This window comes from Klebsiella sp. KPN54798 (assembly GCF_021184225.1).
Taxonomy (GTDB): Bacteria; Pseudomonadota; Gammaproteobacteria; order Enterobacterales; family Enterobacteriaceae; genus Klebsiella; species Klebsiella pneumoniae.
Genome location: NZ_CP089234.1, coordinates 2174255 through 2231925, shown reverse-complemented (window position 1 = coordinate 2231925; position 57671 = coordinate 2174255). Strand labels below are relative to the sequence as shown.

The 57671-nt window shown below is 55.5% G+C and carries 53 protein-coding genes, 2 tRNA genes, 4 other RNA genes, 4 pseudogenes and 1 other annotated feature (2 of these 64 running past the window's edge); of the genes and pseudogenes, 26 read left to right on the top strand and 37 right to left on the bottom strand.

Translation table 11 applies throughout. The features are described 5' to 3' along the window. Together btuD and LPQ25_RS10675 are read right to left on the bottom strand one after the other, a co-directional pair. A protein-coding gene (gene btuD / locus LPQ25_RS10680; RefSeq protein WP_002909083.1) for a vitamin B12 ABC transporter ATP-binding protein BtuD crosses the window boundary here: on the bottom strand, positions 1–682 show its 5' portion. It extends 68 nt beyond the left edge of the window; the window shows 682 of its 750 coding nt (coding positions 1–682); its start codon is at positions 680–682; its stop codon lies beyond the left edge, outside the window. Further along, positions 682–1233, bottom strand: a complete 552-nt coding sequence (locus tag LPQ25_RS10675; RefSeq protein ID WP_004180371.1) for a glutathione peroxidase — start codon at positions 1231–1233, stop codon at positions 682–684. Before LPQ25_RS10675 ends, btuD begins: the two co-directional genes overlap by 1 nt. Positions 1234–1469: 236 nt before the next feature. Between LPQ25_RS10675 and LPQ25_RS10670 the strand changes: the two genes are divergently transcribed. Beyond that, the gene (locus LPQ25_RS10670; protein WP_002909085.1) at positions 1470–2270 is read left to right on the top strand and encodes a MetQ/NlpA family ABC transporter substrate-binding protein; all 801 of its coding nucleotides are present in this window, start codon (positions 1470–1472) and stop codon (positions 2268–2270) included. A gap of 44 nt (positions 2271–2314) precedes the next feature. Here LPQ25_RS10670 and btuC read toward each other — a convergent pair. Together btuC and LPQ25_RS10660 are read right to left on the bottom strand one after the other, a co-directional pair. Next, positions 2315–3289 (bottom strand): annotated as a pseudogene (gene btuC, locus LPQ25_RS10665) (vitamin B12 ABC transporter permease BtuC); the annotation flags it as partial. 120 nt (positions 3290–3409) lie between these two features. Beyond that, complete coding sequence (locus LPQ25_RS10660) at positions 3410–4843, bottom strand: gluconate:proton symporter (protein WP_014907393.1); 1434 nt, start codon at positions 4841–4843, stop codon at positions 3410–3412. A 279-nt stretch (positions 4844–5122) separates the two neighbouring features. On the opposite strand from LPQ25_RS10660, the gene LPQ25_RS10655 reads away from it, so the two are divergent. The 3 genes from LPQ25_RS10655 to LPQ25_RS10645 are packed head-to-tail and all read left to right on the top strand — an operon-like array spanning position 5123 to position 7690. Further along, positions 5123–6037, top strand: coding sequence for an HTH-type transcriptional regulator AdmX (locus LPQ25_RS10655; RefSeq protein WP_002909089.1), 915 nt, complete (start codon positions 5123–5125; stop codon positions 6035–6037). A gap of 49 nt (positions 6038–6086) precedes the next feature. Further along, on the top strand, positions 6087–7340 hold the full coding sequence (locus LPQ25_RS10650; RefSeq protein WP_014907392.1) for a D-amino acid dehydrogenase: 1254 nt from the start codon (positions 6087–6089) through the stop codon (positions 7338–7340). Further along, positions 7337–7690, top strand: a complete 354-nt coding sequence (locus LPQ25_RS10645) for a RidA family protein (protein ID WP_002909094.1) — start codon at positions 7337–7339, stop codon at positions 7688–7690. Before LPQ25_RS10650 ends, LPQ25_RS10645 begins: the two co-directional genes overlap by 4 nt. Positions 7691–7742: 52 nt before the next feature. On the opposite strand, the gene ihfA is transcribed toward LPQ25_RS10645, so the two are convergent. The 10 genes and pseudogenes from ihfA to LPQ25_RS10595 form a co-directional block, all read right to left on the bottom strand. Then, entirely contained in the window at positions 7743–8042 is a 300-nt protein-coding gene (gene ihfA / locus LPQ25_RS10640; RefSeq protein ID WP_002909098.1) for an integration host factor subunit alpha, read from the bottom strand. Positions 8043–8046: 4 nt separating this feature from the next. After that, positions 8047–10434, bottom strand: coding sequence for a phenylalanine--tRNA ligase subunit beta (gene pheT, locus LPQ25_RS10635; protein WP_002909101.1), 2388 nt, complete (start codon positions 10432–10434; stop codon positions 8047–8049). A 15-nt stretch (positions 10435–10449) separates the two neighbouring features. After that, positions 10450–11433, bottom strand: coding sequence for a phenylalanine--tRNA ligase subunit alpha (pheS, locus tag LPQ25_RS10630; protein WP_002909105.1), 984 nt, complete (start codon positions 11431–11433; stop codon positions 10450–10452). Between the two features lie 63 nt (positions 11434–11496). Then, positions 11497–11621, bottom strand: a sequence feature (Phe leader region). After that, positions 11572–11616, bottom strand: a complete 45-nt coding sequence (gene pheM / locus LPQ25_RS10625) for a pheST operon leader peptide PheM (protein WP_001386830.1) — start codon at positions 11614–11616, stop codon at positions 11572–11574. Its footprint overlaps the feature before it by 45 nt. A 118-nt stretch (positions 11622–11739) precedes the next feature. Further along, positions 11740–12096: a 50S ribosomal protein L20 gene (gene rplT / locus LPQ25_RS10620; RefSeq protein ID WP_000124850.1), complete on the bottom strand. Its 357-nt coding sequence runs from the start codon at positions 12094–12096 to the stop codon at positions 11740–11742. Between the two features lie 50 nt (positions 12097–12146). Next, positions 12147–12344 carry a 50S ribosomal protein L35 gene (gene rpmI / locus LPQ25_RS10615; RefSeq protein WP_001124225.1) on the bottom strand — a complete coding sequence of 66 codons (198 nt, stop codon included), beginning with the start codon at positions 12342–12344 and terminating at the stop codon, positions 12147–12149. Positions 12345–12436: 92 nt separating this feature from the next. Next, positions 12437–12979 (bottom strand): translation initiation factor IF-3, encoded by a 543-nt coding sequence (gene infC / locus LPQ25_RS10610; RefSeq protein ID WP_004189469.1) that lies wholly within the window; start codon positions 12977–12979, stop codon positions 12437–12439. 3 nt (positions 12980–12982) lie between these two features. Beyond that, entirely contained in the window at positions 12983–14911 is a 1929-nt protein-coding gene (gene thrS / locus LPQ25_RS10605) for a threonine--tRNA ligase (protein ID WP_002910026.1), read from the bottom strand. A gap of 429 nt (positions 14912–15340) precedes the next feature. Continuing rightward, positions 15341–15574, bottom strand: coding sequence for a YdgH/BhsA/McbA family protein (locus LPQ25_RS10600; protein ID WP_014907390.1), 234 nt, complete (start codon positions 15572–15574; stop codon positions 15341–15343). Between the two features lie 271 nt (positions 15575–15845). Beyond that, positions 15846–16602 (bottom strand): annotated as a pseudogene (locus LPQ25_RS10595) (DUF481 domain-containing protein). Positions 16603–16957: 355 nt separating this feature from the next. Here LPQ25_RS10595 and pfkB point away from each other — a divergent pair. The 3 genes and pseudogenes from pfkB to LPQ25_RS10580 all read left to right on the top strand — a co-directional run bounded on the left by pfkB (position 16958) and on the right by LPQ25_RS10580 (position 19246). Beyond that, positions 16958–17889, top strand: a pseudogene (gene pfkB, locus LPQ25_RS10590) (6-phosphofructokinase II). 94 nt (positions 17890–17983) lie between these two features. Further along, entirely contained in the window at positions 17984–18268 is a 285-nt protein-coding gene (gene ghoS / locus LPQ25_RS10585; protein WP_002910033.1) for a type V toxin-antitoxin system endoribonuclease antitoxin GhoS, read from the top strand. A 105-nt stretch (positions 18269–18373) separates the two neighbouring features. Further along, the gene (locus LPQ25_RS10580) at positions 18374–19246 is read left to right on the top strand and encodes a fructosamine kinase family protein (RefSeq protein WP_002910036.1); all 873 of its coding nucleotides are present in this window, start codon (positions 18374–18376) and stop codon (positions 19244–19246) included. A gap of 43 nt (positions 19247–19289) precedes the next feature. Here the strand turns inward: LPQ25_RS10580 and tonB are convergent, their stop codons facing one another. Beyond that, complete coding sequence (gene tonB / locus LPQ25_RS10575; RefSeq protein WP_020317059.1) at positions 19290–20036, bottom strand: TonB system transport protein TonB; 747 nt, start codon at positions 20034–20036, stop codon at positions 19290–19292. A gap of 210 nt (positions 20037–20246) precedes the next feature. Between tonB and LPQ25_RS10570 the strand changes: the two genes are divergently transcribed. From LPQ25_RS10570 to LPQ25_RS10560, 3 genes are all read left to right on the top strand, one after another. Then, on the top strand, positions 20247–20543 hold the full coding sequence (locus LPQ25_RS10570) for a YciI family protein (RefSeq protein WP_002910042.1): 297 nt from the start codon (positions 20247–20249) through the stop codon (positions 20541–20543). Positions 20544–20655: 112 nt separating this feature from the next. Then, positions 20656–20796 (top strand): hypothetical protein, encoded by a 141-nt coding sequence (locus tag LPQ25_RS10565; protein ID WP_014343182.1) that lies wholly within the window; start codon positions 20656–20658, stop codon positions 20794–20796. Positions 20797–21223: 427 nt separating this feature from the next. Then, on the top strand, positions 21224–21871 hold the full coding sequence (locus LPQ25_RS10560; protein ID WP_014907386.1) for a YceI family protein: 648 nt from the start codon (positions 21224–21226) through the stop codon (positions 21869–21871). 483 nt (positions 21872–22354) lie between these two features. Here the strand turns inward: LPQ25_RS10560 and LPQ25_RS10555 are convergent, their stop codons facing one another. Further along, entirely contained in the window at positions 22355–22528 is a 174-nt protein-coding gene (locus tag LPQ25_RS10555) for a YciY family protein (RefSeq protein WP_004194006.1), read from the bottom strand. A gap of 143 nt (positions 22529–22671) precedes the next feature. Here LPQ25_RS10555 and cls point away from each other — a divergent pair, with 143 nt between their 5' ends. Together cls and LPQ25_RS10545 are read left to right on the top strand one after the other, a co-directional pair. After that, complete coding sequence (cls, locus tag LPQ25_RS10550; protein WP_002910077.1) at positions 22672–24132, top strand: cardiolipin synthase; 1461 nt, start codon at positions 22672–22674, stop codon at positions 24130–24132. A 34-nt stretch (positions 24133–24166) separates the two neighbouring features. Then, positions 24167–24496, top strand: coding sequence for an HI1450 family dsDNA-mimic protein (locus LPQ25_RS10545; protein WP_002910079.1), 330 nt, complete (start codon positions 24167–24169; stop codon positions 24494–24496). A 63-nt stretch (positions 24497–24559) separates the two neighbouring features. Here the strand turns inward: LPQ25_RS10545 and LPQ25_RS10540 are convergent, their stop codons facing one another. The 8 genes from LPQ25_RS10540 to LPQ25_RS10505 all read right to left on the bottom strand — a co-directional run bounded on the left by LPQ25_RS10540 (position 24560) and on the right by LPQ25_RS10505 (position 32816). Further along, complete coding sequence (locus LPQ25_RS10540; RefSeq protein ID WP_002910080.1) at positions 24560–25387, bottom strand: ion transporter; 828 nt, start codon at positions 25385–25387, stop codon at positions 24560–24562. A gap of 55 nt (positions 25388–25442) precedes the next feature. Continuing rightward, a complete protein-coding gene (gene oppF / locus LPQ25_RS10535; protein WP_002910083.1) occupies positions 25443–26447 on the bottom strand; it encodes a murein tripeptide/oligopeptide ABC transporter ATP-binding protein OppF in 1005 nt (334 codons plus the stop codon). Beyond that, positions 26444–27457 carry an ABC transporter ATP-binding protein gene (locus LPQ25_RS10530; RefSeq protein ID WP_004151853.1) on the bottom strand — a complete coding sequence of 338 codons (1014 nt, stop codon included), beginning with the start codon at positions 27455–27457 and terminating at the stop codon, positions 26444–26446. The genes oppF and LPQ25_RS10530 overlap by 4 nt, the downstream gene beginning before the upstream one ends. An 11-nt stretch (positions 27458–27468) precedes the next feature. Beyond that, positions 27469–28377: an oligopeptide ABC transporter permease OppC gene (gene oppC, locus LPQ25_RS10525; protein WP_004145396.1), complete on the bottom strand. Its 909-nt coding sequence runs from the start codon at positions 28375–28377 to the stop codon at positions 27469–27471. 14 nt (positions 28378–28391) lie between these two features. After that, positions 28392–29312 carry an oligopeptide ABC transporter permease OppB gene (gene oppB, locus LPQ25_RS10520; RefSeq protein WP_002910089.1) on the bottom strand — a complete coding sequence of 307 codons (921 nt, stop codon included), beginning with the start codon at positions 29310–29312 and terminating at the stop codon, positions 28392–28394. Positions 29313–29397: 85 nt separating this feature from the next. Next, a complete protein-coding gene (oppA, locus tag LPQ25_RS10515; RefSeq protein WP_004148754.1) occupies positions 29398–31032 on the bottom strand; it encodes an oligopeptide ABC transporter substrate-binding protein OppA in 1635 nt (544 codons plus the stop codon). 737 nt (positions 31033–31769) lie between these two features. Beyond that, positions 31770–32417, bottom strand: coding sequence for a YchE family NAAT transporter (locus LPQ25_RS10510; RefSeq protein ID WP_002910095.1), 648 nt, complete (start codon positions 32415–32417; stop codon positions 31770–31772). 183 nt (positions 32418–32600) lie between these two features. After that, a complete protein-coding gene (locus LPQ25_RS10505; RefSeq protein WP_004145398.1) occupies positions 32601–32816 on the bottom strand; it encodes a hypothetical protein in 216 nt (71 codons plus the stop codon). 77 nt (positions 32817–32893) lie between these two features. Here LPQ25_RS10505 and adhE point away from each other — a divergent pair, with 77 nt between their 5' ends. Next, positions 32894–35569 (top strand): bifunctional acetaldehyde-CoA/alcohol dehydrogenase, encoded by a 2676-nt coding sequence (adhE, locus tag LPQ25_RS10500; RefSeq protein WP_002910097.1) that lies wholly within the window; start codon positions 32894–32896, stop codon positions 35567–35569. Positions 35570–35716: 147 nt separating this feature from the next. On the opposite strand, the gene tdk is transcribed toward adhE, so the two are convergent. Next, positions 35717–36334 (bottom strand): thymidine kinase, encoded by a 618-nt coding sequence (gene tdk, locus LPQ25_RS10495; protein WP_002910100.1) that lies wholly within the window; start codon positions 36332–36334, stop codon positions 35717–35719. Between the two features lie 7 nt (positions 36335–36341). Here tdk and LPQ25_RS10490 point away from each other — a divergent pair, with 7 nt between their 5' ends. Then, positions 36342–36473 carry a hypothetical protein gene (locus LPQ25_RS10490; RefSeq protein WP_004145401.1) on the top strand — a complete coding sequence of 44 codons (132 nt, stop codon included), beginning with the start codon at positions 36342–36344 and terminating at the stop codon, positions 36471–36473. A gap of 422 nt (positions 36474–36895) precedes the next feature. Next, positions 36896–37303, top strand: coding sequence for a histone-like nucleoid-structuring protein H-NS (gene hns / locus LPQ25_RS10485; protein WP_002910103.1), 408 nt, complete (start codon positions 36896–36898; stop codon positions 37301–37303). A gap of 121 nt (positions 37304–37424) precedes the next feature. Here hns and galU read toward each other — a convergent pair whose 3' ends face one another. The 3 genes and pseudogenes from galU to rssA form a co-directional block, all read right to left on the bottom strand. Then, positions 37425–38327: a UTP--glucose-1-phosphate uridylyltransferase GalU gene (gene galU / locus LPQ25_RS10480; protein ID WP_002910105.1), complete on the bottom strand. Its 903-nt coding sequence runs from the start codon at positions 38325–38327 to the stop codon at positions 37425–37427. Positions 38328–38524: 197 nt separating this feature from the next. Beyond that, positions 38525–39536: pseudogene (gene rssB, locus LPQ25_RS10475) on the bottom strand (two-component system response regulator RssB). An 89-nt stretch (positions 39537–39625) separates the two neighbouring features. Beyond that, the gene (gene rssA, locus LPQ25_RS10470) at positions 39626–40528 is read right to left on the bottom strand and encodes a patatin-like phospholipase RssA (protein ID WP_014907385.1); all 903 of its coding nucleotides are present in this window, start codon (positions 40526–40528) and stop codon (positions 39626–39628) included. A gap of 112 nt (positions 40529–40640) precedes the next feature. On the opposite strand from rssA, the gene LPQ25_RS10465 reads away from it, so the two are divergent. From LPQ25_RS10465 to LPQ25_RS10430, 8 genes are all read left to right on the top strand, one after another. Beyond that, positions 40641–41099 (top strand): YchJ family protein, encoded by a 459-nt coding sequence (locus LPQ25_RS10465; protein WP_002910109.1) that lies wholly within the window; start codon positions 40641–40643, stop codon positions 41097–41099. A 42-nt stretch (positions 41100–41141) separates the two neighbouring features. Continuing rightward, complete coding sequence (gene purU / locus LPQ25_RS10460; protein WP_004151854.1) at positions 41142–41984, top strand: formyltetrahydrofolate deformylase; 843 nt, start codon at positions 41142–41144, stop codon at positions 41982–41984. A 159-nt stretch (positions 41985–42143) separates the two neighbouring features. Continuing rightward, positions 42144–42228, top strand: a tRNA-Tyr gene (locus LPQ25_RS10455). Positions 42229–42271: 43 nt separating this feature from the next. Then, a non-coding RNA gene (locus LPQ25_RS10450) (RtT sRNA) lies at positions 42272–42404 on the top strand. 39 nt (positions 42405–42443) lie between these two features. Continuing rightward, positions 42444–42528 (top strand) — tRNA-Tyr (locus LPQ25_RS10445). 44 nt (positions 42529–42572) lie between these two features. Next, a non-coding RNA gene (locus LPQ25_RS10440) (RtT sRNA) lies at positions 42573–42703 on the top strand. 43 nt (positions 42704–42746) lie between these two features. Then, positions 42747–42877: non-coding RNA, RtT sRNA (locus tag LPQ25_RS10435), on the top strand. A gap of 44 nt (positions 42878–42921) precedes the next feature. Beyond that, positions 42922–43053, top strand: a non-coding RNA gene (locus LPQ25_RS10430) — RtT sRNA. Positions 43054–43167: 114 nt separating this feature from the next. On the opposite strand, the gene LPQ25_RS10425 is transcribed toward LPQ25_RS10430, so the two are convergent. Further along, complete coding sequence (locus tag LPQ25_RS10425) at positions 43168–43611, bottom strand: Lrp/AsnC family transcriptional regulator (RefSeq protein ID WP_014907384.1); 444 nt, start codon at positions 43609–43611, stop codon at positions 43168–43170. A 107-nt stretch (positions 43612–43718) separates the two neighbouring features. Here LPQ25_RS10425 and LPQ25_RS10420 point away from each other — a divergent pair, with 107 nt between their 5' ends. Further along, entirely contained in the window at positions 43719–44615 is an 897-nt protein-coding gene (locus LPQ25_RS10420) for a DMT family transporter (protein ID WP_014907383.1), read from the top strand. Here LPQ25_RS10420 and narI read toward each other — a convergent pair. The 6 genes from narI to LPQ25_RS10390 form a co-directional block, all read right to left on the bottom strand. Continuing rightward, complete coding sequence (gene narI / locus LPQ25_RS10415) at positions 44612–45289, bottom strand: respiratory nitrate reductase subunit gamma (protein WP_002910189.1); 678 nt, start codon at positions 45287–45289, stop codon at positions 44612–44614. The genes LPQ25_RS10420 and narI overlap by 4 nt on opposite strands. Next, positions 45289–45999: a nitrate reductase molybdenum cofactor assembly chaperone gene (gene narJ, locus LPQ25_RS10410; protein WP_002910191.1), complete on the bottom strand. Its 711-nt coding sequence runs from the start codon at positions 45997–45999 to the stop codon at positions 45289–45291. Before narJ ends, narI begins: the two co-directional genes overlap by 1 nt. Next, positions 45996–47531 carry a nitrate reductase subunit beta gene (gene narH / locus LPQ25_RS10405; RefSeq protein WP_002910193.1) on the bottom strand — a complete coding sequence of 512 codons (1536 nt, stop codon included), beginning with the start codon at positions 47529–47531 and terminating at the stop codon, positions 45996–45998. Before narH ends, narJ begins: the two co-directional genes overlap by 4 nt. Further along, positions 47528–51271: a nitrate reductase subunit alpha gene (locus LPQ25_RS10400; protein WP_014907382.1), complete on the bottom strand. Its 3744-nt coding sequence runs from the start codon at positions 51269–51271 to the stop codon at positions 47528–47530. Before LPQ25_RS10400 ends, narH begins: the two co-directional genes overlap by 4 nt. A 166-nt stretch (positions 51272–51437) precedes the next feature. Next, the gene (locus tag LPQ25_RS10395) at positions 51438–51551 is read right to left on the bottom strand and encodes a hypothetical protein (protein ID WP_014907381.1); all 114 of its coding nucleotides are present in this window, start codon (positions 51549–51551) and stop codon (positions 51438–51440) included. A gap of 125 nt (positions 51552–51676) precedes the next feature. Further along, positions 51677–53065: a NarK family nitrate/nitrite MFS transporter gene (locus LPQ25_RS10390; RefSeq protein WP_004175568.1), complete on the bottom strand. Its 1389-nt coding sequence runs from the start codon at positions 53063–53065 to the stop codon at positions 51677–51679. A gap of 310 nt (positions 53066–53375) precedes the next feature. Between LPQ25_RS10390 and narX the strand changes: the two genes are divergently transcribed. Next, complete coding sequence (narX, locus tag LPQ25_RS10385; RefSeq protein WP_004175566.1) at positions 53376–55154, top strand: nitrate/nitrite two-component system sensor histidine kinase NarX; 1779 nt, start codon at positions 53376–53378, stop codon at positions 55152–55154. Positions 55155–55164: 10 nt separating this feature from the next. Then, positions 55165–55815 (top strand): two-component system response regulator NarL, encoded by a 651-nt coding sequence (narL, locus tag LPQ25_RS10380; RefSeq protein WP_002910198.1) that lies wholly within the window; start codon positions 55165–55167, stop codon positions 55813–55815. Here narL and LPQ25_RS10375 read toward each other — a convergent pair. Beyond that, positions 55812–57194 carry a YchO/YchP family invasin gene (locus LPQ25_RS10375; RefSeq protein WP_234599514.1) on the bottom strand — a complete coding sequence of 461 codons (1383 nt, stop codon included), beginning with the start codon at positions 57192–57194 and terminating at the stop codon, positions 55812–55814. The genes narL and LPQ25_RS10375 overlap by 4 nt on opposite strands. 151 nt (positions 57195–57345) lie before the next feature. Continuing rightward, positions 57346–57671, bottom strand: the 3' portion of a protein-coding gene (locus tag LPQ25_RS10370) for a nitrate reductase (RefSeq protein WP_014907380.1). Its footprint extends 2275 nt past the window's final position; the window shows 326 of its 2601 coding nt (coding positions 2276–2601); its start codon lies beyond the right edge, outside the window; its stop codon occupies positions 57346–57348.

Genomic DNA, 57671 nt, shown 5'->3' with positions numbered 1-57671 from the left:
CGGTTAAATTTTCCTCATTCAGCACCTCGGCGGTCTCCCCGCAGGCGATGGCTTCCCCCTGGCAGAGCAGCCAGCTCTGACCGGCGTGGCGCAGGGTATGGTTGAGATCGTGGCTGCTCATCACCACCGCAATCCCCGCCGCGCTCAGCTCGTGTAACAGCCGATCCAGCGCCGCCTGCTGAGCCACATCCAGACTGTTCATCGGCTCATCCAGCAGCAGCAGCTGACCCGCGGAATTACTCAAGGGATCGATCTGCAGGATCACTGCCGCCAGCCGCACGCGCTGCCACTCGCCGCCCGACAGCTGATTGACCGGACGGCCCAGCTTATTGTCCAGACCAAGCCTGGCCGCGATATCGCTCAGACGGGCGCTATCACCCTGCTGCTGCATATGCAGCGCCAGGTAGTGCCATACCGGCATGGCGAACGGCGGGGTCTGGTGTTGACTCAGATATCCGCGACGGCGCGCCAGCTCCCTCGCCGGCCACTCGTCAAGCAGCCGGCCGTTAAAATGAACCGTGCCGGGGCCGTCGGACAGCCCCGCCATGCGGGTCAGCAGCGTGCTCTTCCCTGCGCCGTTCGGCCCCACCAGATGGACAATCTCCCCGGCGCGAAAGGCCGCAGAAAACGGGGCCAGGCGCCCCGCCGCTTCTACATCCTGTAGCTGCATCAGAAACGACATTATTGCGCCAGCGCTCCTTTAATCGCCGCCACCAGCTGCGGATCGTCCGGCGTCATATCCGGAGAGAAGCGCTGAATGACGTTGCCCTGGCGATCGATGAGGAATTTTTCGAAATTCCACAGAATGTCGTCCACATACAGCGGTGCCCGGCCTTTGCTGGCCATCCGCTCATAAAAACCGCTGCCTTCCGGGGCCACCGCTTTCGGCGCGGCGGCAATCAGTTTTTGATAGAGCGGCGCGCGATGTTCGCCGTTGACGTCAATTTTGCTAAACAGCGGGAAGGTGACGCCGTAGGTAGTGCTGCAGAAGGTCTTAATCTCCTCTTCACTGCCCGGCTCCTGGCCGAGGAACTGGTTGCAGGGGAACCCCAGCACGCTGAAGCCCTCGGCGGCAAACTGCTTTTGCAGATCCTCGAGTTGCTCATACTGCGGCGTCAGGCCGCATTTCGAGGCTACATTGACGATCAGCAGCACCTTGCCGGCAAAGGATGCCAGGGTGGTTTTCTCGCCATCAATGGTCGTCACTTCGGTATTCAGAATGTCATGTTGCATAGCCTGTCCTCAATGGATAAACCGGTTTCCGGTGAAGGTGATCCCTTTCTACTGTAGCGGATTCAGCGCCCGCCATTCTACTGCCATTCCCCCCGAGTTGTCGCATGATGTAACAGCGCTTCGCTGGCCGCCGGCAACATGAAATCCTCTCAATTGGGCCGTCGACCATTTCCGTGTACAGTGTTCCATGAATGTAATATGGTTTCGTTACTTGTTAATTTAAGAGAGTTTTAGTGATGAAGAAGTTGTTTAGCCTGGCGTTAATCGCCACCTCTGTCGCCCTGCTGAGCGCCTGCTCCCCGGATGAAGATAATAAAGTAAAAGTCGCTATCAATACCGGGCCGGACGAAGCCATCTGGAAAGTGGTGGAGCAGGTGGCGAAGGATAAATACCACCTCGACGTCGAAGTGGTCTCCTTCAATGATTATGTGCTGCCCAACGAAGCGCTGAACAACAAAGATGTCGATGCCAACGCCTTCCAGACCCTGCCGTACCTTGAGGCGCAGTCGAAAGAACGCGGCTATAAATTTGCGGTGGTCGGTAAAACCTTTGTCTTCCCTATCGCCGCCTATTCTCACCGGATCAAAAATATCAGCGAACTGCCCGAAGGGGCGACGGTGACCATCTCTAATGAAACCACCACCCTGGGCCGCAGCCTGCTGCTGCTTCAGGCGCAGGGGTTACTCAAGCTGAAACCGGGCGTCGGCTATTTACCCACCACGCTGGATATCATCGACAATCCGAAACAGCTGAAAATTGTTGAAGTGGATACCCCGCAGCTGACCCGTACCCTTGACGATCCGAACGTCAGCCTGTCAATCATTAACACCAACTTCTCCGCCCAGGCGGGCCTGTCGGCCGCCCGCGACGGTCTGTTTATGGAGGGGCCGGATTCCCCATATGTGAATGCGATAGTCGCCCGCGAGGATAATAAGGACAGCAAGAAAATTCAGGAATTAAAAGCCGCCTTCCAGACCAGCGAAGTCGCGGAAAAAGCGAAGGAAGTCTACAAAGGCGACGCGATCAAAGGCTGGTAAGCCTGAACCGGCGCCGTCCCTGCCGACGGCGCCGCGCTATCCCCGCCCCGCGAACGCAGCAGCAACCAGATAAAGACCGGCGCGCCCAGGGTCGCCGTCACCACGCCAATCGGCAGCTCTGCGGCGGAAAGCGCCAGCCGGGCAATGATATCCGCCCCAGCAAGGCGCTTGCCCCGGCCAGCATACAGGCCGGGAGCAACACCCGGTGATCGCTCAAGCCGCATAGCCGCAGAATATGCGGGATCACCAGACCGATAAAGCCAATCGCCCCCGCCAGCGCCACGCTAACGCCGACCATCCAGCCGGTCGCCACCACCAGTAATTTGCGCCACAGCCACAGCGGCAGCCCAAGCTGACGAGCGGAGACTTCGCCCAGCGCCAGTAAATTCAGGGGTTGCGACTGCAGACAGACCCAGCAGAGCACCGGCAGGAGGGCTATCATCAGCCACAGCTGTTGCCAGTCGACGCCGCCAAACCCGCCCATCATCCAGTACATTAGCTGACGCAGGTCAAAAGAGGTGGAGAAGTAGACTGCCCAGGTCATCAGGGCGCTGCAGATGATCCCCAGCGCCACCCCCGCCAGCAGCAGACGGCTGGTAGACAGATGGCGGCGGGCGAAACGCAGCAGAATAAAAGTGATCAGCAGCGCGCCAAAGATGGCACACAGGCCGAGCGCCCAGCCGGGCAAGACTCCTTTGCCCAGCAGGACGGCGGCAATCAGCCCGACGCCCGCGCCGTTGGAGACCCCCAGCAGCCCCGGCTCCGCCAGAGGATTTTCAAACAACGCCTGCATAATCGCCCCGGAGAGCGCCAGCGCCGCCCCACCAGCAGCACCGCCAGGGTTCGCGGCAGGCGGATCTGCCAGATAAACAGCTGACCTTTGGCGCTGAGCCACTCGCCGGGCGGGATCCATTGCTCCCCGCGCACAGGCTGATCAGCAGGGTGACCAGCAGCAACAGCGTTAATCCGAAGAGCCAACGCCGGCTACGGCGCTGTTGAAGATGGGCGAGAGTCAGCATAGATTCCATTACGCAGGGGAACAAGAGGCTGATTTTACGGTGGCTGTCGCGGTGAGAAAAGGAAAACCTCACGACCAAACGTCGACGCGGAGGAGGCTCCCCCGCGTCGACCATCCCGCTTTACACCAGAAGCTGAAACAGCAGCGCAAAGAGAATGATGTTCGCCACCACGATTGCCCAGCCGTTATAGAGCATATATTTCAGATGAGTAGACTGCGCCAGCCCCATCTGGCCGAACATATCTGATGAGGGAAACGGCCCGAACCAGTCCACCTGGGATGAGGCCAGCAGCACGGCGGTGGTCCCCTGGGGCGGCACGCCGGCGGCCATCAGCATCGGGCCAAAGATTTTATGAGTAAAGGTCATCTGGGCCACCGCCGCACCGGGCACATGGCCGATAATATTGAACGCGAAGATGCTAAAGCACAGCCAGGCCGGGGAGATCCCCTCCAGCAGCGGTTGGGTATACTCCAGCAGCCCCTGATAGGCGTGCAGGCCATCCATCAGCTCAAGGATCGGGTTGTACAGCCAGTAGAGAATAAACATCCACACCAGACGGCCGCAGCCGTGATACAGTGCCTGAAGGATCTGCGTCGGTCGCAGGCCGCCTACCAGGCCGGTCATCAGGGCCACCAGCAGCATCACGATTATCGCGAAGCTGAAGCCGGCTTTAATCACCACGCCAACGATCGCCATCACGATGATGGTCGCCGCGAAGGCCAGCGCGCTTAATTTACGCCGACGCTGCTGCGCGGCGCTGAGATCCTCTTGCGGCTTTTCCGCGAGATCGACGTCATAGCGCAGTTTGCCTTCGGTCATCTTCTGGATCCGTCCCGCCATTACCCAGCCGGCCAGCAGCGTGACCGCGCTCATCGGCAGACCAACGTACAGCAGATAGTCCGGATAGCTCAACCCACCGAGGCTGAGGATCGTCACGGTACTGGGGGTGAAAGGCCCGGTAAACAGCCCAACGGAACCGGCGGTCATCATCAGCGCGGCGACCGTTGGCGGCGTCAAGCGTACCGCTGCCGCCACCGGAATGATTACTGCCACGATAATGGCATTGCCACCGGCCATAGTGCCCAGCGAACCGCAAATTAAAATCGATGACGCCACAATGCCGAATTTCACCCGCGTCTGACTCGACAACCCGATGCGATGGACGACAAATTTTACCAGCTCAACCGCTGCGCCGGTGCGGGTGGCCACTTCCCCCACGCCGGCGCCGAGCATAATGATAAGCCCAACGGTGGCAATAAATGACCCGGTGGATTTCGCCAGCATCGTGCCCATTTCCGGCAGGCCGGTCGAGGTCATTATCATGGCGATAATAATCGAGGAGATGACCGCCAGCACAATATCAACGCCGATCAGCGATAATATCGCTAGCGCCACCAGCGGCGTAAATCCCAGCAGACCAAGCTCGCTGCCTGGTCGACCGTGGCACCACAGCGCGATCAACACGAACAGCAGCAATAACAGACCAATAATAACGTTTTTCCGCGTGATATTTCGTCTGACAGGCGCATTGCCTGTGAGCGTTGAGTCACTCATAACACTCCTTAATGCCAATCAATCCGACCATGATGGTCAGGTGGTGTATGGGGCCTGCTCAGAAAATATCCTCCCTCTTTTTCATTATTGATTGGCCTCGGCCTGAGGGTTTGTTTGGGTACAAAGGAAACGATTCTGAGAGCGTAATATGCCGCCATTGGGCGGGGTCTACAGCACAAGATGTAACCAATGCGCTGATTGGTGATTAAATCTATGTTAACTTAGTGTTAGTAGAAAATGACTTTTTATCGGTAGGCTATAACCCTGAGTTAACTGTTCATGAAACTGCGTCATCTGGAAATCTTCTATGCCGTCATGACCTGCGGCTCTTTATCGCGGGCGGCGGAAGCGCTCAATATCTCCCAGCCCGCGGCCAGCAAAGCGTTAAAAAGCGCCGAAATGAAGCTGGGTTTTACCCTGTTTCAGCGGGTGCGCGGCAAGCTGCTGCCGACCAGCGAGGCGATCACACTTTTCGAAAAAGCGCAGAGCATTTATCAGGACCTGGACAACTTGCGCCTGCTGGCCGACAACCTGGCTCGCGATCCGCGCGCCAAGATCACTTTAGGCTGTCTGCCAAGCCTGGGGTTAAGCCTGGTGCCGGAGCTGGTGACCGACTTTTATCAGCAAAACAGCAACCTGGTGATGACGCTCACTACCGAGCACACCGAGACGCTGGTCAAAAAACTGGATTTGCGCGAGATAGATTTGGCGCTGACGCTACAGCCGGTGCAGCAGGGGGAGATCCTGACCACCCTGATTGCCGAAGTACCGCTGGTGTACATCGACCGTCATTATCGTCAGGGGGCGGTGGAGATCGATCAGATCGACCAGCAGCGCTGGATCTCGCCGGGACCGCACTCGCTCTCTGCCGCCATCGCCACCCGTCGCGACTTTTCCACCACCCGGCTAAACGTCCAGACCTACTATATGGCCACCGAGTTCGTGAAGCGCGGCATGGGCTGCAGCATCACTGATATCTTCTCCGCCCAGCACAACCTGGCCCCGGAGATGATCCATCCCATTACGCCGCCGATGGCGATTAACCTCTGTCTGTTACGCCGGGCCGACGTTTCCCTGAGCCCGATGGCGCAAAAGTTCGTCGATTTTCTCTGCCAGCGTCTGCGCCAGCAGCTCAAGGAGATTAACCTGCGGTTATACCCTGACCATAAAAAGTCAATTGCGCCGCTGGGGTAAATGCTTTGACATAACCCGATAAATTTATCAGCGGTGGATATATCGGGTTATGAACAAACGCATTGTCATTATCGGCGGCGGCGTGGTCGGTCTGGCCACGGCCTGGGAACTGATCAAGCGCGGCCATCAGGTGCAATTACTGGAGCGCAATGCCGAACCGGGCAGCGCCACCAGTTTTGCCAACGGCGGACAATTAAGTTACCGCTACGTCGCCCCCCTTGCCGACAGCGGCGTTCCCCTGCAGGGAATGAAATGGATGGGCAAAGCCGATTCGCCGCTGAATATGCGTCTCAGGATGTCTCTCCAGCAGTGGCGCTGGCTGCTGCAGTTTCTGCGCGCCTGTAATAACCAGACCAATAAAATGAATGGCGACCATATTTTACGCCTGTCGCTGCTCAGCCGTCAGGTCATGCAGGCGTGGCGGGATGAGGATAATCTTGCCGATTTCCACTGGCGGCGCAGCGGAAAATTAATTATCCATCGTCGCGAATATGATTTTAATAAAGCAGCAAAAGGGATTGATCCTCAGTATCAGCAGGCGCTGAATGCTGAAGCCTGCCTGCAGCTGGAGCCGGCGCTCAAACATATTAGTCCTTCTCTGCAGGGCGGAATCTATTCGCCAGGCGATGAAACGGCAGATTGTCATCAGTTCTGCCTTGCCCTGCTCGACAAGCTCAATGCCAGCAGCGACTTTAGCCTGCTGACCCAGTGTGAGGTGCGGCGACTCAATAAGCGCGGGGGACGCATCAGCAGCCTGGAGACCAGTCAGGGGACCCTCACCGGCGATGAGTATGTCGTCGCCGCCGGTAACGGCAGTGGTTCTCTGCTTGGGCATCTGGGGGTTCGCGTGCCGCTGTGCGCCCTGAAGGGGTACAGCCTGACCCTGCCCTATCCTGAAAAAGCAGGTATTGCCCCTGACATCAGCGTCACCGACTACGGGCACAAAATCGTTTATGCCCGCCTTGGCCAACAGCTGCGCATCGCGGCGATGGTGGACATCGGCTACGACGGCGACGAACTGCGCGAATGCCGCATTCAGGCGCTGAAGAACATCGTCGCCCGCAGCTTTCCTGAACTGGAGGGGCTGGACGAGGCCGAAGTCTGGACCGGCATGCGCCCGTCAACGCCAGCCGGCCCGCCGATGCTGGGGCGCGCCGGCTACCCCAACCTGTGGATGAACCTCGGCCAGGGTAGCCTCGGCTTTACTCTCGCCGCCGGCAGCGCGGTGGTGCTGGGCGCGTTAATCGATAATCAGATGCCAGACATTTCTTTAGAAGGTCTCACATGGAAACAAACCGCATGACAATTATTCGCAATAATCCACAACCTCGTCTTGCCGCCAGCGTTGCGTATGGCGATCTGCTGTTCCTCTCCGGACAGACGCCAAAAAGCAATGAAGACGATATCGTTTTACAAACCCGTGAAGTACTGGAGAAGATCGACGCGCTGCTGGCCGCAGCCGGGAGCGATAAGCAGCACATTCTCTCCGCGCAGATCTGGTTGAAAAATATCGAGCGTGACTTTGCCGCATTCAATGAGGTGTGGGTGCAATGGATGCCGGAAGGCTATAGCCCGGCGCGAGCGGCCGTGCAGGCGGAGATGGCGCGACCAGAAATCCTGGTGGAGATCATGCTCACCGCCGTCAAAGCGTAAAGATTGACAGAAAAGAAAAAGGCCGCAATGCGGCCTTTTTAATTAGTTCAGATTATTTGTCTTTCGGCGACGCGTTTTCGACACGGCTTTTCAGCTTCTGACCGGGTCTGAAGGTCACCACGCGCCGGGCTGTAATGGGAATATCCTCCCCCGTCTTCGGGTTACGTCCCGGGCGTTGGTTTTTATCCCGCAAATCGAAGTTGCCGAACCCGGAGAGTTTGACCTGTTCTCCGTTTTCCAGAGCACGACGGATCTCTTCGAAAAACAACTCGACCAGTTCTTTGGCATCCCGCTTGCTAAGCCCAAGCTTATCAAACAGATATTCTGACATTTCAGCTTTTGTAAGCGCCATAGGTTCAATCCCTCAATGATGCCTGGAATCGCTCTTTTAATGCCTCTACACATCTGGCAACGGTAGCGGCAATCTCCTCTTCTTCGAGTGTACGGCTGGTATCCTGCAGGATCAGGCTAATCGCAAGGCTCTTATACCCTTCCGCCACACCCTTACCACGGTACACGTCAAATAAGTTTACGCCAACTACCTGATTTACGCCAACTTTCTTACATTCGGCTAAAACATCGGCGGCAGCCACGTTTTCCGCGACCAGCACCGCGATGTCGCGACGGTTCGCCGGGAAGCGGGAAATATCGCGCGCCTGAGGCACCACGCGGTCTGCGAGCTTGTTCCACTCCAGTTCGAACACCAGAGTGCGACCGTTCAGATCCAGTTTACGTTCCAGCTCAGGATGAACAACCCCAATGAAACCAATGCGTTCACCTTTAAGATAAATCGCTGCGGATTGTCCCGGATGCAGCGCGGTGGTCGCTTCAGCACGGAATTCGATATCCGCTAATTTTCCGGTTAAATCCAGAACGGCTTCCAGATCGCCTTTCAGATCATAGAAATCGACCGTCTCTTTCGCCAGTGTCCAGTGCTCTTCGTAGCGGTTGCCGCAGATCGCCCCGGCCAGCATCACATCCTGACGAATGCCCAGCGGCGCATTGGTGTCCGGCACAAAGCGCAGGCCGCTCTCAAAGATGCGCACCCGGCTCTGCTGACGGTTCTGGTTGTAGACCACGGTGCCCAGCAGGCCGGTCCACAACGACAGGCGCATCGCCGACATTTCGCTGGAGATCGGGCTTGGCAGGATCAGCGCCTCTTCCCCGGCGTGGATCAGCTGCTGGACTTTCGGGTCGACGAAGCTGTAGGTGATCACTTCCTGATAGCCTTTGTCGTTCAGCAGCGTTTTCACGCGCTTCAGCGACAGGTCCGCTTCGCGGTGGGTTCCCATGATCAGACCCGCCTGCACCGGCTCGTCAGGAATGTTGTTGTAGCCGTAAACGCGAGCCACTTCTTCAACCAGATCTTCTTCGATCTCCATGTCGAAACGCCAGCTCGGCGCAACCGCCTGCCATTCGCCCTCGCCAACCGTCACTTCGCAGCCGAGGCGCTGCAGAATGTCGGTGACCTGCGCGTCAGCGATATGGTGGCCAATCAGGCGATCCAGCTTGCTGCGACGCAGCGTAATGGTGGCGCGTGTTGGTAGATTCTCTTTGCTGGTAACGTCAATGACCGGGCCGGCTTCACCGCCGCAGAGGTCGATCAGCAGACGGGTTGCACGCTCCAGCGCTTTATACTGCAGGGCCGGATCGACGCCGCGCTCATAGCGGTGAGAGGCATCGGTGTGCAGGCCATGACGGCGCGCGCGGCCGGTAATGGACAGCGGGCTGAAGAACGCGCATTCCAGCAGCACGTTTTGGGTTTCGTCGTTAACGCCGGAGTGTTCCCCGCCGAAGATCCCCCCCATCGCCAGCGCTTTGTTATGGTCTGCAATGACCAGCGTGTCGCTGTCGAGCTTTGCTTCAGAGCCATCGAGCAGGACCAGGGTTTCACCTTCTTTCGCCATGCGCACCACGATCCCGCCTTCAATACGGTCGCGGTCAAAGGCGTGCATCGGCTGGCCCAGCTCAAGCAGCACATAGTTGGTCACGTCAACCACCGCGTCGATGGAGCGGATCCCGCAGCGGCGCAGCTTCTCTTTCATCCACAGCGGCGTCGGCGCTTTGACGTTGATACCTTTCACCACGCGCCCCAGATAGCGCGGGCAAGCCTGCGGCGCGTCAACCTGAATCGGCAGCACGTCGTCAATCGTCGCGGCAACCGGCGTGATTTCCGGCGCGTTCAGCGGCGCTTTGTTCAGGACAGCGACATCGCGCGCCACGCCAATGATGCCCAGGCAGTCGGCGCGGTTTGGCGTGACGCTGATTTCGATGGTGTTATCGTCAAGCTTGAGGTATTCGCGAATATCGGTGCCGATGGGCGCATCTGCCGGCAGCTCGATGATACCGCTATGGTCGTCGGAAATACCCAGCTCGGAGAAGGAGCACAGCATCCCCTCAGACGGCTCGCCGCGCAGCTTCGCGGCCTTGATTTTGAAATCGCCCGGCAGCACGGCGCCGATGGTGGCTACCGCGACCTTTAGCCCCTGACGGCAGTTTGGCGCGCCGCAGACGATGTCCAGCAGGCGTTCGCCGCCGACGTTGACTTTGGTGACGCGCAGTTTGTCGGCGTTCGGGTGCTGACCGCACTCCACCACTTCCCCGACTACGACGCCGTTGAAGCTGCCGGCGACCGGCTCAACGCCATCTACTTCGAGGCCCGCCATGGTGATCTGATCGGAAAGCGCTTCGCTGTCGATCGCCGGGTTAACCCATTCGCGTAACCACAGTTCACTGAATTTCATTGTTCTGTCCTGCCCTTATTTAAACTGTTTGAGGAAACGCAGATCGTTTTCGAAGAACGCGCGCAGATCGGTGACGCCATAGCGCAGCATGGTCAGACGCTCCATGCCCATGCCGAAGGCGAAGCCGGAGTAGACTTCCGGATCGATACCCACGTTACGCAGCACGTTCGGGTGCACCATCCCGCAGCCCAGCACTTCCAGCCATTTGCCGTTTTTACCCATTACGTCAACTTCCGCAGACGGTTCGGTGAACGGGAAGTAGGACGGACGGAAGCGGACCTGCAGATCTTCTTCAAAGAAGTTGTTCAGGAAGTCGTGCAGCGTCCCTTTCAGGTTGGTGAAGCTGATATTTTTATCAACGATCAGACCTTCCATCTGATGGAACATCGGGGTGTGGGTCTGATCGTAGTCGTTACGATAGACGCGGCCCGGCGCGATAATACGGATAGGCGGCTGCTGGTTTTCCATGGTGCGGATCTGCACGCCGGAGGTCTGCGTACGCAGCAGGCGAGTGGCATCGAACCAGAAAGTGTCGTGGTCAGCGCGCGCCGGATGGTGACCCGGAATATTCAGCGCATCAAAGTTGTGGTAATCGTCTTCGATTTCCGGGCCCGTCGCCACGGTAAAGCCGAGCTCACCGAAGAAACTTTCAATACGGTCGATGGTGCGAGTAACCGGATGCAGGCCGCCGTTTTCAATGCGGCGACCCGGCAGCGAGACGTCAATGGTCTCTGCGGCCAGACGCGCATTCAGCGCTGCGCCTTCCAGTTCAGCTTTACGCGCGTTCAGCGCCTGCTGCACCTGCTCTTTCGCCTCGTTGATGACCGCACCGGCTGCCGGACGCTCTTCCGGCGGCAGCTCACGCAGGGTGGTCATTTGCAGGGTCAGATGCCCTTTTTTACCCAGGTATTCCACGCGGACGTTGTCCAGCGCAGCAACATCTGATGCCTCGTTAATGGCTGCCTTGGCACTGGCAACCAGCTCTGCGAGATGTGACATGGTTTTCCTCATTATGTCGGTGCAGACACCGGTTATAGTGAAATTAATATTCCGAATCCATATACGAAAAAAGCCTCCACAGGGGAGGCTTTCTGGCGCTGTTTTCCGTTTCTTCTTTCACGCGCAAGCCCCCTGAGTTCAGGTGCTAAAGTAAAAAAAGAAGCGGAAAATAGCAGCATTCATGCTTGCATTACCTTGTCTGGTAAGAAACGTCAGAGCTGTATTGAAAAGCCTGCGCCGATAAAAGTCAATGTATTGATGGTGTTGAAACGAAAAGAGGGAGACAAGCTCCCTCTTTCAACTGGCTTATGCCAGAGCTGCTTTCGCTTTTTCGACCAGAGCGGTGAACGCTACTTTATCGAATACAGCGATGTCAGCCAGGATCTTACGGTCGATTTCAACAGAGGCTTTTTTCAGGCCATTGATGAATTTGCTGTAAGAAATACCGTTCTGACGTGCTGCTGCGTTGATACGTGCAATCCACAGTTGACGGAACTGACGTTTACGTTGACGACGGTCACGGTAAGCGTACTGACCAGCTTTGATAACAGCCTGGAAGGCAACGCGGTATACGCGAGAACGCGCACCGTAGTAGCCTTTAGCTTGTTTCAAAATTTTCTTGTGACGTGCACGTGCAATTACACCACGTTTTACGCGAGCCATGTGTGCTCTCCTGTATCTATTCTAAGTTAAAAAAGTTAAACGTTAACGACTTATGCGTACGGCAGGCACGCGATAACCAAGCCCAGATCGCCTTTGGAAACCATGGCTTTCGGACGCAGGTGACGTTTACGCTTGGTAGCTTTTTTAGTCAGAATGTGACGCAGGTTAGCGTGCTTGTGCTTAAAACCACCTTTACCGGTTTTTTTGAAGCGCTTAGCAGCACCGCGTACGGTCTTAATTTTTGGCATTTTAATAACTTCCACTTCGCATTGTTAATAAACGAAACAAAGGCGAACAAAACCAGTGAGCCAAAGCCCACCGGAAATGTTTCTTGATGGCCTTACTGTTTCTTCTTAGGAGCGAGCACCATGATCATCTGGCGGCCTTCGATCTTCGTTGGGAAGGATTCGACTACTGCCAGTTCAACCAGATCGTCTTTCACGCGGTTAAGCACTTCCATACCGATCTGCTGGTGGGCCATCTCACGACCGCGGAAACGCAGCGTGATCTTGGCCTTATCGCCATCTTCGAGAAAGCGAATCAGGCTGCGGAGTTTTACCTGATAGTCACCTTCATCAGTACCAGGGCGGAATTTAATTTCCTTAACCTGGATAACTTTCTGCTTCTTCTTCTGTTCCTTAGAAGACTTACTCTTTTCATAAAGGAACTTGCCGTAGTCCATGATACGACAAACTGGCGGCTCGGCGTTAGGGCTGATTTCAACTAAATCTACTCCAGCCTCTTCAGCCTTTTCGATAGCTTCTCTCAGACTCACAATTCCCAGCTGCTCACCTTCCAGACCTGTTAAGCGAACTTCCTGGGCGCGAATCTCGCCATTAATACGATTCGGACGTGCCGTTTGAACTCGTTTTCCGCCTTTAATACCTTATTCCTCCAGTTGTTGAAGACTGCGGCTGCGAATCTCTTGTTGCAGCTTCTCGATCACTTCATTTACGTCCATGCTGCCGAGGTCTTTCCCGCGACGGGTGCGCACGGCCACTTTGCCGGCTTCGACTTCTTTGTCGCCACAGACCAACATATACGGGACACGACGTAAAGTGTGCTCGCGGATTTTAAAGCCAATCTTCTCATTTCTCAAGTCTGCTTTTACACGAATGCCCGCATTTTGTAGTTTACGCGTCAATTCGTTAACGTATTCAGCCTGAGAATCGGTAATATTCATGACCACTACCTGCACTGGTGCAATCCAGGTTGGGAAGAAGCCTGCGAACTCTTCGGTCAGGATGCCAATGAAGCGCTCCAGAGAACCGAGAATCGCACGGTGAATCATGACCGGCACCTGACGCTCGTTGTTTTCGCCCACATAGGAGGCGCTTAAACGCTGCGGCAGAGAGAAGTCCAGCTGTACGGTACCGCACTGCCATGCACGATCGAGGCAGTCATACAGGGTAAATTCAATTTTCGGGCCGTAGAACGCCCCTTCACCCAGTTGATATTCAAATGGGATGTTATTTTCTTCCAGCGCCACCGCCAGATCCGCTTCCGCGCGATCCCAGGTCTCGTCGCTACCGATACGTTTTTCCGGGCGAGTCGACAGTTTGACGACGATCTTCTCGAAGCCAAAGGTGCTATACATATCGTAGACCATACGAATACAGGCGTTCACTTCATCGCGAACCTGATCTTCAGTACAGAAGATATGCGCATCATCCTGGGTAAAGCCGCGAACGCGCATCAGACCATGCAGCGCGCCAGACGGTTCGTTACGGTGGCAGCTACCGAATTCCGCCATACGCAGCGGCAGGTCGCGGTAGGATTTCAGCCCCTGGTTGAAGATCTGCACGTGACCCGGGCAGTTCATCGGCTTGATACAGTATTCACGGTTCTCAGAAGAGGTGGTGAACATCGCATCTTTGTAGTTGTCCCAGTGGCCGGTTTTTTCCCACAGCACACGGTCCATCATGAACGGACCTTTTACTTCCTGATACTGGTACTCTTTCAGTTTAGAACGAACAAACGTTTCCAGTTCACGGAAGATGGTCCAGCCGTCATTGTGCCAGAACACCATCCCCGGCGCCTCTTCCTGCATGTGATACAGGTCGAGCTGCTTACCGATTTTACGGTGGTCACGCTTGGCGGCTTCTTCCAGACGCTGCAGGTAGGCATTCAGCGCTTTTTTATCTGCCCACGCGGTGCCGTAGATACGCTGCAACATTTTATTGTTGCTGTCGCCGCGCCAGTAGGCTCCGGCGGTTTTCATCAGCTTAAAGTGATGGCAGAAGCGCATGTTCGGTACGTGCGGACCGCGGCACATATCGATATATTCTTCATGATGATACAGGCCAGGCTTGTCATCATGGGCAATGTTTTCATCAAGAATAGAAACTTTATAGCTTTCGCCGCGTTTCACGAAGGTTTCACGCGCTTCATGCCAGCTCACTTTCTTCTTGATAACGTCGTAGTTTTTCTCGGCGAGCTCATGCATACGTTTTTCGAGCGCGTCGATATCTTCCTGGGTCAGGGTGTGGTCGAGGTCTACGTCATAGTAGAAACCATTATCGACAACCGGACCGATAGCCATTTTGGTGTTGGGCCACAGCTGTTTGATGGCATGGCCTAACAGGTGCGCGCAGGAGTGACGAATGATCTCCAGCCCTTCTTCATCTTTCGCGGTGATGATAGAGAGAGTGGAATCGGATTCGATCGGGTCACAGGCGTCTACCAGTTCACCGTTTACCCGCCCGGCAATGGTAGCTTTCGCCAGGCCTGGACCGATATCCAGCGCGACATCCATCGGACTAACTGCGTGGTCAAAATGGCGTTGGCTGCCATCAGGAAGCGTAATTACAGGCATTTTATGTCCTTATTTGCAGTGGTGCCCGCACGAAAGAGCACATACAAAACTATATAATCATAATTATCATCAGGTTAAGGCGCAGTTCCCGCTTCACTCTGCGAAAATAGGAGCACGACCGGAACGATCGCTCCCCCTGCAGCCGCCTGCTGATAACACCGGGGAGTAGTTTACACATCATTGGTACGTGATTAAAGCCGCAACAGCATAAATGATGGCGGAATGCGGAGAAAACAAGAGGGCCACGGATAAAAAGCAGAATATAAGCGATGTGGCGCGGTAATATTAGCCAATGGCGCCGGACGATATTATTCGGACATGATAAAAGAGACGTGGAGATATTGCCTGCTGAATGTATACCGCGGGCCATTAAACCGGTACCACTTAACCCGGCTTATTAGACCACCCGCGAAACGATAGCCTGCAATATTAAGACCACTCGCCGGCCACCAGCGTATGCACATTAAAGGCGTCGCTCATGGATTTTCCGGTGGTAGGAGCGCCGGGCGCAATATTCGAACCAGCCTCAACGTCAGTGGCTTTGGCGATACCTACCTGGCTATGATCCTGATGACCCGATGGCGGAACGGGCGTGGCGGCTGATGCGCCAAAAGAAAGCACGCACAGCGCCAGGGCTGCGATGGTATAACGATTGTTTTTCATGATGTTAATTCTCTTATTACGGAAATCAGACCGGGCAATGTCGCCCTCCGGTCAGTGCTTGTTAGTATAGATCCAGATCACATATTTGTCCGTCGAATATTTAGCTATTTGTGTCAAATAGAATGAATATTTGTCAGGCGCCCGTGAATAATGGAGAAAAAATGGAGGGCTATTTCCTTTTTACAAAAAGTAAAACGAACGGCCAGAAAAAATAATATCACGAATTGCTAAAACCAAAACGAACAGGCCGGGGAAAACCCGGCCTGAAATATTACATCTTATACCCGAGGGAGAGCGAGGTCCGGCGATCGGTATGCTCCGGCGCGGACGCAGGCGGCTCAGAGTTCCAGGTCACGTTGTAGGCGACCTTCAGGGCGAAATGGGCGTTAATCGCCACGTTTAACGCGCTCTCTGAGTTGACCGTGGTGTCCTCGGCGCCGAACACCGATACCCCTTGCGAAAATTTGGCGTTATCGGTCATCTGCCAGGCCCATGTACCCGAAGCATAACCCAGCGGCTGGGTATCAGTATCCCCGTCGGTATATTCGTCATAGCGAACGCCAGGACCGAATTCAAACCGCAGACTGTGCACCGGCCCGTTGAGGATCTGACGACCATAGCCCGCCGTCACAACATCGCGCTGTTGATAGCCGTTGTAGCGGTCAGTTAGCCAGCTTCCCTGACCAAAGACATAGTTCATATCGGTCAGGTTGTAGCGGCTACGTCCGCCGACAGCATATTTTTCTGAGGATCGCTCATCATTGGACGACGTGTTGCTGGCGTTGCCCCACAGCGACCAGGCGGTGGTATTACCATACCAGGTCAGGGTGGAATCCGCCGTCATCGAAGAGCTCTTGGTGTTGCCGGACTGCGCCAGGTAGCCTGCGTTAACCACCCTTCGAACGGTTTTTTGGCAGCGGAAGGGTCATCCATGACGGTAAATACAGAATCATCGGCCATTGCGCCAACAGACGCAAAAAGCCCCCCGCCAGCATAACCGCTGCGGGTACTGTCTTTAAAAGCTTCATTATAACTCTCTAAAATACATTTTTTTAGGACAGTACAAATGATGAACAGGCATAATCTCGCCGGCTCATTGAATTTAGCGTCCGTACAACATAAAAGAGACCTGAGGGTCCCGGAAACTTTCGCGAGGATCGCGGAGTGCAGGTCCTAAGAAAGGTAGCAAATTATAAAAAAGCACGAATAACATAGCAATCACTTACTCTTTCGTTTTTTGAATAAGACAGCTCCGGAAACAATCTTTATTTCATAATGAAAATAGAGGCATCTTTGCAAAACTGTCAGGAACTGGACTTTCCCTCCCGAGTCATCGTGCCATGCTTAAATTAACGACAGTCGCCGTATTAAGGAGGAGAAGGAATGACCAAAATTTACACGCTCACGCTGGCCCCTCGCTGGATAGCGCCACGCAAACCCCACAGATCTACCCGGAAGGCAAACTTCGCTGCAGCGCGCCGGTATTTGAACCTGGCGGCGGCGGGATCAACGTGGCCCGCGCCGTGACCTTTCTCGGCGGCAAAGCCACCGCCATTTTCCCGGTCGGTGGCGCTACCGGCGAGCATCTTGCCGCCCTGCTGGCCGATGAGCAGGTGCCGGTCGAGACCGTCGAAACCCGCGACTGGACGCGGCAAAACCTGCACGTCCACGTGGCCGCCAGCGGCGAACAGTATCGCTTCGTTATGCCCGGCGCGGCACTGACGGACGATGAATTCCGCCGTCTGGAAGAGAAGGTTCTGACTATCGAACCCGGCTCTCTGCTGGTGGTCAGCGGCAGCCTGCCGCCAGGTATTAGCGTCGATAATCTGATGCAACTGGTGAAAAATGCGCAACAGCAGGGACTGCGCTGCATCATTGACAGTTCCGGCGATGCGCTGGCCGCCGCGCTGGACGTCGGCAATATTGAGCTGGTGAAACCGAACCAGAAAGAGCTTAGCGCCCTCGTGCAGCGCGATCTCAGCCAACCCGATGACGTGCGCCTTGCCGCTCAGTCGTTGATCCAGTCCGGTAAAGTGCGCCGGGTGGTGGTCTCCCTGGGTCCGCAGGGGGCGTTAGGCGTGGACGCCAGCGGCAGCGTTCAGGTAGTGCCGCCACCGATGAAAAGCCAGAGCACCGTCGGCGCTGGCGACAGCATGGTGGGCGCCATGACCTTGCGTCTGGCGGAAAACGCCAGCCTTGAAGACATGGTACGCTTTGGCGTCGCCGCCGGTAGCGCCGCGACCATCAACCAGGGCACCCGCCTCTGCTCGCGGACCAATACGCAAAAAATCTATGATTATCTCTGCGGGCGTTGATCTTCCCGGCCCCCTCCGCGCCGGCGGAGGGGAATCACAATATAAGCAGGATGGTCTATGCTGGAAAGGCCATGCATAACAACGGGGTGTAGAGATGAGCAATGAGATTACCGCCTGGGTCGTCAGCGTGACCTTCCATGAACAGGCGCTGACGGAGATCAATGAGGTCAGCAACCATTTTACCCGTGCCGGGTTTGTACTGACGCTCAATGATGAAGAGGGCACGCCCCATGAGCTGGGTACCAACACCTTCGGCCTGCTGAGCGGCCAGACGGCCGAGGAAGTTAAGGCCCTCAGCGCTGGCCTGGCGGAAGCGGCCCTTGGCCGCCCGGCGGAAATCGCTGTGGCCACATTCGCCGAGTGGTTAAAAGCTCAATAAGTGCGTTTAGCGCAACGGAAAGCGTCAGTTGTGCGTCAGTTCCAGGTTTACCCGGTAGTAATGCGCTAACCTTATGATATGGTGGAAAACATGGGGAGAGACAGCATGTGGCAAGCAATCAGTACTCTTTTACGCGATTGGCATACCGAAGACGCTGAAATCGAACTGAAAACCGAGCTGCCCGGTGGAGAGATCCATTCCGCCTGGCATTTACGCTTCGGCGGGAAAGATTACTTCGTGAAATGCGACGAACGGGAACTTCTGCCTATCTTCACCGCCGAGTCCGATCAGCTGGAGCTGCTGTCGCGAAGCAAAACCGTTCGCGTACCGCAGGTCTTTGCCGTCGGCAGCGATCGCGACTATAGCTTCGTGGTCATGGAGTACCTCCCTCCCCGTCCGCTGGATGCGCACAATGCGTTTCTGCTTGGCCAGCAGCTAGCCCACCTCCATCAGTGGAGCGATCAGCCGCAGTTCGGTCTGGATTTTGATAACGATCTTTCCACCACGCCGCAGCCCAACGCCTGGCAGCGTCGCTGGTCGGTTTTTTTTGCCGAGCAGCGTATCGGCTGGCAGCTGGAGCTCGCGGCGGAGAAGGGATTGCACTTTGGCGATATCGATACCTTAGTCGATATGGTACAGCAGCGACTGGCCAACCATCAGCCGCAGCCTTCGCTGCTGCACGGGGATCTGTGGTCCGGCAACTGCGCCTTAGGGCCGGATGGCCCCTATATATTCGATCCCGCCTGCTACTGGGGCGACCGCGAGTGCGATTTAGCCATGCTGCCGATGCATCCGGAACAGCCCCCGCAAATCTATGACGGCTATCAGTCCGTTTCGCCTCTGCCGTCGGGTTTTCTCGATCGTCAGCCGATTTATCAGCTTTATACTCTGCTGAACAGAGCGATTTTGTTTGGCGGCCAGCACCTGGTAACGGCCCAGCAGGCGCTGGATGATGTATTGATGGAGAAAATGCGTTAAACAAGCTTCACGGCGGACCTTGCCGGTCCGCCGCAGCGTTTTATCAGTTAATCTCGACGCCGTTCAGGCGGAATTTGATGGTCATCGTTACGCCGGTACCCGGTCTTCCCTGCTCATAACGCCATCTGCGCATCGCGCTTTTCACCTCGCGTTCGAACATATTCGCCGGCTGAGCAGAGAGGATCTGCAGATTATCAATGCGGCCATCAGGCGAAACGTCAAACTTCACCCGTACCGTCCCTTCAATGCGCAGCGCCTGAGCGCGCGCCGGATAGGACGGCTGAACGCGGCTGATCGCCCGCGGGCCGCTCGGAGCAGTAACGGTGGGTTTAGCCGCTGCGGTCGAGGTACTTGGCGCTGTACGCGCCGGCGCCGTATTGTTGTTTTCAAACGGCGAGGCCGGACGCGGCTCTGCTGCCGGCTTCACTTCCCGCTTCGGCTGTTCAACCTTTTTCTCCGGCTTAGGCTTGGGTTTAGGTTTGGGCTTCGGCTTAGGTTCCGGTTTATGGATCACCACCGGCGCCTCTTTCGGCGGTTCAGGCGCTACCTCTGGCTCCGGCTCAGGTTCGGGTTCAACAACGGGCTCCACGACAGGCTGCGCCGCCGGAGGCGGCTCAAGATCGGCCGGCGCCACCATTGTGATCTCTATCGGCTGCGTCGGAGAAGGCTGTTCAATAACCTGATGTACCGAGGTATAAAGCAGCCCCGCCACAACGGCACCGTGGATAGCCACGGACAGCAGCGTTGGCCACGGAAAGCGGCGAGGTAAATCAAGGGTCATTGCGCTCATAGTCGTTTCTGTTGAAAAATGATGCTCCGATTTTAAATGCAAATAGCAATCATATTCAATAAGGCGTCTTAACCTGAGTCAATTTTTGCCGCCATTTGCAGAAAAAAGCTGCGTCGGCAGTGCTTTCCACTCCAGAGCGCATCTTTGCATTGCAGTCCATCGCTGTTTAACTTAACGTAATTCGCCTGATTATTAATAAGGAGCTTTGCCGTGCTTTACGTTATCTACGCTGAAGATATCGCCGATTCTCTGGAAAAGCGGCTGTCGGTTCGCCCCGCGCATCTCGCGCGTTTACAACTCTTACACGATGAAGGCCGACTGCTTACCGCCGGGCCAATGCCGGCCGTTGACAGTAACGAACCGGGCGCAGCAGGATTCAGCGGCTCAACGGTGATTGCCGAGTTTGAATCGCTGGAAGCGGCCCAGGCCTGGGCCAATGACGATCCGTATATCGCCGCCGGGGTTTACCGCCAGGTCTCTGTTAAGCCATACAAAAAGGTTTTTTGAAAATACCCTTTCCTTTTTCTGGCTAACCACAAAAACACCCAGGTCATCAGAATGAAGGGCGCATTTTGGTACACGACATTGAAGTGTCGCCCTTTTTAACCTCGCGAAAGCGTTGACTGTTATCCGCCTGAGAAGCCTGGAAGATGAGCACGCACTTTCTCCTGCTACCCCATCATCGACCATCGCCTCGCTTTTTTCGGCAATGGAAAATGCTGACAAAACATCGACGCCGCGCGTGATAGTGAATTACTAATACCTTGTGTAAGGCTGTTAGGGAGGATCGCGTTGTTATTTAGCGCTTGCATTTAATGTCAGCACATCCTGATATAGCCCTATAAATCCACAGTGCAATAGAATGAAAAAAATAACTGAAAGATAGTTGCTTAACGACAGATATGAAAGCCCGAAAAAAATATTATTGGGCATCCACTGCGGATGCCGCGGAACCGAACGTAGCCCATCTTGCTATATTCAGGACCGTAGCCGCTTGAAAGCACGTGGAAATAACCCCCTTGTAGACAAAGGTTTACCTGGCAGGCATAAAGGGATATTAACTACGCTGCCAGCGTTAAGTTGCTGAGCATCATTTTTAAAGCCTATTAATTTCGTTGCGTAAACTTCACGCAGAGTGATAGTAGGGGCATCACTGCTTGATTAAAAAATTTGAAAGGGAATAACAAATGTTTTCAATAAGCCCTGTATTTTTTTGGGCTAACATTTATGTATCTGCCGATTTTGAGGATTATTGTGTGAATACCCTGAAAAAAACCGCATTGCTTTCTGTACTTGCCTTATATATTCCTGTGTCGCAAGCCGCGGCTAAGGAATACAGTCTTGATCCACAGCATACCTCGGTTGTGATCTCCTGGAACCATTTCGGCTTCTCAAACCCTACCGCCTATATCTCTGATGTTTCAGGGAAACTGGCCTTTGATAAAGAGAATCCGGAGAAATCCTCGGTGAACGTCACGCTGCCAGTGAAAACCATTGACGCTCACGTCAAGGCGTTAACGGATGAGTTTTTAGGCAAAGAGTATTTTGATGTTAAAACGTTTCCCGAAGCCACTTTCCAGAGTACCAAAGTGGAAAGCAAAGGCGACAATAAATATGATGTGGAAGGTAATTTGACCATTAAAGGCATCACCAAACCGGTGGTCCTGCATGCCGTCCTGAATAAGCAGGATATGCACCCAATGGTGAAAAAAGAGGCCATTGGATTTGATGCCACCGGGGTGATAAAACGTTCAGACTTTAAGCTTGATAAATATGTGCCGGCGGTAAGTGATAACGTCACCATCACGTTATCCACGGAAGCCTATGCAAAATAAGTAAAAGCTGGCGCAACGATTGCGTTTTATTCAGGATGCTTATTGCATGGCCTCTCTGGATAATATAACAGGCTCAGATTATTCATGGTCAGGATCGGTCGGTTCATTTAGCTTCAACGCGCTGGACCGCTTAATAACCCCCTTGCCTGTCTGAGTCTGTTTTCTCATTGCCTCAGCTCCCGCCTGGTTACCGCAGCTGGCCGGTCATATCATTAAGCATTTAACAACGCCATGCCCTTCCTGAGCGGCAATAAATGCTATCTGACGGTTATTTCCTGTCGCCGCAAGTGACTTGGCTCTGGCTCTTATCGTCCGTCATTACAAGCCAGGTGTAGCATCTCTTTTTCTCTGAGGCGGGAGCTCTGTTTTGTCGTCGCATCGCAGCATGAAAAACCATCATTGCCCTATGGCGATGTGCAACGGGAATTTAGCGCAGAGAGAAAACGACAACGGCACCGCGTACGGTGCCGTTTGCCTGCTCGCTTAGCTGTCAGGGAAGATAAACAGCAGGGCATGACGCTGCCGTTTCACCAGTCCCTTCCTGATAGCGAGGATCCGCATATTGCGGCGCGATTGGGCTTCCAGCCAGCGCGCTTTACGGCGATTCACCTGTCTCAGCATGCGCCAGCGCCCTACTTCCGTTCTACTACGCTTCATTGCAACGACTCTACGAGTGAAAACAGCCCCCATTATAAACCTCTGCCAGCAACTGACTACCGCTTTCGCTGCGTTTTTATTTGCCAGAAAAATACTGATGCGTAAACTCATCACATATCGTCATTCAAAAGGATTTTACATCTATGACAACCTTTTACACGGTGGTGAACTGGCTGGTCATTCTGGGGTACTGGCTGTTGATCGCCGGTGTAACATTACGAATTCTAATGAAACGCCGCGCTGTCCCGTCCGCCATGGCATGGTTGCTGATCATTTATATCCTGCCGCTGGTGGGGATCATCGCCTATCTCTCCTTTGGCGAGCTGCATCTCGGCAAGCGTCGGGCCGAGCGCGCCAGGGCGATGTGGCCCTCCACGGCCAAATGGCTAAACGACCTCAAAGCCTGCAAACATATCTTCGCGGAAGATAACAGCCCGGTGGCCGAATCCCTGTTCAAGCTGTGCGAACGGCGTCAGGGCATTGGCGGCGTAAAAGGCAACCAGCTACAGCTGCTGACGGAATCTGACGACGTGATGCAGGCCCTGATCCGCGATATTCAGCTGGCCCGTCACAACATAGAGATGGTCTTTTATATCTGGCAGCCCGGCGGCATGGCCGACAGCGTCGCTGAATCCCTGATGGCCGCCGCTCGCCGCGGGGTTCACTGTCGGCTAATGCTCGACTCCGCGGGCAGCGTGGCCTTTTTCCGCAGCCCATGGGCGGCAATGATGCGTAACGCCGGTATTGAAGTCGTCGAAGCTCTTAAGGTTAACCTGATGCGCGTATTCCTGCGCCGGATGGACCTGCGTCAGCATCGTAAAATGGTGATGATCGATAACTATATCGCCTACACTGGCAGCATGAATATGGTCGATCCGCGCTACTTTAAACAGGACTCAGGAGTCGGACAGTGGATTGATCTGATGGCGCGAATGGAAGGCCCGGTGGCGACCTCGATGGGCATCGTCTACTCCTGCGACTGGGAAATAGAGACCGGCAAGCGCATTCTGCCGCCGCCCCCGGACGTCAATATCATGCCGTTCGAAGAGGCCAGCGGACATACTATTCACACGATCGCCTCCGGACCGGGCTTTCCGGAAGATCTGATTCATCAGGCTCTCCTCACCGCCGCCTATGCGGCGAAAGAGCATCTGATCATGACCACCCCCTACTTCGTACCCAGCGACGACCTGCTGCATGCGATCTGTACCGCCGCCCAGCGCGGCGTTGACGTGAGCATTATTTTACCGCGCAAGAACGATTCGCTGCTGGTAGGCTGGGCCAGCCGGGCCTTCTTCACCGAGCTGCTGGCGGCCGGGGTCAAAATCTATCAGTTTGAGGGCGGACTGTTGCATACCAAGAGCGTGCTGGTCGATGGCGAGCTAAGTCTGGTGGGGACCGTCAACCTGGATATGCGCAGCCTGTGGCTCAACTTCGAGATTACCCTGGTCATCGATGACGCCGGTTTCGGCAGCGATCTGGCGGCGGTTCAGGATGATTATATCTCGCGCTCGCGCCTGCTGGATGCCCGTCTCTGGTTAAAACGTCCGCTGTGGCAGCGGATCGCCGAGCGACTGTTTTACTTCTTCAGCCCGTTGCTGTAAAACGTGCCCATCAGATACCGAATGAGTAGCAATCATGGATATGGATTTAAACAACCGCCTGACCGAAGACGAAACGCTCGAGCAGGCTTACGATATCTTCCTCGAACTGGCGGCCGACAATCTCGACCCGGCGGACATCATTCTGTTTAACCTGCAGTTTGAGGAGCGCGGCGGCGCCGAACTGTTCGACCCTTCGGCAGACTGGGAAGAGCATGTGGATTACGATCTCAACCCGGATTTCTTCGCCGAAGTGGTGATTGGTCTGGCGGATACCGACGGCGGGGAAATCAATGATATCTTCGCCCGCGTTCTGCTGTGCCGCGAGAAAGATCATAAGCTGTGCCATATTCTGTGGCGTGAATAACCTTTAACATCCAGTAAAAAGCCTGCCGCGGTTCTCCCGGCAGGCTTTTTTTACGTCGCCAGCTTACTTCGGCAAGGCATGACCGCAGGCATGGCAGAAACGGGCGTTATCGTCATGGTCGCCCTGCTGACACTGCGGACACAGGCGCTGCTGTCGTCGACGATTCAAGGCGCTGGTCATATGCGTGGTGATAAGTCCGGTCGGTATGGCAATAATGGAGTAGCCGATCAGGATAAGAATGGAGGCCAGGATGCGACCCAACGGCGTGTGCGGCGTGATGTCTCCGTAGCCGACGGTGGTGATGGTCACGATGGCCCAATAGACCGAGGCGTTAAGCGTGGTAAAGCCGTATTCCGGCCCCTCAATCAGATACATTAACGAGCCGAAAATCACCATCACAATGGCGATAAACGAATAAAACAGGATCAGCTGATGGCGCGCGCTGACAATCGCTCGCCAGAACACGTTGAGCGAAGGCATAAAGCGCAGTAGTTTGAGAATACGCAGCGCGCGGATCGCCCGCATTGCCCGCCAGGCGAATACATAATTGAGGCTAATTTCCGGCCATAGCCACATCACATACAGCGGTAAAATCGTCGCCAGGTCAATCAGCCCCCAAAAGCTGAAAATATAGTGGAGCGGATTGGGCCAGGTAGCGATACGCAGCAGGTATTCCAGGGTAAAGACCGCGGTCACCAGCAGCTCCAGCCAGACGAAAATATGCCATTCATCTAATGTCAGGTGATATTGCGTGCCCAGTCCCGACTCGATAAATATCACCAGTACGCTGAGCAGGGCGAAAAGTCCGCACAGCCCTTCAAAGCGGCGGCCGGAACGTCGGTTCTGATCGAAAAGTAAATGATAAAGCCGCAGACGAGCGGCAGAAAGCATACCCACTTCGTTAACCTCGCAAAAAAAAAGGGCTGACCTGCGTCAGCCCCTGAGATTATAACGGGTCTACCTTAAGGCAGGAAACCGCATGGCGGAAACTGCCTTCCAGCACCGGGCGGGTTTTGGCGCACTCCGGTCCGGCAAGCGGACAGCGGGTGCGGAATACGCAGCCTGAGGGCGGATTAATCGGCGAGGGTAATTCGCCTTCCAGCAGTTGGATAGTTTTCGTTTTCTCGAGATCAGGATCGGGGATCGGCACCGCCGACATCAGCGCTTTGGTATAGGGATGCAGCGGATTATGGTACACCTCGTCGTAAGTCCCCAGCTCCACCGCATGGCCCAGATACATTACCAGAACCCGATCGGAGATATGCTTAACCACCGCCAGATCGTGAGCGATAAATATCAGCGATAGCCCCATCTCACGCTGCAGTTGCTGCAGCAGGTTGACGACCTGCGCCTGAATCGACACGTCAAGCGCGGAGACCGGCTCATCGCAGATAATCAGCTTTGGCTCAAGGATCAGCGCCCGCGCGATGCCGATACGCTGACACTGACCGCCGGAGAACTCGTGCGGATAGCGGTTGATCAGGTTGGGCAGCAACCCAACTTTCATCATCATCGCTTTGACGCGATCGCGCACTTCCTGACGGGGCATCTTCGGATGATAGGTACGCAGCGGTTCGGCGATAATTTCTCCGATGGTCATGCGCGGGTTCAGCGAGGCCAGCGGATCCTGGAAGATCATCTGGATATCGCTGCGCACGTCGCGCCACTCTTCCTGCTTCATGCCCAGCAGATCTTTACCCAGCCAGGCCACTTTGCCATCGGTCGCTTTCACCAGACCAATAATGGCGCGGGCGAAGGTCGATTTGCCGCAGCCCGACTCCCCTACCACACCGAGGGTTTCCCCCTCGTAAAGGCGCAGCGTCACGCCATCCACCGCTTTCAGCGTTTTCGACGGCTGCCAGAACCACTGCTTGCCATCTTTGATATCGAAGTGCACCTTCAGGTCGGCAATTTCGAGCAGGACTTTTCGTTGTTCAGTTACGGCGTTCATAGCAGATCCCCCACCGGTTTAAAGCAGGCGCGCAGGCGGCCTGGCGCGAACGATTCCAGCGGCGGCGCGCTGCTGCACTGCTCCATGGCATGCGGGCAGCGCGGCTGGAATGGACAGCCTTTCGGCAATCGCAGCAGGTTCGGTGGGTTGCCGGGAATGGTCAACAACGCATCGCCTTCCGCATCCAGACGTGGAACCGCATTCAACAGCCCAATAGAGTATGGGTGCGACGGTTGATAGAAGACATCGCGCGCCTGACCGTACTCCATGGTGCGCCCGGCGTACATCACCAGCACTTTATCGCAGATCCCTGCCACCACCCCAAGGTCGTGGGTGATCATGATAATGGCCGTGTTGAATTCGCGTTTAAGCTCATTCAACAGCGTCATGATCTGCGCCTGCACGGTGACGTCCAGGGCAGTGGTCGGTTCATCCGCAATCAGCAGCCGGGGCCGGCACAGCAGCGCCATGGCAATCATCACGCGCTGACGCATGCCCCCGGAGAACTCGTGCGGGAACATTTTCATGCGCTTACGCGCTTCCGGCATTTTTACCGCGTCGAGCATCTTCACCGACTCTTCAAACGCTTCGGCTTTACTCAGCCCTTTATGCAGCATCAGGACTTCCATTAACTGCTCGCCCACCCGCATATAGGGGTTAAGAGAGGTCATCGGATCCTGGAAAATCATTGAGATTTGTTCAGCGCGCAGTTTGTTCAGCTCACGCTCGGGCAAATTGAGGATTTGCCGACCGTTAAAGGTGGCGGAACCCCCGATGCGACCGTTGGCCGCCAGCAGTCCCATCAGGGCGAAGGCGGTTTGCGATTTACCGGAGCCCGATTCGCCCACAATGCCGAGCGTCTCGCCCGCCTGCAGGGTGAAGTTCAGATCATTGACGGCGGTGACGTCGCCATCCGGCGTTTTAAAGGTGACGCGAAGATCTTTCACGTCCAGCAGTAGCCCGCTGTGGCTCTGCGCTTGCGGCGCTTTTGCCGTTTCAATCATGGTCATGGCAGCGCTCCTTAGCGGTCTTTCGGGTCGAGGGCATCACGCAGACCATCGCCGATAAAGTTGAAACAGAACAGGGTCACCACCAGGAAACCCGCCGGGAACAACAGTAGCCAGGGCGAAACTTCCATTGAGTTGGCGCCATCGCTGAGCAATGCCCCCCAGCTGCTGAGCGGCTCCTGCGTCCCCAGTCCCAGGAAACTGAGGAAGGATTCGAAGAGGATCATGCTGGGGACCAGCAGCGAGGCATACACCACCACCACCCCCAGCACGTTGGGGACGATATGGCGCAGAACGATGCTCGCCGTCGAGACCCCGCCGACCTGCGCGGCTTCGATAAACTCTTTGCGCTTCAGGCTTAGCGTCTGCCCGCGCACGATACGCGCCATATCCAGCCAGGACACCATTCCGATGGCGACAAAGATCAGCAGGATATTCTGACCAAAAAAGGTCACCAGCAGGATGACGAAGAACATAAACGGGAAGGAGTTGAGGATCTCCAGCAGACGCATCATGACCGAATCCACTTTGCCGCCGAGATAACCGGAGAGAGAACCGTACAGCGTGCCGAGGATCACCGCCACCAGCGCCGCCGCCACCCCGACCATCAGCGAAATGCGCCCGCCGATCGCTACGCGCACCAGCAGGTCGCGCCCGGAGGAGTCGGTTCCGAAGTAGTGGCCGGAGGCCATATCCGGGGCATTGGACATCATGCCCCAGTCGGTATCGAAGTAGGAGAACGACGACACCATCGGCGCGAAGGTAACGAACAGCGCAATAAGCACCAGCATAATCAGGCTGGTCACCGCGGCGCGGTTATGCATAAAGCGGCGACGCGCGTCCTGCCAGAGGCTACGCCCCTCCACTTCCAGCTTCTCACTGAAGTTTTCCAGCGCCTCGCTATTTTTCTTACTTAACATCATGGCGAACTCCGGCTTCAGTAGCGAATCTTCGGATCGATAACGGCGTACAGCACGTCAACGATGGCGTTGAACAGGATAGTCAGGGCGCCAACGAGGATCGTCAGGCTGAGCACCAGCGAGTAGTCGCGGTTAAGCGCCCCGTTAACGAACAGCTGGCCGATCCCCGGCAGGCCGTAAATGGTTTCAATGACCATTGAGCCGGTGATGATGCCCACGAAAGCTGGCCCCATATAGGAGAGCACCGGCAGCAGCGCCGGCTTCAGCGCATGGCGCAGAATAATGCGACGCATCGGCAGCCCCTTCGCCCGCGCGGTGCGGATAAAGTTAGAGTGCAGCACTTCAATCATTGAGCCGCGGGTGATACGCGCGATGCTGGCGATATAGGCCAGGGAAAGCGCCACCATCGGCAGGATCATAAATTTCAGCGCCCCGCCGTTCCAGCCGCCGCCCGGCAGCCAGTGCAGGGTAATGGCAAAGATCATCACCAGCAGCGGCGCGACCACAAAGCTCGGAATAACCACGCCAGTCATGGCTACCCCCATCACCGCGTAGTCCCAGCGGGTATTTTGCTTCAGGGCGGCTATCACCCCGGCGGCAACGCCGATCACCACCGCCAGTAAAAAGGCGGCGAAGCCCAGTTTCGCTGAAACCGGGAAGCTGGCGGCCACCAGATCGTTGACGGAATAATCTTTGTATTTAAAAGAGGGACCAAAATCGCCATGCGCCAGCTGCTTCAGATAATTGAAGTACTGCGTCATGATAGGGTCGTTTAAATGGTATTTTGCTTCAATATTCGCCATGACTTCCGGCGGTAGCGTGCGCTCCCCGGTAAAAGGACTTCCCGGCGCCAGACGCATCATGAAGAATGAGATGGTGATAAGAATAAATAGCGTCGGAATCGCTTCCAGACAGCGACGTAAGATAAATTTTAACATTGCCCGTACCTTCTGGCGTGTGCCTTTGCACTGCTCTCAAATAAGACACGATGGAGCGAGCCGAGACCCGCTCCACGTATTGCCATTAATGTTTGATAACGTAGAGGTCTTTGGTATAGACGTTATCCATCGGGTCTTTACCGGTATAGCCACCGACCCACGGTTTCACCAGGCGGGCGTTAACGTAGTAATAGACCGGTACGATCGCGCTGTCTTTGTCCAGCTGCTGCTCTGCTTTCGCATAGGCCGCCGTGCGCTGCGCTTCATCGGATGCTTTTACGGATTCAGCCATAATCTTGTCGAACGCCGGGCTCTTATAGTGCGCGGTGTTCATTGAACTGTCAGAGAGCATGGTGTTCAGGAAAGAGGTTGGCTCGTTATAGTCGGCGCACCAGCCCGCACGCGCCACGTCATAGGTGCCCTGATGACGGGTATCGAGGAACGTTTTCCACTCCTGGTTGACCAGCTTCACGTCAATGCCCAGGTTTTTACGCCACAGCGAGGCGGCGGCAATCGCCAGCTTCTTGTGCAAATCAGAGGTGTTATACAGCAGGTTGAAGGTCAACGGTTTATCGGCGCTATAGCCGGCTTCGGCCAGCAGTTTTTTCGCTTCTTCGTTGCGTTTTTCCTGCGACCAGGTAAACCATTCCGGCTCGCTCAGCTTCGCGCCATCGGTATACGGTGGGGTGTAGCCGTAGGCCGGCAGATCGCCCTGTCCTTTCACCTTATTAGCAATAATATCGCGATCCAGACCCAGCTTCAGCGCGGTACGCACGCGCACGTCGGTGAACGGGGCCTTCTGGTTGTTGATTTCGTAATAATAGGTACACAGATAGGGGTCAACGTGCAGCTCGTTGGGGATCTCTTTTTTCAGCTTCTGGAAGAGTTCGATCGGCAGCTGGTTATAAGTCATGTCCAGTTCACCGCTGCGGTAGCGGTTAACATAGGTCACTTCGGAAGATGTCGGCAGCCAGGTAACGGTGTTAATGACGGTTTTAGCATTATCCCAATAGTGCGGGTTACGCTCCATCACGATCCGCTCGTTGACCACCCAGTCTTTCAGAGTATACGCGCCGTTGGTAACGATATTGCCAGGCTGCGTCCACTTTTCGCCAAATTTTTCGATGGCCGGTTTGTAGACGGGAGACATCGCCGGGTTAACCAGCAGTTTATAAAAATAGGGTACCGGTTCGCTGAGGGTGACTTCCAGCGTGTGGTCGTCAATGGCTTTTACGCCCAGCTCGCTCGGCGCTTTCTTGCCGTCAATGATTTCGTCGACGTTAACGATATGACCATATTGCGGATAGCTGGCATAAGGAGAAGCTGTTTTCGGATCCACCAGACGCTGCCAGCTGTATACGAAGTCCTGGGCGGTAACCGGCTCGCCGTTAGACCATTTTGCATCTTTACGCAGATGGAAGGTCCAGACTTTAAAATCTTTATTATCCCAGCTCTCCGCCACGCCAGGGATCGGGTGGCCATCTTTCGGCGAAGTATTCAGCAAACCTTCGAACAGGTCGCGGCTAATATTGGCCTCAGGCACCCCTTCGATTTTATTTGGGTCCAGCGATTGCGGCTCGGCGCCGCTATTACGTACCAGGGTTTGCTTCTCTGCCAGCTGCACACCAGCCGGGACATCCGCTGCCATTGCCATATTGCCGGCGATCAGTGCGGATAGCACTCCCGCGGCGATTAAACGCTTTTTAGTGATGATGGTCATTGTGTTGTAACTCCAGTCATTATAATTACTGGTTTTTTAACCAGCCTGTTTTTCCCGTTTTCGGGTTCTGTCCAACGCAGGAGTTTGCGATTGGCAGATTGCTATCACCGACTTATTTATTACGACCGCTCGAACGGCAGTCTTAACGTCGATTCGTTGCCCTCGCTGGAGGGTCGTTCTGGCGAAATGAGTTAATTAAAAATAATTCTCATTTGCGTACATAATTCAGCAGACGATAACGGCGGAAAGAACCAAAAGATAAACACCTCCGCCAATGCAATTTGCAAATATGTTACCGAATTCTCTTTTATTGCCGGTTTTGCCAGCGTGACAAGCGTTTGCCATAAAACGTCGATGTAAAAGTATCGTTATTTATCAGTCTATTACGATAATTTCATCAGCCAACATACTGAGCAGCGACCGCAAGATGGTTTTTTGTACAAAAATTTAACAATAGATTACTTTTTAGCACATTCATCTGCCGCCTTGTTAAAATTACTAATATCATTTCGATGATCCGACAGCAAGTACCAGAGAATGATGTGAAGAAAATAACATCACAGGAGGGGGAGGCGTGAGGAGAATGTTAAGAGAAATATTTCATATCTTAATGAAAAATATGAAATTAATAGCGATATCGCAAAATATTATCCCTACCGCCAGTTTCGCGCTGGCTAATAGGTTTTGCTAATAATCGCGCAGGCGTGAAGCGAGACTCCCCGCCTGCTGGCGACGAACTAACTCAGCAGTCCTGGGAAAAGTGCTTTAATCCCGGTCACAATAAACTCAATGCCGAGGGCCATCAGCAACAGGCCCATAATACGGGTGATGACGTTGATTCCCGTCTGCCCCAGCAAACGGACCAGCCACGGCGCCATACGGAAAATCCCCCAGCAGCAGAGGGCAAATACCGCTATCGCCAGTGAGAACCCGACCAGATGCACCCAGGAGTGGTACCGGGTCCCCCAGACGATAGTTGAACTGATTGCCCCTGGCCCGGCCATTAATGGTAGCGCGAGAGGAACGACGCCGATGCTCTCCCGGACCGCCGTCTCCGACTTTTCCTGCTTGTTCTGCTTATCTTCGCCGAGCTTACCGCTGATCATCGACATCGCGATGGTCACCACCAGGATGCCGCCGGCGATACGGAAGGAGTCAATGGAGATACCGAAAATCTGCAGAATGCCATCGCCGAGGAACAGCGACGTCAGGAGGATGATCGCCACCGACAGGTTGGCGGTGAGGTTGGTCTTATTACGCACCGCAGCCGGCTGATAGCTGGTCATACTGATGAATACCGGAATAATGCCAACCGGGTTAACCAGGGCAAATAAGCCGATGAAAAACTTGAAATATGCAGAAAAATCGAACAGTGATTGAGTCACATTGGGCTCCGCAGCATCATCAAAATTGGCGGTTGACTGTTAACAGCATAAAATAACTGCGCGAAACATACGCTTTTTACCTGCAATATTCATTATAAATATGCATAACCCGGTGATATGTATCGAATGTTAGCCATTTGTATATTTAATGCTAATCGTTTTTTTAATTTCAAAACCCTCCCATCACACTTGATCGAACCGGTCAAAAAGCAGCCAGCTGAAAGGTATCAGCAGCGACAATACTTGATCTAAATCACGTAATTTGTACTCAGAAGTGAGTAATCTTGATGACACCAACAGAGTGGAAGGCAGCAGTACCTGAAAGCGAAAGAGATAAAGCTTTTTTAGTAAATCGGTGAAACAGCGCCCTGATTTTTCTACATAAACATTTACATGCAAGCTGTTAACGGCCTGTCTATAATGTCGAATCGAGCGACTGATTTACTAAAAAAGTTTAACATTATCAGGAGAGCATTATGGCTGTTACTAATATCGCTGAACTGAACGCGCTTGTTGAGCGTGTCAAGAAAGCCCAGCGTGAATATGCCAGTTTCACTCAAGAACAAGTCGACAAAATCTTCCGCGCCGCCGCTCTGGCCGCTGCAGATGCTCGAATCCCTCTCGCCAAAATGGCCGTAGCCGAATCCGGCATGGGTATCGTTGAAGACAAAGTGATCAAAAACCACTTCGCTTCCGAATACATTTACAACGCTTATAAAGACGAAAAAACCTGTGGCGTTCTGTCAGAAGACGACACCTTTGGCACCATCACTATTGCTGAGCCTATCGGCATCATCTGCGGTATCGTACCGACCACTAACCCGACTTCAACAGCCATTTTCAAATCGCTCATCAGTCTGAAAACGCGTAACGCCATCATTTTCTCTCCGCACCCGCGTGCAAAAGAAGCCACCAACAAAGCGGCTGATATCGTGCTGCAGGCTGCCATCGCGGCCGGCGCGCCGAAGGACCTGATTGGCTGGATCGATCAGCCGTCTGTAGAACTGTCTAACGCGCTGATGCATCACCCGGACATCAACCTGATCCTGGCGACCGGTGGTCCAGGCATGGTGAAAGCAGCATACAGCTCCGGTAAACCTGCTATCGGCGTCGGCGCCGGTAACACCCCGGTAGTCATTGATGAAACCGCCGACATCAAACGTGCCGTAGCGTCCGTACTGATGTCTAAAACCTTCGATAACGGCGTGATCTGTGCTTCTGAGCAGTCCGTTGTGGTGGTTGATTCAGTCTATGACGCGGTTCGCGAACGTTTCGCCAGCCACGGCGGCTACCTGCTGCAGGGTAAAGAGCTGAAAGCCGTTCAGGACATTATCCTGAAAAATGGCGCGCTGAACGCGGCTATCGTTGGTCAGCCAGCGGCCAAAATCGCTGAACTGGCAGGCTTCACCGTGCCGGCCACCACCAAAATTCTGATTGGTGAAGTGACCAACGTTGACGAGAGCGAGCCGTTTGCTCACGAAAAACTGTCTCCGACGCTGGCTATGTACCGTGCAAAAGATTTCGAAGACGCGGTAGCCAAAGCAGAAAAACTGGTCGCCATGGGCGGTATCGGTCACACCTCTTGCCTGTACACCGACCAGGACAACCAGCCGGCTCGCGTGGCTTACTTCGGCCAAATGATGAAAACCGCGCGTATCCTGATCAACACCCCGGCTTCTCAGGGTGGTATCGGTGACCTGTACAACTTCAAACTCGCGCCTTCCCTGACTCTGGGTTGTGGTTCCTGGGGTGGTAACTCCATCTCTGAAAACGTTGGTCCGAAACACCTGATCAACAAGAAAACCGTTGCTAAGCGAGCTGAAAACATGTTGTGGCACAAACTTCCGAAATCTATCTACTTCCGTCGTGGCTCCCTGCCAATCGCACTGGATGAAGTGATTACCGATGGTCACAAACGCGCGCTGATCGTGACTGACCGCTTCCTGTTCAACAACGGCTATGCCGATCAGATCACTTCCGTACTGAAAGCTGCGGGTGTTGAGACGGAAGTCTTCTTCGAAGTTGAAGCTGACCCGACGCTGACCATCGTACGTAAAGGTGCCGACCTGGCGAACTCCTTTAAACCAGACGTGATCATCGCCCTGGGCGGCGGTTCCCCGATGGATGCGGCGAAAATCATGTGGGTCATGTACGAACATCCGGAAACCCACTTCGAAGAACTGGCGCTGCGCTTTATGGATATCCGTAAACGTATCTACAAGTTCCCGAAAATGGGCGTCAAAGCCAAGATGGTGGCGATCACTACCACTTCCGGTACCGGTTCTGAAGTTACGCCGTTCGCCGTGGTGACCGATGACGCGACCGGTCAGAAATACCCGCTGGCAGACTACGCGCTGACCCCGGATATGGCCATTGTCGATGCCAACCTGGTGATGGATATGCCGAAATCGCTGTGTGCGTTCGGTGGTCTGGATGCGGTGACTCACGCCCTGGAAGCTTACGTTTCCGTACTGGCTTCTGAGTTCTCTGACGGCCAGGCGCTGCAGGCACTGAAACTGCTGAAAGAGTACCTGCCGGCTTCCTATCACGAAGGTTCCAAGAACCCGGTTGCCCGTGAGCGCGTACACAGTGCCGCGACTATCGCCGGTATCGCGTTCGCTAACGCCTTCCTCGGCGTGTGTCACTCGATGGCGCACAAACTGGGCTCCCAGTTCCATATTCCGCACGGTCTGGCCAACGCCCTGCTGATCTGCAACGTTATCCGCTATAACGCGAATGACAACCCGACCAAGCAGACCGCGTTCAGCCAGTACGACCGTCCGCAGGCTCGTCGTCGTTACGCTGAAATCGCCGATCACCTGGGCCTCTCCGCACCAGGCGACCGCACCGCAGCGAAAATCGAGAAACTGCTGGCATGGCTGGAAAGCATTAAAGCTGAGCTGGGTATTCCGAAATCTATCCGCGAAGCTGGCGTTCAGGAAGCTGACTTCCTGGCCCACGTTGATAAACTGTCTGAAGATGCATTCGATGACCAGTGCACCGGCGCTAACCCGCGCTACCCGCTGATCTCCGAACTGAAACAGATCCTGCTGGATACCTACTACGGCCGCGAATTCGTCGAAGGCGAAGCCGGTGCGAAAGCCGAAGTTGCTCCGGTAAAGGCTGAGAAAAAAGCGAAAAAATCCGCTTAACCAACAGCGATAGCATCGCGACAAGCCCCGTCACCTGACGGGGCTTTTTTTATCCCCGCTATCAGCCATTCTTTATCGCCAGCTACGCCAACCTATAGCAGACATAAAAAAGGCGCCCACAGGCGCCTGTACGAGCTTCTGAGGGTATCAGCAGGGACGGTGCTGGTTTTGTACCTTGGTTAACGAACCGACGCTCAGCGCCTCTTTATAATGCTTACGGCAGACCGATACGTACCGCTCATTACCGCCGATGACGACCTGCTCACCCTCATTATAAGGACGCCCCTCCTGATCGAGGCGCAATACCATGCTGGCCTTGCGGCCGCAGAAGCAGATCGTTTTCAGCTCAACCAGCTTATCTGACCAGGCCAGTAAATACTGGCTGCCGGTAAAGAGCTCACCACGAAAGTCCGTCCGCAACCCATAGCAAAGCACCGGAATATCCAGCGTATCGACAACTTCGGACAGCTCATGAACCTGTTCACGCGTCAGAAACTGGCTTTCATCCACCAGCACGCAGTGAATCGGCTTTAGCTGGTGCTCCGCCGCAATATCGTCAAATAACGAGGTCTGTGGATTATACAATCGGGCCGGCGAGGAGAGCCCGATACGTGAACTGACTTTTCCGGCGCCAAAGCGGTCATCAATCTCAGCGGTATAAACGACGGTACGCATCCCCCGCTCCTGGTAATTGTACGAAGATTGCAACAGAGCGGTCGACTTACCTGCATTCATTGCAGAGTAGTAGAAATAAAGTTGTGCCATCGGCTGCGTGACCCCAATCAAAGTGTTTTATCGCGGCGACGATTGTACCATATTTTATGCGCACAGCCGCGCTTTCAGCAGGGGTATTGTCGCGAAGCTGAAGGGCCTGCAAACCGAAAGGATTAAGAAGATGAATTGAATTTTCAGGGCCACTATTTGTACGCCCCGTTACGCTACTGGCGCGGTAACCATTGTCTTTTCGTGCTTATAGACCGGTTGCCCATGGGCTATAAGCAGGGCTGCCGGTTGTTTTATATTAAGCCTTGTAACCAAAAATGCGCTAATACTGACGAGGGTTATTTACCCATGTAAAGGATCATTTCTCTCACTGAACCTCTCAAAAAGCATACCGTCTCAATGTTTTAGCTTGCCTTCGCCTCATCGCTATAAGCGATGAAAGATGTGAAGCGGCACGGGAATTTTAACTTAAATTAATTAATTCTCGCGACAAATAACCAGTAATTTTGAATTCCTTACATTCCCCCCTATTGCACAACGCATTTTATCGCTCTATTATTAGTTCAACAAACCACCCCACAATATAAGTTTGAGATTACTACAATGAGCGAAGCACTTAAAATTTTGAACAACATCCGTACTCTTCGTGCGCAGGCAAGAGAATGCACCCTGGAAACGCTCGAAGAAATGCTGGAAAAATTAGAAGTCGTCGTTAACGAGCGCCGTGAAGAAGAAAACGCTGCCGCGGCAGAAATTGAAGAGCGTACGCGTAAGCTGCAGCAATACCGTGAAATGCTGATTGCTGACGGTATTGATCCGAATGAACTGCTGAGCACCATGGCTGCCGTTAAAGCCGGTACCAAAACCAAGCGTGCTGCACGTCCGGCTAAATATAGCTATGTTGACGAAAATGGTGAAACCAAAACCTGGACCGGTCAGGGCCGTACCCCGGCTGTGATCAAAAAAGCAATGGATGAGCAAGGTAAATCACTGGACGATTTCCTGATCTAATCTCCGTTGATCGCTATAAAAAATCCCGCTGCGGCGGGATTTTTTTTGCCCTCAGGGCCGATATAAAAAAACCGGGAGTCGCAGATGCGCTCCCGGTTTGTACTTTCAACCGCGCGGCGGATTACTTCGCTACCGCCGTTTCCAGCCAGGCTTTAAAATCGTCGCCCAGCGTTTTGTGACGAATACCATATTCGACAAACGCCTGCATGTAGCCAAGCTTATTACCGCAGTCATGGCTCTTGCCTTTCATATGATAAGCTTCAACCGTTTCTTTCTCGATCAGCATATCAATGGCGTCAGTCAGCTGAATTTCATCACCAGCGCCCGGAGGGGTTTTCGCCAGCAGCGGCCAGATATCGGCGCTGAGGACATAACGCCCCACCACCGCCAGGTTGGACGGCGCAACGTCAGCTTTTGGCTTCTCAACCACGCCCACCATCGGTACGCTTTCGCCCGGCTTCAGGGATTCGCCTTTGCAGTCAACCACGCCATAAGCGGTTACGTCTTCGACAGGTTCAACCATAATCTGGCTGGCGCCAGTCTCATCGAAGCGAGAGATCATCTCAGCGAGGTTATCGCGGCTCAGATCGGATTCATATTCATCCAGAATAACGTCTGGCAGAATAACCGCGACCGGCTCATCTCCCACTACCGGATGGGCGCACAGCACCGCGTGACCCAGACCTTTCGCCAGGCCCTGACGAACTTGCATAATAGTCACGTGCGGCGGGCAAATAGACTGCACTTCTTCCAGCAGCTGGCGTTTTACACGTTTTTCCAGCATCGCTTCCAGCTCAAAACTGGTATCGAAATGGTTTTCGATAGAGTTTTTCGACGAGTGCGTTACCAGAACAATTTCAGTAATTCCTGCAGCGATACATTCATTAACAACGTACTGAATTAACGGCTTATCTACCAGCGGCAGCATTTCTTTTGGAATCGCTTTGGTGGCCGGCAGCATCCTGGTGCCTAATCCCGCAACCGGGATAACCGCTTTTCTGACTTTAGAATTAAGGGCAGCCATTGAAATCTCCTGGACTGTTTGTTTTTTAAACTTCTCGTTACAAATAACGTGTCGAGTATATCAGTCAACCGCGTATTCACTGGTCTGAAAAGCTGCCGATAGCCTCGAATTAGGACTTTTACGCATAAAACTGCTCGATGTTACCACCGCTAAAGGGCAAGAGGTAATCCCGTCTGCTTAGATATAAACGCAATTGCTCATTCCGCAGACAACATTAAGCGTAAACGACCGCCAGCCCCCAAATTTGGCACTGCCACGAGGTGCAGCGTTGGCTAATTTGGTTAAGATAAGCATCACCCAGCGTCCCCAAAGGAACGCCATTACTAATCTGAATTTGATGCTCCCCGTATTCAGCGTGCCATTAAGTCCCGCTGACACCAGAATTAAATTTTTCAGCCCGCTGTGGTAATACCCTACTAACAGAGGGAACTGGCCCGGAAGATTTGCCTGACGCAGCAGTTGATTCACCTGTTTTAACAAACTTCCCATTTCTGGTAGCCGTTGTCCCTGGTGCGCCAGTTGCTCCTGCAGCAGACCATTAAACAACGCGCGCAGCAATAATGCTGCCAACACGCCATTATCGCCTGCGCGTGTGACATCCAGACAATAGAAAGCCAAATCATTTTCCGAAAGCGGCGCGATATCGAGTACCAGACCGGGCTTGTCTGCCGACACCAGTTGTCGATAATGAATACGGCAGTGCGACATTTCCTGTTGCACCGGCGGCTGTAATTCCTGCAATAGTCTTGAAGCGGCGATGGGATTACTGACCAGCGCATCCCAGTCCTCAAATAAACGCTCTTCCTCTTCCACGCGCGAACTGAACATCGCGGGATAGAGGCAGGCGTAAACGGTCTCGCGCAGGCGATCGAAATCTTTTACTGGCTTTAACAGCACGTCCTGGACGCCAAGTCGCAACGCTTTAGCTATATCCGCCATGTTTTCGGTGGCGGAGATCATCAGGATCGGTAACTGTTCGCCGCGGTTACGCAGCGTTTCCACCAGCTCCAGACCGTTCATTCTCGGCATAGAAATGTCGCAAATCATCAGGTCCGGATGCACCTCCGTCATTTTATGCAGGGCATCCTTGCCATCTTCCGCCTGGAAAGTTGTTGCTCCCAGCGAGGTCAGCCATCCATGCAAGAGTGAGCGGAAAACGGGTTCGTCTTCAACTATCAGAATCTGTTTTCCCGCCAATGGCTGCGTCATGATATCTCCCCTGGCTGACGATAATTCAATAGTGGCACGCTATTCTCACTATCGCCTGTCAGAATTTGCTTAAGTCAGTAACTCGTACGTCAAACGGCTGTACGCACTAATGGTAATAATTCATCCATTTTCTTTTCTACCGCCAGTTGCCCCGCGGCGATCGCCTCTCCGGCGCGATGAAAATCAAGCGTCGAAACTTGCGGACAGTATGGCTGCAACAGGATATCCGGCGGGTCACCCGCCATACGATTGCGTTTAAGACGGTTTTCCAGTACCTGGATAGAGGTGGTCATGATCTCCATCGCCGTCGGCGTCACGGCCGTACGGCGGGAACTCATTCGCGTCAAGCGCGCGCGCAGACGAGTATGCCATGGCCCCTCCTTCTCTTCCGCTTCCTGCCGCGGCGTTTCAAGGGAGAACAAATCCTGCTGCATAAGATGGGCATCATGTTGCAGGTCGACGGCAATCACAATATCCGCTCCCATTGCCCGGGTGAGCGACACAGGAACCGGATTGACCACCGCGCCATCGACCAGCCAGTAACCATTATGCCTTACTGGCGACATTAACCCCGGCATACTGCAGGAGGCGCGAATGGCTAAATGTAGATCGCCTTCGGTAAACCACAGCTCCCTACCGGTGCTTAAATTGGTGGCAACAGCAGCAAACCGGCGCTCGCAGCGTTCAATCTCGGTGACGGGCATAATGCGGCGGTAATGATTGAATACCTTTTCCCCCAGCAGCAGTCCCCCCCTGCGCCAGGAGAGATCCATCAGCTTCAGGACATCCCAGTTGCTGAATGAGCAGACCCATGATTCGAGTGCCGGGAGTCGGTTACAGGCATACGCCGCCCCTACCAGCGAACCGATAGAACAACCGGCTACGATATCAATCTCAATACCGGCCCGCTGGAGGGCGTTGATGACGCCAATGTGCGACCATCCGCGAGCTGCTCCCGCACCTAGCGCCAGACCAATTTTAAGCTTTCTCATTAGTACTAATAACTATCCTTCCACTCTGAGCGTGGCAACATTGTCACGGCTCAGTTAACATAATGCCCTTTGGCGTAGAAGCGCCGTTACTCTTTCTTCCATGGAGGCAGTTTTGTCGCAATTATGCCCCTGTGGCAGCGCACTGGAGTATAGCTCATGTTGCCAGCGATATCTGTCCGGCGCTGAGCTTGCGCCGGGCCCGTCACAGCTTATGCGCTCCCGTTATAGCGCGTTCGTCATGAAAGACGCTGACTATCTAATCAAAACCTGGCACCCGTCCTGTCAGGCGCAGCAATTTCGCGCCGAGCTGGAGAAAGGGTTTTCCCAGACCGAATGGCTGGGCTTAACCCTGTTCGCCAGTGATGAGGGGCGAGCTCCAAATGAAGGTTTTGTCAGCTTTGTCGCCCGCTTTAATGACAATAACCGCCCTGGCGCCATTATTGAACGTTCCAGATTCTTAAAAGAAAATGGACAGTGGTACTATATCGACGGGACACGACCGCTGATTGGCCGTAACGACCCCTGCCCCTGCGGCTCAGGTAAAAAATTTAAAAAATGCTGCGGCCAGTAACGCTGGCGCAGCGCTTGCAAACATTACAGGATTTTCCTCGCGATGCATTCATTACAACGTAAAGTACTACGCACTATTTGCCCTGATCAGAAAGGCCTCATCGCGCGTATCACCAATATCTGCTACAAGCATGAACTCAACATTGTGCAGAACAATGAGTTTGTTGACCACCGTACCGGTCGTTTCTTTATGCGCACCGAACTGGAAGGCATTTTTAACGACGCTACTCTGCTGGCCGATCTCGACAGCGCCCTGCCTGAAGGCTCCATCCGCGAACTGAATCCGGCAGGCCGTCGCCGGGTGGTGATTCTGGTGACGAAAGAGGCGCACTGTCTGGGCGATCTGCTGATGAAAGCCAACTACGGCGGGCTGGATGTCGATATTGCCGCGGTTATCGGCAACCATGACACCCTGCGCTCGTTGGTGGAGCGCTTTGGTATTCCGTTTGAGCTGGTCAGCCATGAAGGACTGAGCCGCGAAGAACACGATCAGCGGATGGGCGATGCTATCGCCGCCCACGAACCGGATTACGTGGTGCTGGCCAAGTATATGCGCGTCCTGACGCCAGAATTTGTCGCCCGCTTCCCGAACAAAATCATCAATATCCACCATTCGTTTTTGCCGGCGTTTATCGGCGCCCGTCCCTATCATCAGGCCTATGAGCGCGGCGTGAAAATCATTGGCGCTACCGCCCACTACGTGAATGACAATCTGGATGAAGGCCCGATCATCATGCAGGACGTGATTCACGTCGATCATACTTATACCGCAGAAGATATGATGCGCGCTGGGCGCGATGTCGAAAAAAACGTCTTGAGCCGGGCGCTGTATCAGGTACTGGCGCAGCGCGTCTTCGTTTACGGTAACCGGACGATTATTCTTTAATCGACTGAGAAATGAATTGGTTAGCTTTACGGCGTTACGCGTAAAAATCAGGCAACCAGTTTATTTTTGTCAAACGAATGCTTTACAGGGGCGCATCATTTGGTATGATGCGCCCCGCTTCCCGAGAAGGAAGCAGGCCAGTACCAAGCATTACCCCGTGGTGGGGTTCCCGAGCGGCCAAAGGGAGCAGACTGTAAATCTGCCGTCATCGACTTCGAAGGTTCGAATCCTTCCCCCACCACCATTATTCACTACAGTGATATGGTTTCCCCGACAAGCGTAAACGATGTTTGCACTTAGCGGGAAGGGTAAGAACCTTCGACTAAGGTTCGACTCGAGCGCCAGCGAGAGAACGTTGCCGCAGGCAACGGCCCGAAGGGCGAGGAGAGATAGCGACGAGTTATCCTTTCCCCACCACCATTCATTTTGCTGAATAGCCTACAATGTGATTTTACCCCTGGTGGGGTTCCCGAGCGGCCAAAGGGAGCAGACTGTAAATCTGCCGTCATCGACTTCGAAGGTTCGAATCCTTCCCCCACCACCATCTTCTTAAAAAACACCTCAATCCAATTACTCTACGATATTCTATATTCTGCCCCATGGGGAAGGATGAGAAGCTTCGACTAAGGTTCGACTCGAGCGAAGCGAGAGAACGTTGCCGCAGGCAACGGCCCGAAGGGCGAGGCGCTTTAGCGCCGAGTAATCCTTCCCCACCACCATCTCCCCATGTCATGCCCAGCATAATCCACCTACGGTATTCTATATTCTGCCCCACGGGGAAGGATGAGAAGCTTCGACTAAGGTTCGACTCGAGCGAAGCGAGAGAACGTTGCCGCAGGCAACGGCCCGAAGGGCGAGGAGCGATAGCGACGAGTTATCCTTCCCCACCACCATCTTCTTAAAAAACACCTCAATCCAATTACTCTACGATATTCTATATTCTGTCCCACGGGGAAGGATGAGAAGCTTCGAATAAGGTTCGACTCGAGCGAAGCGAGAGAACGTTGCCGCAGGCAACGGCCCGAAGGGCGAAGCGCTTTAGCGCCGAGTAATCCTTCCCCCACCACTGTTGCACTCTCAGCCACCTGTTCTGCTGTCTCATCGCTCGCGCTTCGCTTAGCGAGGCGACAGGTGGTGCCGTCTGGTAGCCCGAACAGGTGCGCAGCACCGCCTCCGGAAAAACTCACAGCGGTGGCAACCGCCTTTGTACCGGCGAGCTTTTCACCACCGAGGTGTTACACTGCGCATACTCCGCCAGACCGTCCAGCAGGGTATCCAGCTGGGCAATATCGCGCACCACGAGACGCATCACAAAACAATCTTCCCCGGTCACCTTGTCACTTTCAATACATTCCGGCATCGCCTGGATATATTTATCCACCTTCTGCAGCAGCCCAGGCAGCGGACGGACCCGCACCAGCGCCTGCAGGCTATAGCCCAGCGCGGCGAGATTTACCCGCGCCCCATAGCCCTGAATGACACCCCGCTCCTCCAGGCGCTTCACCCGCTCGGCGGTGCTCGGCGAGGTCAGCCCCACTCGCGCGCTCAGGACCTTGAGCGAAACTCTGGCATCCTGAGTCAGACAGGTGAGGATCGCCCGGTCAATTTCATCAAGTACGTCATTCATATATTTCACCTAATTATAAAAGGCATTTCCCCCCTTCTACCTTAATTCAGCCATATCACCCTGTCAGGGTTTTTCGCACAATAACTAAAAAATGGTGGAGGTGAAAAATGCAACTTACCCGCGGCGTCTGGCAGATGAGCCTGGCAATGATAATCTCCGGCTCGATCGGCGCGTTCGTGCTGCTCTCTGGTTTGCCGTTGACTGATGTGGTGTTCTGGCGCTGCCTGATTGGCGCGCTAACCCTGCTGGTGTTTATCGTGTTAAGCCGCCAGCCCTTCAGCCGGCTAACGCGTTTCACTCTCGCTCTGGCGGTGATTGGCGGCGCGGCGCTGGTCGTCAACTGGCTGCTGCTGTTTGCCGCCTATTCGCGGATCTCAATCGGTATGGCCACCGTGGTCTATAACACCCAGCCGTTTATGCTGGTACTGATGGGGATGGTGCTGGGGGAGCGGGTCAGCGCCGTGAAATGGGGATGGTTACTGCTGGCCTTTGGCGGCGTAGTGATCCTGCTGTCGAGCGAGCTGACGCCTGCACACGAAGAGGGGCTTACCACCGGCGTGTTGCTGGCGCTGGGCGCGGCATTCTTCTATGCCCTGACCGCCATCATCGCGCGCAAACTGCATCCGCTCCCCGGGCAGCATATCGCCTTCATTCAGGTTCTCGTCGGCGTCGTGATGCTGCTGCCGCTGGTGCATGCCCCAGAATTGACGGCCAGCTTCCCCTGGCGCTATCTGCTGATCCTCGGCATCGTCCATACCGGGATCATGTATCAGCTTTTATATAGCGCGATACAGAAACTGCCGACGCCCGTTACCGGTTCGCTCTCCTTTATTTATCCGCTGGTGGCGATGGTGGTCGACTATCTGGTCTTCCACCATGCGTTATCCGCGGTGCAATTGCTAGGTGGGATGCTTATTCTGTTTGCCGCCGCAGGGAATAATCTCGGCTGGGGCGAAAAAAAACCCCGCCGCGGCGGGGTCAGTGAGCAGTCGCGGGCCAGTTAGCGACGGGCGCGGACAATCTGGTATTTGCGCGTCAGGTATTCGACCGGTGCGCTCCAGATATGAACCAGACGGGAGAACGGGAACAGCAGGAACAGGGTCATGCCCAGCACCAGGTGAACGCGGAAAATAAACGCCACGCCATCCAGATGCTGTGACGCGCCGCCGTGGAACGTCACCACCGACTGCGCCCAGCCGACCAGTTTCATCATTTCACTGCCGTCCATATGCTGAGCGGAGAACGGGATCGTCAGCAGGCCGAGCGCACACTGCACCATCAGCAACGAGAGGATTAGAATATCCGCTCCGGTGGTGGTGGCGCGAACGCGCGGGCTGAGCAGACGACGCTTGAGCAGCAGTAACCCGCCCACCAGGGTCATCACGCCGCAGGCGCCGCCGGCGATCATCGCCATCTTCTGCTTGACGTCGATCGGCAGGAAGGACTCATACATCCAGTGCGGGGTCAGCATGCCGAGGAAGTGGCCGGCGAAAATACCCAGGATGCCGATATGGAACAGGTTCGACGCCAGGTTCATCCCCTTACGGTCCAGCATCTGGCTGGAGGCGGCGCGCCAGGTGTACTGGCCATAGTCATAGCGCAACCAGCTGCCAATCAGGAACACCGAACCCGCAATGTACGGATAAATGTCAAAGAAGAACATATTCAGGAAGTGCATTATTGCTGTCCTCCGTTAGAGATATTCAGATATTGCGGGGCCACGGCTCCGGCAAAACGACGCTGGTGAGCGGAAATTTCCGACTCGCCGCAGCCCTGGTCGGCAAAGAATTTGACCTGTTCTTCTTCCCAGACGGCGTCCAGCGCCTGCGGCGTATCGTCGCGCGCTTCGTCGGCAATCTTCTCCGCCACCTTCTGGCTGTCGACCTGAGTATTGGCCAGCTTCAGCAACAGCTCGAACAGCACCGCATAGCGACTTTCGCGCTGCTGCAGGCGCGCGCTGAGCAGACCGAGGATCGGCGCGACGTCCCGCAGGCCGCCAAGCGCTTCCTCTTCCGGCAGCTGCGCCAGATACTCCAGATATAGCGGCAGATGATCCGGCAGCTCATGGCTATCCAGCAGCAGGCCGTGGCGCTCGTACTGCGCCATGAGATCCACCATCGCCTGCCCGCGATCGCGGGATTCGCCGTGGACATGTTCAAACAGCAGCAGCGAGGTGGCCCGGCCGCGGTCAAACAGTTCGCTATAGGCCGCCTGGGCGTCCAGCGGATCCTGAGCCACTAAATCGCGCAGGAAAACGCCCAGCGCGTGGGCATCCTCTTTGCTGAGTTTCTCTGATGACGCGAGCGCCTCGAACATCTCCTGCTGATGCTGCCATAAGGCAGCGTCAGGATATTCGAGCAGACGCGATACAATCACGAGTTCAATCATGCGTGCGGCTCCGTTTTGCTGGTCACGTCGATGGCGTCGATGCGACGGCTGTTGAACAGGTTGAACTGACTGTCAGAGCCGTGGCAGCCATCGCCAAAGCTAAAGCCGCAGCCGTTTTTCTCCGGAAACGCTTCTCGCGCCTGTTCACGATGGCTGCTCGGCACCACGAAACGATCTTCGTAGTTGGCGATCGCCAGATAGCGATACATTTCCTGGGCCTGCGCTTCGCTCAGCCCCACCTCTTCCAGCGCGCGGGTATCGACGACGCCGTCAACGGTTTCCGCACGCTTATAGTGGCGCATCGCCAGCATCCGTTTCAGCGCCAGCAGTACCGGCTGGGTATCGCCCGCGGTCAGCAGGTTCGCCAGATATTGCACCGGAATACGCAGGCTTTCCACGTCCGGCAGGATCCCGTTGCTCCCCAGTTCACCCGCATCGGCGGCGGACTGAATCGGCGACAGCGGCGGCACGTACCAGACCATTGGCAAGGTGCGATATTCCGGGTGCAGCGGCAGGGCCAGCTTCCAGTCCATCGCCATTTTGTAAACCGGCGACTGCTGCGCAGCTTCAATGACCCCCTGCGGTACGCCATCTTTCAGCGCCTGCTCGATCACTTTCGGATCGTTGGGATCGAGGAACACGTCCAGCTGACGCTGATACAGATCTTTCTCGTTCTCGGTGCTGGCGGCGTTTTCAATCGCGTCCGCGTCGTATAGCAGGACGCCGAGATAGCGGATACGGCCCACGCAGGTTTCGGAGCACACCGTCGGCATCCCGGATTCAATACGCGGGTAGCAGAAGATGCATTTCTCGGATTTCCCGCTCTTCCAGTTGAAATAGATCTTCTTGTACGGACAGCCGGTGATACACATCCGCCAGCCGCGGCACTTGTCCTGGTCGATCAGTACAATGCCGTCTTCTTCACGCTTATAGATGGCGCCGCTCGGGCAGGTCGCGACGCAGGCCGGGTTCAGGCAGTGCTCGCACAGGCGCGGCAGATACATCATGAAGGTGTTTTCGAACTGGCCGTACATCGCCTTCTGCATGTTGTCGAAGTTCTGATCTTTGGCGCGTTTTTCAAACTCGCCGCCGAGGATCTCTTCCCAGTTCGGACCGCTGGTGATCTTGTCCATCCGCTGACCGGTGATCAGCGAGCGCGGACGGGCGATCGGCTGATGTTTGCTCTCCGGCGCGTTATGCAGATTCTGGTAGTCATAATCAAACGGCTCGTAGTAATCATCGATGCCCGGCAGATGCGGGTTGGCGAAGATTTTTCCCAACAGCATCGCGCGATTGCCCATGCGCGGCTGCAGTTTACCGTTGATTTTGCGGATCCAGCCGCCCTTCCATTTTTCCTGGTTTTCCCAGTCGTTCGGGAAACCGACGCCCGGCTTACTTTCCACGTTGTTGAACCAGGCGTATTCCATCCCTTCCCGGCTGGTCCAGACGTTTTTACAGGTCACCGAGCAGGTGTGGCAGCCGATGCACTTATCGAGATTCAGCACCATGCCGACTTGTGAACGAATTTTCATTTTACGCTCTCCTGTACCTGGTCGTTGCCTTCGCCATCTAACCAGTTAATGTTCTTCATCTTACGTACCACCACAAACTCATCGCGGTTGGAACCGACGGTGCCGTAGTAGTTAAAGCCATAGGCCAGGTGGCCGTAGCCGCCGATCATGTGGGTCGGTTTCGGCGTAATACGGGTGACGGAGTTATGGATCCCCCCGCGCTGACCGGTGATTTCAGAGCCCGGCAGGTTCACGATACGTTCCTGCGCGTGATACATCATGGTCATCCCGGCTGGAACGCGCTGACTCACCACCGCACGCGCCGTCAGGGCGCCGTTGGCGTTGAACACTTCGATCCAGTCGTTATCTTCGATACCCAGATCTTTCGCATCCGCTTCGCTCATCCAGACAATCGGCCCACCGCGCGACAGGGTCAGCATCAGCAGGTTATCGCTGTAGGTCGAGTGGATACCCCATTTCTGGTGCGGGGTCAGGAAGTTCAGCGCCTTCTCCGGGTTGCCGTTGGACTTCTCGCCCATCACCGCTTTCACCGAACGGGTGTCAATCGGCGGCCGATAGACCAGCAGGCTTTCGCCGAAGTCGCGCATCCACTGGTGATCCTGATACAGCGACTGACGCCCGGACAGCGTGCGCCACGGGATCAGCTCGTGAACGTTGGTGTAACCGGCGTTGTAGGAGACATGCTCATCTTCCAGGCCAGACCAGGTCGGGCTGGAGATAATCTTCCGCGGCTGCGCCTGAATGTCGCGGAAGCGGATCTTCTCGTCTTCTTTGTTCAGCGCGAGGTGTGTATGCTCGCGACCGGTGATCTCGCTCAGCGCTTGCCACGCTTTCACCGCCACCTGCCCGTTGGTTTCCGGGGCCAGGGTGAGGATCATTTCCGCGGCGTCGATGGCCGTTTCCAGCTTCGGCTGGCCTTTCGCCGGGCCTTCCGCCTTGGTGTAGTTGAGCTTACGCAGCAGATCCATCTCGCTCTGGGTGTTCCAGGCGATGCCTTTCCCGCCGTTGCCGATGGTTTCCAGCAGCGGGCCGATCGAGGTGAAACGCTCGTAGGTCGCCGGGTAATCACGCTCAACCGGAATAATATGCGGCGCGGTTTTCCCGGGGATGAGATCGCATTCGCCTTTTTTCCAGTCTTTGACATCCAGCGGCTGCGCCATTTCCGCGGCGGAGTCGTGCTGGATCGGCAGGGTCACCACGTCGGTTTCTTTACCGAGGTGGCCCACGCACACTTCAGAGAATTTCTTCGCGATACCTTTATAGATCTCCCAGTCGCTCTTCGATTCCCAGGCTGGATCAACGGCGGCCGACAGCGGGTGAATAAACGGATGCATATCCGAGGTATTCATGTCGTCTTTTTCGTACCAGGTGGCGGTCGGCAGCACGATGTCGGAGTAGAGACAGGTGCTCGACAGACGGAAATCGAGGGTCACCACCAGATCCAGTTTGCCGTCGAGGCCGTTATCCCGCCATTCGACTTCTTCCGGCTTCACGCCGCCCTGCTTGCCCAGGTCTTTGCCCTGAATGCCGTTCTCGGTACCCAGCAGGTACTTGAGCATGTATTCATGGCCTTTACCGGAGGAGCCCAGCAGGTTGGAACGCCAGATAAACAGGTTACGCGGGTGGTTTTTGCCATTTTCCGGCTGCTCGGCCGCAAAGCGAATCGAGCCCTCTTTCAGCGACTTCACGGTGTAATCCACCGGGGTCATGCCGGCTTTTTTCGCTTCGTCAGCGATACGCAGCGGGTTGACGCCAAGCTGCGGCGCCGACGGCAGCCAGCCCATCCGCTCTGCGCGCACGTTAAAGTCGATCAGGTGGCCGCTGTAACGGGATTTATCCGCCATCGGCGACAGCAGTTCCTGCGCGGTCACCGTTTCATAGCGCCACTGGCTGGAGTGGTTATAGAAGTACGAGGTACTATTCATGTGACGTGCCGGACGCTGCCAGTCAAGGGCGAACGCCAGCGGCTGCCAGCCGGTCTGCGGACGCAGTTTTTCCTGGCCCACATAGTGCGCCCAACCGCCGCCGCTCTGACCGACGCAGCCGCAGAAGATCAGCATATTGATCAGGCCGCGGTAGTTCATGTCGAGGTGGAACCAGTGGTTGAGGCCCGCCCCGACGATAATCATCGAACGACCGTGAGTTTTATCGGCGTTATCGGCAAATTCACGGGCGGTACGGATGATATGCGCGCGGGAGACGCCGGTGATCTTCTCCGCCCACGCCGGGGTGTAGGCTTTCACTTCATCGTAGCCGGCGGCGCAGTTGTCATCGTTCAGACCGCGCTCCAGGCCGTAGTTAGCCATGGTCAGGTCATACACGGTGGTGACCAGGGCGGTAGAGCCGTCGGCCAGCTGCAGGCGTTTGGCCGGCAGTTTGTGCAGCAGAATGTTTTGCAGATCGACTTTGTTGAAGTGCTCAGAACCTTCGCCGCCGAAGTACGGGAAGCCGACGTTCGCGACTTCATCATGGCTGCCCAGCAGGCTCAGACGTAGCTCAATCTCTTCGCCAGTTTTACCGTCGCGCTGTTCGAGGTTCCATTTGCCTTTGTCGCCCCAGCGGAATCCGAGGGAACCGTTCGGTACGGTCATGTCGCCCTTCTCGTCAAAGGCGACGGTTTTCCATTCCGGATTGTTCTCCTGACCAAGGGAATCCACGAGGTCGGATGCGCGCAGCGTACGGCCGGCGGCATAATAACCGTCGCGCTCCTCGAGCATCACCAGCATCGGCATGTCGGTATAGCGGCGCACATAGTCGGTGAAATACTGGCTCGGCTTATCGAGGTGGAATTCACGCAGCATCACATGGCCCATCGCCAGCGCCATCGCGGCATCGGTACCCTGCTTCGGCGCCAGCCACAGATCGCAGAGTTTGGCGATTTCGGCGTAGTCCGGAGTGATGGCTACGGTTTTGGTCCCTTTATAGCGGACTTCGGTAAAGAAGTGCGCATCCGGGGTGCGGGTCTGCGGCACGTTGGAGCCCCAGGCGATGATATAGCTGGAGTTATACCAGTCGGCGGATTCCGGCACATCGGTCTGCTCGCCCCAGGTCATTGGCGAAGCCGGCGGCAGGTCGCAGTACCAGTCGTAGAAGCTCAGGCAGGTGCCGCCGATCAGCGACAGATAACGGGCGCCGGACGCGTAGGAGACCATCGACATCGCCGGGATCGGCGAGAAGCCAGCCACGCGGTCCGGACCGTAGGTTTTGACGGTATAGACGTTGGAGGCGGCAATCAGCTCATTCACTTCCTGCCAGGAGGAACGTACAAAACCGCCGCGACCGCGGGCCTGTTTGAAGCTTTTGGCTTTGTCGGCGTCTTCGATAATCGACGCCCATGCCTCAACCGGATCGCTATGCTGAACTTTCGCTTCCCGCCACATCTTCATCAGGCGTTTACGCATCAGCGGGTATTTCAGGCGGTTAGCGCTGTACAGGTACCAGGAGTAGCTGGCGCCGCGCGGGCAACCGCGTGGTTCGTGGTTCGGCAGGTCCGGGCGGGTGCGCGGGTAGTCAGTCTGCTGCGTTTCCCAGGTCACCAGACCGTTTTTGACATAAATCTTCCAGCTGCATGAGCCGGTGCAGTTGACACCGTGAGTGGAACGCACAATTTTGTCATGCTGCCAACGTTGACGGTATCCATCCTCCCAGTCCCGGTTGGTGTTTAGAAGCTGGCCGTGCCCATCGGCAAAGGTTTCACCCTTCTGTTTGAAGTAGCGAAACCGGTCCAGGAATTTACTCATCGGGTTTCTCCTGATATGGAGCCTGACGGCTCTCTGATAAATCGACATTGCTGGATTTGCAGCGAAGGTAACGCTATGAAAGAGGGCGAGAATTGATAGCGATCAATCCGAACTGGCTTGTTACTGCGCAGCAAAACCTCGATTACCACCAAGGTGGTATAAGATGTTATTTTTTAACTTGTTGTTTTTTAATGATTTTCACCTCAAAAAGCGGCGCCTCACCGGGATTTGTTAACAACGGAGGTATTAAGGGGTAGAGCCATTTCACTGGCAAGCCCACCTGCTCTGGCTCAGCGGTCGATGCGGACAATATTCTCCCATAGTATGTTGTAACTAATTGAGCGGTTAAAAAAGGCGCCTCCGTGGGGAGCGCGCCTTTTTATACGCCAACGTTACCGCGGCCGATTACTGACGCTTACGACCGTATACCGCCCAGGTGATCACCACGCAGGCAATATAGAACACGAGGAACACTTTCATCGCCCCGGCCGGCGAGCCGGTCAGATCCAGCGAGATACCGAACGCTTTCGGAATAAAGAAGCCGCCGATAGCGCCAATGGCGGAGATAAAGCCCAGCGCCGCCGCGGTATCGGTCGCCGCCTCGCGCATCGCCTGCGCTTCGCTGCCGCCCTGGGCCTTCACGCGGTCCATAGTCAGCTTACGGAAGATCACGGAGATCATCTGGAAGGTGGAGGCGCTCCCCAGCCCGGCGGTCAGGAACAGCACCATAAACACCGCGAAGAAGGCGATAAAGTTACCGCCCTGGCCGTTGGTCGGCAGGGTCAGGAACAGCAGCGCGCAGAAGACAGCCATCACCACAAAGTTGACCAGCGTTACGCGGGTCCCACCGAGGCGGTCGGAGATCGCCCCGCCCATCGAACGCGCCAGCGCGCCAATGAACGGGCCGAAGAAGGCGTAATGCAGGATCTGCACATCCGGGAACTGAGTTTTTGACAGCATCGCGAACCCGGCGGAAAAGCCGATAAAGGAGCCGAAGGTCGCGAGATAGAGCAGCGCCATAATCCACAGATGCAGGCGCTTAAGTACCGGCAACTGCTCGCTCAGCGACGCTTTCGAAGCCGACAGGTCGTTCATAAAGAACCACGCCGCCAGAGTGAAAATAATCAGGAAAGGCACCCAGATCCACGCGGCGTTTTCCAGATACAGCATCGAGCCGTCCGGTTGCTCGCTACCGTTACCGCCAAAAACGGCAAAGATAGAGATCGAGACCACCAGCGGCGCGACCAGCTGCATCACGCTGACGCCCATATTGCCGAGGCCGCCGTTAACGCCGAGCGCCCCGCCCTGCTTCGCTTTCGGGAAGAAGAAGCTGATGTTGGCCATACTGGAGGCAAAGTTGGCTCCGGCGAAGCCGCACAGCAGAGAGATAATCACGAAGATGCTAAACGGCGTAGAGGTATCCTGGACCGCGAAGCCCAGCCAGACGCACGGCACAATCATGATCCCGGTGCTGAACGCCGTCCAGCGACGGCCGCCGAACAGCGGCACCATAAAGGCGTAAGGCACGCGTAATAAGGCGCCTGACAGCGCCGGCAGCGCGGTCAGCATAAACAGCTGATCGGTTGTAAACTGAAAGCCTACTTTGTTGAGGTTAACGGCAACCGCGCTGAACAACATCCAAACGCAGAACGCCAGTAACAGACAGGGAACGGAGATCCATAAATTGCGGCTTGCCACACGATGGCCGCGCTGTTGCCAGAATTCAGGATCTTCAGGCCGCCAGTCGGTTATGACCGAGCGGTTAGCCTTCTCCGGGAGGGAAGATTGACTCATAGATACCTCTGATTATTCATATTTCCTGCCGCTACCTTAGGGGTTACCCGGGGCGGTAAGTTGATATAAATCAAAGGAAAAGCGCGAGCTAATTTGTGCAAAAATAAACCATGCCTCCAAGTGAGTAGAGAATGGCGGGGAAAAAAGTGTGGTTTTTCACGCTGCTGCCGGGTTGCGTATAATCCCCCCCTAACATGGCCTACCACCGACAATTAAGGAGTAACTCTTTAGGGGTATGGGTATACTCCAGGGGATAGTCGAGAATAAGCGCCACTCCCGGAGACATGACCGGTCAGGAGCCACGCATTCCATGTTAAAACGTCTTTTTACCCCGCTGACGCTGGTCAATCAACTGGCGTTAATCGTGCTGCTCGCCACGATTATTGGCGTCGCCGGCATGGCGATCTCCGCGCGCCTGGTGAACGGCGTGCAGGGCAGCGCGCACGCCATTAACAAGGCCGGTTCATTGCGTATGCAAAGCTACCGGCTGCTGGCGGCGATCCCGCTGAATGAAAACGATCAAAAACTGGTGGCGGACATGACCGCCACCGTCTTCAGCCCGGAGCTGCAAAATTCCGCCCGCCGCGACGGCCAGGAAATCCAGCTTAAAGCCCTGCAGCAGTACTGGCAGCTGGCGCTGGCCCCCGGGATGCAGCGCGCAGTCAATCAGGCGGAAGTGGCCCAGGATGTCGCCGACTTTGTCGATCGTATCGACCAGTTGGTCACCGCATTCGACCACACCACCGAGCAGCGTATCGAACGGGTGGTCTGGATCCATCGCATCCTCGCCATTGGTATGGCGCTGCTGCTGATCTTCACTATCATCTGGCTACGCGCCCGCCTGCTGCGGCCGTGGAAACAGCTGCTGAGCATGGCGCGCGCGGTGAGCCAGCGTGATTTCACCCAGCGGGCGCACATCAGCGGCCGCAACGAAATGGCGACCCTGGGCATGGCGCTGAATAACATGTCGGAAGAGCTGGCGGAAAGCTACGCCGTGCTCGAGCGGCGGGTGCAGGAGAAGACTGCCGGACTGGAGCAGAAGAACGAGATCCTCGCTTTCTTATGGCAGGCCAACCGCCGGCTGCACTCCAGCGCCCCGCTCTGCGAACGTATTTCGCCGGTACTGAATGGCCTGCAGGGGCTGACGCTGCTGCGCGATATCGAGGTACGGGTTTACGACCTGGAAGACGAAGATAATCACCAGGAGTTTACCTGCCACTCGGATGATGACTGTGATGATAAAGGCTGCTACCTCTGTCCACGCAATCTGCCGCCGCTGCCGGATGGCGGAACAACGCTGAAGTGGCGGCTGTCGGATGCGCATAGTCAGTACGGCATCCTGCTGGCGACGCTGCCGGTTGGCCGCCATCTCAGCCACGATCAGCAGCAGCTGGTGGATACCCTGGTGGAACAGCTGACCAGCACCCTGGCGCTGGACCGCCATCAGGAGAAGCAGCAGCAGCTGATCGTCATGGAAGAACGGGCCACTATCGCCCGCGAACTGCACGACTCCATCGCCCAGTCGCTATCCTGTATGAAGATGCAGGTTAGCTGTCTGCAGATGCAAGGCGACGCCTTGCCGACGGAGAGCCGCCAGCTGCTGGGGCAGATCCGTAACGAACTGAATACCTCGTGGGCCCAGCTGCGGGAGCTGTTAACCACCTTCCGCCTGCAGTTGACCGAGCCGGGGCTGCGCCCGGCGCTGGAGGCCAGCTGTCAGGAGTACAGCGCCCACTTCGGCTTTACGGTGCAGCTTGATTACCAGCTCCCGCCGCGCTTTGTGCCCTCGCATCAGGCGATCCACCTGCTGCAGATCGCTCGCGAAGCGTTGAGCAACGCTCTGAAGCATGCCAGCGCGACCGAAGTGACCGTGACGGTGTCACAACGCGATAATCAGGTTCGTCTGGTGGTAGCGGATAACGGCCGCGGCGTACCGGACCACGCCGAACGGAGTAACCATTACGGTTTAATTATTATGCGGGATCGCGCCCAGAGCTTGCGCGGTGACTGTCAGGTACGACGCCGGGAAACCGGTGGAACCGAAGTGATCGTCACGTTTATCCCGGAAAAAACGTTTTCCATCCAATAAGGAGACCCTCATGAGTCAACAGGAACGGGCAACTATCCTTCTCATTGACGACCATCCGATGCTGCGCACCGGCGTGAAACAGTTGATCAGCATGGCGCCGGACATCCAGGTGATTGGCGAGGCCAGCAATGGCGCGCAAGGTATTGAGCTGGCCGAGTCACTGGATCCTGACCTGATCCTGCTGGACCTTAATATGCCGGGCATGAACGGTCTGGAGACGCTGGATAAGCTGCGTGAGAAATCCCTTTCTGGCCGGGTAGTGGTCTTCAGCGTCTCCAACCATGAAGAGGACGTTGTCACCGCCCTGAAGCGCGGCGCCGATGGCTATTTGCTGAAGGACATGGAACCGGAAGATCTGCTGAAAGCGCTGCAGCAGGCGGCCGCCGGAGAGATGGTATTAAGCGAAGCGTTAACGCCGGTGCTGGCCGCCAGCCTGCGCGCCAACCGCGCCACCTCCGATCGCGACATCAGCCAGCTGACCCCGCGCGAGCGCGACATTCTCAAGCTGATAGCCCAGGGACTGCCGAACAAAATGATCGCCCGTCGCCTGGATATCACCGAAAGCACCGTCAAAGTACACGTGAAGCACATGCTGAAGAAAATGAAGCTCAAATCCCGCGTGGAAGCGGCGGTATGGGTCCACCAGGAGCGAATCTTCTAAGGCGAGTCCGTCCAGGAGACGCCTGGCGTGGTAAACTTGACCAGCGGCTCGGTCAACGCCAGGGCGATCTCATTGGAGGAGACGCGCTGCCCCTGTTTATCCTCCACCACCACCGACAGGCGCCAGCGGTTCGCGGCGCCCGGTTCACTGTTCCACACCGGCATAATGATGCTCCAGCCATCGGGGCTGCTGGCATCTACCGGCGGCGTCAGGCTGAGGGCCTGGGTGTCTCCCTGCCAGTGCAGCGCCTTGATGCCATGCAGACTATGGATCTGCAGCTTCAACTGCACCGTCTCCCCGGACTGCAGATCCCAGGGCGGCGTGGCCAGATAGACCGTCAGATTTTTGCGCTGACGATACTCCACCACCGGCAGATTATCCCGCTCCGGACTATCGAAGCGGCTCCCGCGCAGCGAGTTGCTGATCGCCACCTCGTCTGCCGCAAGCTGCTGCTTAAGGGGTACGCCAAAGCGGTAGTTTAGCTTCAGGCCCACATTGTTCTGGCTGACGCCATTTTCCCCCTGCTTATGCTTAGCGGTCACCGTGACCAGCGGGACCGGGGTGTAATTGAGCCCAACGGAGACGGCCAGCGGATTATGGTAGCCGGTGCCGGAGTGAAACAGATCGACGCTATCGCCGAAATACTGTTCGACGCTGACGCTGGTGTTGATGTGCTGGTAGAACGGCAGCCGCGCCTGGGCGGTGACGTCATACCCTGCGGCCATCCGTTGCTCCTGAGTCTGATTATCGCGTAGCTGCCAGTCGCCCAGCGGATGGTAATAGTTTGCCGACAGGCGGAGATATTCTCCCCACGCTTCGGCGCCAACGCTGCCGCGCGCCAGGCTTTCGCTCAGCACTTTATCGTAAAACGAGTTATAGCCCAGCAGCCAACCGCCGACCCGCCAACGCTGGCCAAGCCCGATGTTGCCCACCAGATCGTGCTCGCGCCGGGTCACCGAGTACTGGTTCCAGGTCAGGTAACGGTCGTTATCCTGCAACGGCACGAACCAGCTCCCTTTACTGCCGGTGAATTTCCCCTCTTTATCGACCAGCAGGTCGACATTGGCGTTGCCCCACGGCGAGAGCCAACTCTCCAGCTGATGACTCACTTCATTGCCGATTTTACTGATGGCAAACAGCTGCGCCTGTTCACCCGCCGTCAGACCATTGTCGCTCATGCTGGCCTCGCCAAACTTCTTCGCCACTTCGGCAAAGTGCCGGGCGTCGTCATCAACCTGGGGAGCAATCCCCATATCGGGCAGCGGATCTTGCGCTTGCGCAGGGCGGGTGGTGTCGCTGGCGGTCAGCGCCCAGACGGGAACGCCCGGCAACAGCAGGAGAAAGGTCAACGTTGGCAACAAACGGAACGACACAGGCATTAACAGAGTTTGCGCAAGCTCAGAAAAATGGATAGAAGTGTTAGTTTATCGTTTTTTCCCTGCTCCCGCAGCCCTGTGGGCAATTCCAGGAATAAGCTGAAACCGGTTGGGTAAGGTGCCGCCCAACCGGAGGCGTCGCTGCGCGCCACCGTTACGCCCGGGTTCGTTGCGCCGCCAGCAGCGCGTTGAGCTCCGGCACGCAAGAGCCGCAGTTGGTCCCGCATTTCAGCTTCCCACCCAGCGCCCCGACGCTGGCGCAGCCGCTGGCGATGGCCTCGTTAATTGACCATTCCCCCACCCCAAAGCAGCTGCAGACGATCCGCCCCCGCGGCGCGACGGCGGCGCCCGGTCGGCCGCTAAGCAAGGCATGTCGTTGGGCAGCATCGGACGGCGGCGCGGCAAAGGCAGCGCTTATCCATGCGCAATCCACCGCCGGCTCGCGCGCATCGCTCCACCAGCCGAGCATCAGCCTTCCCT

Coding starts and splice junctions, on each gene's coding strand:
- LPQ25_RS10675 (WP_004180371.1), bottom strand. CDS start 1,233: ATGCAACATGACATTCTGAATACCGAAGTGACGACCATTGATGGCGAG.
- LPQ25_RS10670 (WP_002909085.1), top strand. CDS start 1,470: ATGAAGAAGTTGTTTAGCCTGGCGTTAATCGCCACCTCTGTCGCCCTG.
- LPQ25_RS10660 (WP_014907393.1), bottom strand. CDS start 4,843: ATGAGTGACTCAACGCTCACAGGCAATGCGCCTGTCAGACGAAATATC.
- LPQ25_RS10655 (WP_002909089.1), top strand. CDS start 5,123: ATGAAACTGCGTCATCTGGAAATCTTCTATGCCGTCATGACCTGCGGC.
- LPQ25_RS10650 (WP_014907392.1), top strand. CDS start 6,087: ATGAACAAACGCATTGTCATTATCGGCGGCGGCGTGGTCGGTCTGGCC.
- LPQ25_RS10645 (WP_002909094.1), top strand. CDS start 7,337: ATGACAATTATTCGCAATAATCCACAACCTCGTCTTGCCGCCAGCGTT.
- ihfA (WP_002909098.1), bottom strand. CDS start 8,042: ATGGCGCTTACAAAAGCTGAAATGTCAGAATATCTGTTTGATAAGCTT.
- pheT (WP_002909101.1), bottom strand. CDS start 10,434: ATGAAATTCAGTGAACTGTGGTTACGCGAATGGGTTAACCCGGCGATC.
- pheS (WP_002909105.1), bottom strand. CDS start 11,433: ATGTCACATCTCGCAGAGCTGGTTGCCAGTGCCAAGGCAGCCATTAAC.
- rplT (WP_000124850.1), bottom strand. CDS start 12,096: ATGGCTCGCGTAAAACGTGGTGTAATTGCACGTGCACGTCACAAGAAA.
- rpmI (WP_001124225.1), bottom strand. CDS start 12,344: ATGCCAAAAATTAAGACCGTACGCGGTGCTGCTAAGCGCTTCAAAAAA.
- thrS (WP_002910026.1), bottom strand. CDS start 14,911: ATGCCTGTAATTACGCTTCCTGATGGCAGCCAACGCCATTTTGACCAC.
- LPQ25_RS10600 (WP_014907390.1), bottom strand. CDS start 15,574: ATGAAAAACAATCGTTATACCATCGCAGCCCTGGCGCTGTGCGTGCTT.
- ghoS (WP_002910033.1), top strand. CDS start 17,984: ATGAGCAATGAGATTACCGCCTGGGTCGTCAGCGTGACCTTCCATGAA.
- LPQ25_RS10580 (WP_002910036.1), top strand. CDS start 18,374: ATGTGGCAAGCAATCAGTACTCTTTTACGCGATTGGCATACCGAAGAC.
- tonB (WP_020317059.1), bottom strand. CDS start 20,036: ATGAGCGCAATGACCCTTGATTTACCTCGCCGCTTTCCGTGGCCAACG.
- LPQ25_RS10560 (WP_014907386.1), top strand. CDS start 21,224: ATGTTTTCAATAAGCCCTGTATTTTTTTGGGCTAACATTTATGTATCT.
- LPQ25_RS10555 (WP_004194006.1), bottom strand. CDS start 22,528: ATGAAGCGTAGTAGAACGGAAGTAGGGCGCTGGCGCATGCTGAGACAG.
- cls (WP_002910077.1), top strand. CDS start 22,672: ATGACAACCTTTTACACGGTGGTGAACTGGCTGGTCATTCTGGGGTAC.
- LPQ25_RS10545 (WP_002910079.1), top strand. CDS start 24,167: ATGGATATGGATTTAAACAACCGCCTGACCGAAGACGAAACGCTCGAG.
- LPQ25_RS10540 (WP_002910080.1), bottom strand. CDS start 25,387: ATGCTTTCTGCCGCTCGTCTGCGGCTTTATCATTTACTTTTCGATCAG.
- oppF (WP_002910083.1), bottom strand. CDS start 26,447: ATGAACGCCGTAACTGAACAACGAAAAGTCCTGCTCGAAATTGCCGAC.
- LPQ25_RS10530 (WP_004151853.1), bottom strand. CDS start 27,457: ATGACCATGATTGAAACGGCAAAAGCGCCGCAAGCGCAGAGCCACAGC.
- oppC (WP_004145396.1), bottom strand. CDS start 28,377: ATGATGTTAAGTAAGAAAAATAGCGAGGCGCTGGAAAACTTCAGTGAG.
- oppB (WP_002910089.1), bottom strand. CDS start 29,312: ATGTTAAAATTTATCTTACGTCGCTGTCTGGAAGCGATTCCGACGCTA.
- oppA (WP_004148754.1), bottom strand. CDS start 31,032: ATGACCATCATCACTAAAAAGCGTTTAATCGCCGCGGGAGTGCTATCC.
- adhE (WP_002910097.1), top strand. CDS start 32,894: ATGGCTGTTACTAATATCGCTGAACTGAACGCGCTTGTTGAGCGTGTC.
- tdk (WP_002910100.1), bottom strand. CDS start 36,334: ATGGCACAACTTTATTTCTACTACTCTGCAATGAATGCAGGTAAGTCG.
- hns (WP_002910103.1), top strand. CDS start 36,896: ATGAGCGAAGCACTTAAAATTTTGAACAACATCCGTACTCTTCGTGCG.
- galU (WP_002910105.1), bottom strand. CDS start 38,327: ATGGCTGCCCTTAATTCTAAAGTCAGAAAAGCGGTTATCCCGGTTGCG.
- rssA (WP_014907385.1), bottom strand. CDS start 40,528: ATGAGAAAGCTTAAAATTGGTCTGGCGCTAGGTGCGGGAGCAGCTCGC.
- purU (WP_004151854.1), top strand. CDS start 41,142: ATGCATTCATTACAACGTAAAGTACTACGCACTATTTGCCCTGATCAG.
- LPQ25_RS10425 (WP_014907384.1), bottom strand. CDS start 43,611: ATGAATGACGTACTTGATGAAATTGACCGGGCGATCCTCACCTGTCTG.
- LPQ25_RS10420 (WP_014907383.1), top strand. CDS start 43,719: ATGCAACTTACCCGCGGCGTCTGGCAGATGAGCCTGGCAATGATAATC.
- narI (WP_002910189.1), bottom strand. CDS start 45,289: ATGCACTTCCTGAATATGTTCTTCTTTGACATTTATCCGTACATTGCG.
- narJ (WP_002910191.1), bottom strand. CDS start 45,999: ATGATTGAACTCGTGATTGTATCGCGTCTGCTCGAATATCCTGACGCT.
- narH (WP_002910193.1), bottom strand. CDS start 47,531: ATGAAAATTCGTTCACAAGTCGGCATGGTGCTGAATCTCGATAAGTGC.
- LPQ25_RS10400 (WP_014907382.1), bottom strand. CDS start 51,271: ATGAGTAAATTCCTGGACCGGTTTCGCTACTTCAAACAGAAGGGTGAA.
- LPQ25_RS10390 (WP_004175568.1), bottom strand. CDS start 53,065: ATGAGTCAATCTTCCCTCCCGGAGAAGGCTAACCGCTCGGTCATAACC.
- narX (WP_004175566.1), top strand. CDS start 53,376: ATGTTAAAACGTCTTTTTACCCCGCTGACGCTGGTCAATCAACTGGCG.
- narL (WP_002910198.1), top strand. CDS start 55,165: ATGAGTCAACAGGAACGGGCAACTATCCTTCTCATTGACGACCATCCG.
- LPQ25_RS10375 (WP_234599514.1), bottom strand. CDS start 57,194: ATGCCTGTGTCGTTCCGTTTGTTGCCAACGTTGACCTTTCTCCTGCTG.